Source organism: Umezawaea beigongshangensis (assembly GCF_016464305.1).
Lineage (GTDB): Bacteria > Actinomycetota > Actinomycetes > Mycobacteriales > Pseudonocardiaceae > Umezawaea_A > Umezawaea_A beigongshangensis.
In genome coordinates, this window is record NZ_JAEIOJ010000001.1 from 618,067 (window position 1) to 674,632 (window position 56,566).

Consider the following 56,566-nt stretch of genomic DNA (forward strand, 5'->3'; position numbering starts at 1 on the left):
GCCGACGACGTCCGCGAGGTCGTGCGGAAGGTGCAGAACGACCTGTTCGACGTCGGCGCCGACCTCTGCACGCCGATCGTGCCGAACCCCGAGCACCCGCCGCTGCGCGTGACGCAGGGCTACGTCGACCGGCTGGAGCGCTGGTGCGACGAGTACAACGCGCGCACCCTCGCGCTGGACTCGTTCGTCCTCAACGGCGGCACGCCCGGCGCGGCCCTGCTGCACCAGGCCCGCACGATCGCCCGCCGCGCCGAGCGCGGCACGTGGGCGCTGCTGGAGGTCGACGCGGAACGCACGAACGCGCTCACCGCGAAGTACCTCAACCGGCTGTCGGACCTGCTGTTCGTCCTCGCCAGGGTGGCGAACCCCGACGGCGACGTCCTGTGGAAGCCCGGCGCGAACGCCTGACCCGCGCCCGCCGGGACCGCGAGCGGTCCCGGCGGCGTCAGGAGGCGTAGGGGATGCTGCGGCCCGGCGGGGCCGACTCCAGCCACGACAGGAACCCGGTCAGCGCGTCGGGCCCCATCGCGATCTCCACGTCGCCCGTGGCCGCCCGGCAGCGCAGCACCACGGACCCCGCGGGGACCGTGTACGCCTCGGGGCCGGTCGGCTCGCGCCGGTCGGCGATCTCCAGGCCGTCGCGCGAGATGATCTGGTCGGGCCCCGAGCCCAGGCTCAGCACGCGGTACCAGGCGAACTCGTCACCGTGGTAGCGGCCAACGCCGAGGTGCCAGCCGCGACCGGCCGGGGCGTTCAGCTTCACGCGCAGCGCGACGTGGATGCCGCCCATGCGCAGCAGCCGCAGCCGCCGCCAGGCGAAGCTCGCGATGACGACCGCCAGGGCGAACAGGACCACCCCGACGACTTCGGCGATCCCCACGGCTCTGCCCGCTCGTCCGCGTCCGACCTCAGACCGGCTGTCCCGCGGCCTTCAGCCGCGCCTGTGCCCGTTCGCGGTCGGCGACGTTGTCGCTCTGCAACCCCTGGCGGGCCTGCTCGACGTCGATCTCCTCGCCGAGCTCGGCGTCCTCCGCGAGGATGCTGACGCCCTCGCCGGTCACCGACAGGAAGCCGCCGTGCACCGCGGCGGTCACGAGCTCGCCGTCGGCCTGGCGGATCCGCACGACCCCACCCTCGACCAGCTCACCGAGCATCGGCTCGTGGCCGGGCAGGATGCCGATCTCGCCCTCGGTCGTCTGAGCCACCACCGACGTGGCCGACCCGGACCACAGGCGGCGTTCCACGGCGACCAACTGGACGGTCATCTCGGCCACGCGCATCTCCTTCACGTCGACTGGCGTCGTGAACCAGTCTAAACGGTCCCGCCGCGGGTCCGCCGCTGGCCTCGGTAGGGGGACGGCGCGATGTCCGTCCGCACGGTGATCCACCTGGTCTCGGTGAACGCCTCGACGTTGGCCGCCGCACCGCCGGAGCGCGCGCCGGTGCCCGAGGCGCGCACTCCGCCGAACGGGGCGTGCGCCTCGTCGTTCACCGTCTGGTCGTTGACGTGCGCGATGCCCGTGGGGATGCGCTCGGCCAGCGCGAGACCCCGCGCGGAGTCGCCGGTGAGGATGCCCAGCGACAGGCCGTACTCGCTCGCGGCGGCCAGCTCCACCGCCTCGTCGAGCGAGGAGAACGGCGTGACCGGGGCGACCGGGCCGAAGATCTCCCGCTGGAACGCCGGCACGTCCGGCCGCACGTCGCCGAGCACCGTGGGCCGGTAGAACAGGCCCTCGTAGCTGCCACCGGCGACGACCGAGGCCCCGGCCGCCGCGCTCGACGTGACGATCTCGTGGATCTCGTCCCGCTGACCGGCGTCGATGATCGGGCCCAGGTCGACCTCCGCGGTCGCCGGGTCGCCCACCCGCAGCGCGTCCGCCCGCGCGCCCAGCAGCTCCGCGTACTCGCGCGCCACGGACTCGTGCACCAGGTGCCGCCCGCTGGTCATGCAGATCTGGCCCTGGTGGAAGAACGACCCGAACGCGCCGACCGACGCCGCCCGCTCCAGGTCGGCGTCCTCCAGCACGATCAGCGCCGAGTTGCCGCCCAGCTCCAGGTGCGCGCGCGTGAGGTGCCGCCCGGCCAGCTCGCCCACCCGCCGGCCCACCCGCGTGGAGCCGGTGAACGAGACGACGCGCACGTGCGGATCGGTCACCACCGCCTCGCCCGTCCGCGCGCCGCCCGGCAGGACGTGCAGCACCCCCGCCGGGAGACCGGCCTCCTCGAACACCCGCGCCAGCGCCACACCACCGGACACGGCCGTGCGCGGGTCGGGCTTGAGGAGCACGGCGTTGCCCAGCGCGAGCGCGGGGGCCACGGACCGGATCGACAGGACCAGCGGGGCGTTGAACGGCGCGATCACGCCCACCACACCGGCCGGGACGCGCCGCGTCATGCTCAGCCGGGGCTGCTCGCTGGGCAGCAGCTCGCCGAGCGGGTGCGAGGGCAGCGCCGCGGCCTCGTAGCACTCCTGCTGCGCCACGTGCAGCTCGAAGCCCACCTTCCCCGGCACCGCGCCCGACTCGCGGGCCAGCCAGCCGCCCAGCTCCCCGGCGTGCTCGCGCCACAGGTCGCCCGCGCGGCGCAGAACCGCGGCACGCCGCTGGAACGGCACCGCCGCCCAGTCGCGCTGGGCCTCCGCCGCCGCGGCGGCGGAGGCCGCCACGTCGGCGGCGCCGGCGACACCGCTGCGGCCGATCTCCGCCCCCGTGGCGGGCTCCACCACGGGAGCGGTCCCCCCGGAGGAGGTCCGCCAGGTGCCGGTGAAGATCCGTCCGCGCCAGAGCTGCTCGGGCAGCAGGGTCACGGTGTTCACCCCCGGGACTCGGGAACGGCGGCGGCGGGGGTGGCGTCCCGGTTCGTGGCCGCGGCACCGACGGCCGCGACGGCGACCGCTCCGAGCGCGGCCACGAGCCCGAAGGCGTAGAAGCCCCAGGGGTGGGCGATCCCGGCGGTCAGCAGCGCGCCGCCCAGCAGCGGGCCGCAGATGGCGCCGACGCGTCCCACCCCCGCCGTCCAGCCGAGGCCGGTGGCCCGGTTGGAGTCGAGGTGTGCCCGCCCCACGTAGGCGTAGACGAGCACCTGCGAGCTGAACACGAAGCAGCCCGTGACCAGCACCGCCAGGTACACGCCGATGCCGGGAAGCTTGATGCTGAGCAGGCTCAGGAACACCGCGGAGGCGGTGAACCAGGCGGTGGTGGACCGGCGCACGCCGAACCGGTCGGCCACCGCACCCGCCACGAGCAGGCCGATGACGGCCCCGACGTTGAGCGTGAGCAGCAGGCCCAGCGCGGCGCCCAGCGGGTACCCGGCCGCGCGCATGATCTGCGGCAGCCACGTGTTGAGCCCGTAGACCAGCAGCAGGCCCATGAACGAGGCGACCCAGAACGCGATCGTCGGGCGCGCGAAACCCGGCTGGAACAGCGAGCGGACCACCGCGCCGGTGTCCCCGAGCGAGGGCCGGTCGCCGCCGCGGCGGAAGGACCCCGTCTCCGGCAGGTGCCGCAGCATCAGCGGGACCAGCACGAGCGCCGGAGCCGCGCCGATCAGGAACAGCGCCCGCCAGCCCAGCGACGGGACGACGACGATGCCGAGCAGCGCGGTCGTGACGGCGCCCACGTGGTAGCCCGTCATGATCGTCGTGGTGGCCGTGCCCCGCCGGTCCGCGCGGGCGAACTCGGTGACCAGCGCGATGCCCGTGGGCAGGCAGCCGCCCAGGCCGAGCCCGGCGAGGAACCGCAGCAGGCCGAACGCGAAGATCGACGGCGCGACCGCGCACAGGGCCGTGAACAGCGAGAAGCTCGCCACCGCGAAGATCAGCGCTCTGCGCCGGCCCACGACGTCGGTCACGGTTCCGATCGCGAGCGCGCCGAGCATCATGCCGACGAGACCGGCCGTGGAGACCACGGACGCGCTCGCCGGGGTGATGCCCCACTCGTGCCGGTCCAGCAGGACGGGCAGCACCGTGCCGAGCACGACCAGGTCGAAGCCGTCGAGCAGCACGGCGGTCCAGCACAGGGGCAGCGCCCAGCGCGCGGACGTGTCCGGAGTGGACATCCGTTCCTCCACCTCGTCGCAGAAGACGGTCGTTCGATCAGAGGGGCAGGCCGACGTAGTTCTCTGCCAGGCTCGTCGCGGCCGCCGTCGAGGTGGCCGTGTAGCGCAGCTGCGAGAGCTGCAACCGGTGCTGGAAGTCGTCCACGCCCGGCTGCCGGTGCAGCATCGTGGTCATCAGGTAGGAGAAGTGCTCGGCACGCCACACGCGCTGCAAGCACGTGTCCGAGTAGGACTCGACCAGCGCCTCGTCACCCCTCTTCAGCAGCGCGCTGAGCGCTCGGGAGAGGACGCGCACGTCGGCGACGGCGAGGTTCATGCCCTTCGCGCCGGTCGGCGGCACGATGTGCGCGGCGTCGCCCGCGAGGAACAGCCTGCCGTGGCGCATCGGTTCCGTGACGAAGCTGCGCATCGGCGTGATGCCCTTCTCCACGATCGGCCCCTCGCGCAGCGCGAAGCCTCCGTCGACGGCCAGGCGCAGGTCCAGCTCCTCCCAGATCCGCTCGTCCGGCCACAGCGAGACGTCCTCGGCCGGGTCGACCTGGAGGTAGAGCCGGGTCACCTCGGGCGAGCGCATGCTGTGCAGCGCGAAGCCCCGCTCGTGGTTGGCGTAGATCAGCTCCTCGTGCGAGGGCGGCGTCTTCGCCAGCACGCCCAGCCAGGCGAACGGGTAGACGTGCTCGATGGTGCGCAGCGCACCCGCGGGGATCGAGGCGCGGCTCACGCCGTGGAAGCCGTCGCAGCCCGCGATCACGTCGCAGACCAGCTCCCGCTGCTCCCCGGAGGCGTCGACGTAGGTGATGCGGGGCCGGTCGCCGTCGACGTCGTGCAGCGCCACGTCGGCGACCCCGAACTCGACGCCGCCCCCGGCGGCCAGCCGTGCGGCGACGAGGTCCTTCACGACCTCCTGCTGCCCGTAGACGGTGATGGAGCGCCCGGTCAGCTCGGTCAGCGGGATGCGGTGGTCCTCCCGGTCGAACCGCAGCGAGAAGCCGTGGTGCGGCAGTCCCTCGCGGTCGAGGCGCTCGGCCAGGCCCACCTCGCGCAGCAGGTCGACCGTCGGCTGCTCGCACACGCCGGCCCTCACCCGTCGCTCGACGTGGGAGCGGTCGCGCGTCTCCAGGACGACCGCGTCGATCCCCTCCAGGTGGAGCAGGTGGGAGAGCAACAGACCAGCCGGACCCGCACCGAGGATGCCTACCTGCGCACGCACGCTTCCGCCTTCCCGAGTGGACCATCCGTGAGGGCGACAGCCTGCAAGGCCCCGCCCCGCTGCTCCAGACGAGTTTCCGTTGAACGGAACAGCTTTGCCGGGCATCCTGGGGCGATGCCCTCGATGGGGACCTCAGAACCGCGTTCGATCACGGGCCGTGTCTTCACGCTGCTCGGCGTGTTCAGCGAGTCGAGGCCCACGGCGACCCTGTCCGAGCTCAGCCGCAGCGCCGGGCTGCCGCTCAGCACGACGCACCGGCTGGTCGGGGAGCTGATCCACTGGGGAGCCCTGGAGCGCGACCCCGGCGGCGGTTACCACATCGGCCTGCGGCTGTGGGAGCTCGGCGCGCTGTCCCCCGGCAGCTTCGGCCTGCGCGAGGCGGCCATGCCCTTCCTGGAGGACCTCTACGAGGTCACCCACGAGAACGTGCAGCTGGCCGTCCGCGACGGCCTGGAGGCCGTCTACGTGGAGCGCATCTCCGCGCACCACGCGGTCAACGTCGTGACGAGACCCGGCACGCGCCTGCCCCTGCACGCCACCGGTGTGGGACTGGTGATGCTCGCGAACGCCTCCCGCGCCGTGCAGGAGCACGCGCTGGCCACTCCGCTGCGCCGCTTCACCAGCAGGACCATCTCCACCCCCGCCGGGCTGCGCCGCGTGCTGGCCGCCGTGCGCCGCGACGGGTACGTCGTCAGCGTCGGCCAGATCGAACTCATCACCCAGTCGGTCGCCGCGCCCGTGCACGGCCAGGACGGCGAGGTCGCGGCCGGGCTGTCGGTCGTCGTCCCGGTCGACGCGGACGTCCGGCTGCTCGTCCCGGCCGTGCGCGCGGCGGCGCGGGGGATCTCCCGCGCGCTCGGCGCTCCGCGCTGCGTGCGCTGACACCGCCGCCGGCACGACGAAGGGCCGGGACCCCCTCTCGGGAGTCCCGGCCCTCTGCTCGCTCGCGCGGGTCAGCTCACTTGGACTGGAGCTTCTTCGCGTTGGCCTCGACGTCGTCCAGACCGCCGCAGCTGAAGAACGCCTGCTCGGGGTAGTGGTCGAACTCGCCCTTGCAGACGCGGTCGAACGCCTCGATGGTGTCCTTGATCGGCACGAAGGACCCCGGCTGGCCGGTGAACTTCTCGGCCACGATGAAGTTCTGGCCGAGGAAGCGCTCCAGACGGCGGGCGCGGCCGACGATGACCTTGTCCTCCTCGGAGAGCTCGTCCATGCCGAGGATGGCGATGATGTCCTGCAGCTCCTTGTACTTCTGCAGGATCCGCTTGACCTCCTGCGCCACCCGGTAGTGCTCCTCGCCCACGACGCCGGGCTCGAGGATGCGGGAGGAGGACGCCAGCGGGTCCACCGCCGGGTAGATGCCCTTCTGGGAGATCGGACGGGAGAGCTCCGTCGTCGCGTCCAGGTGGGCGAACGTCGTCGCCGGGGCGGGGTCGGTGTAGTCGTCCGCGGGCACGTAGATCGCCTGCAGCGAGGTGATCGACCGGCCTCGGGTCGACGTGATCCGCTCCTGCAGCTCACCCATCTCGTCGGCCAGCGTCGGCTGGTAGCCCACGGCCGACGGCATGCGACCCAGCAGGGTCGACACCTCGGAACCGGCCTGGGTGAACCGGAAGATGTTGTCGATGAACAGCAGCACGTCCTGGTTCTGCACGTCGCGGAAGTACTCCGCCATCGTCAGAGCGGACAGGGCGACGCGCATGCGGGTGCCCGGCGGCTCGTCCATCTGACCGAACACCAGGGCGGTGTCGCCGAGAACACCCATCTCCTCCATCTCCAGGAGGAGGTCGGTGCCCTCACGGGTGCGCTCACCGACGCCGGCGAACACCGACGTGCCGGAGAACTCACGCGCGATACGCGTGATCATCTCCTGGATGAGCACGGTCTTGCCGACACCCGCGCCGCCGAACAGGCCGATCTTGCCGCCCTTGACGTACGGGGTCAGCAGGTCGATGACCTTGATGCCGGTCTCGAGGATCTCGGTCTTGCCCTCGAGCTGGTCGAAGGCCGGCGGGTTGCGGTGGATGCCCCACTGCTCGCCGTCGCGGCCGAGACCGGGGCTGTCCAGGCAGTCGCCCAGGGCGTTGAACACGTGCCCCTTGACGACGTCGCCGACCGGCACCGAGATGGCGCGGCCGGTGTCGGTGACCGTGGTGCCGCGCACGAGGCCGTCGGTCGGCTGCATCGAGATGCAGCGGACCAGGTTGTCGCCGAGGTGCTGGGCGACCTCCAGCGTCAGCGTCTTGGCGACCGCCGAGTAGGCGATCTCCGCGTGCAGGGCGTTGAACAGCTCGGGAACCGCCCCGCGCGGGAACTCCACGTCGACGACGGCACCGATCACCCGGACCACACGGCCGGTGCGGGTGGTGGTGGCAGTAGCAGTAGCAGTCATGTCATTCATCACTTCCTGCGCCACCGGTAAGCGCGGAAGCGCCACCGACGATCTCGCTGATCTCCTGGGTGATCTGGGCCTGACGGGCCGCGTTCATCTGCCTGCTGAGCGTCCGGACCAGCTCGCTGGCGTTGTCCGTCGCGGCCTGCATCGCGGTCCGCCGGGCGGCGGACTCCGACGCGGCCGCCTCCAGCAGCGCGGAGAACAACCGCGTGTTGACGTACTTCGGCAGCAGCGCGCCCAGCAGGGTCTCCGCGTCCGGCTCGAACTCGTAGCCGGGAACGACGCCCTCGGGCCGCTGGTCGTACTCGACGCCCAGCGGCGCGATGCGCTTGGCGACCGGGTTCTGGCTCAGCATGGACTTGAACTCGGTGTAGACGACGTGGATCTCGTCGACGCCGAGCACGCCGTCCGCGCCGGGAGCGTCGCCCTCGTCGTCGCTCCCGGCCAGGAACGCCCGGACGAGCGCGTTGCCCGCCTCGACGGCGTCCCGGTAGTTCGGCGCCTGGGAGAACCCGGTCCACTCACCGGCGAGCTCCCGCTGGCGGAACCGGAAGTAGCCCACGGCCTTGCGGCCCGCGGCGAAGAGCACCGGCTCCTTGCCCTCGGAACGCAGGAGGGCGATGAGCTCCTCCGCGGCCTTGAGCACGTTGGAGTTGTAGGCCCCGCACATGCCCTTGTCGCTGGTGACGACGAGGACGGCGGCGCGCTTCGGCTCCTTGCGCGCCTCCAGCAGGGGGTGGTCGAGGTTGGACGACGCCGTGGCCAGCGCGGAGAGCACGTTCGTGATCTCCTCGGCGTAGGGGCGCGAAGCCCCCACCCTGGCCTGCGCCCTGGCGAGGCGTGACGTGGCGATGAGCTCGTACGCCTTGGTGATCTTCCCGGTCGAGGTGACCGAGCGGATCCGTTGACGCAACTCGCGAATCTGGGCCATCGGCTACGTCACTTCTCGTCCGGAGCGGGCCGGTTGAGCTTCACCGACTCCTGTCCGACCTCGTCGGCGTTCATCGGCTCGGCCGAGACCTCGCTGATCGGCCCGGACGCGCCCGACGCGGTGAACTGCTTCTTGAACTCCGCGGCCGCGTCGACGATCCGGCGCTCGGCGTCCTCGGACAGCACCTTGGACTGCACGATGCCCTGGAGCACGTCGCCGTGGTTGCGGCGCATGCTGTCCTTGAACTCCGCCAGGAAGCGGCGCACGTCGCCGACGGGGACGTCGTCGAGGTGGCCCTTGGTGCCGAGGTAGATCTCGACGATCTGCTCCTCGACCGGCACCGGGGAGTACTGGGCCTGCTTGAGCAGCTCCACCAGACGGGCACCGCGGTCGAGCTGCGCGCGGGACGCGGCGTCGAGGTCCGAGGCGAAGGCGGAGAACGCCTCCAGCTCGCGGAACTGCGACAGGTCCAGGCGCAGCGAGCCCGCGACCGTCTTCATCGCCTTGATCTGCGCGGCACCACCGACGCGGGACACCGAGATGCCCACGTTGATGGCCGGGCGGACACCGGCGTTGAACAGGTCCGACTCCAGGAAGACCTGGCCGTCGGTGATGGAGATGACGTTGGTCGGGATGTACGCCGAGACGTCGTTCGCCTTGGTCTCGATGATCGGCAGACCCGTCATCGAACCGGCGCCCAGCTCGTCGGACAGCTTCGCGCAACGCTCCAGCAGGCGCGAGTGCAAGTAGAAGACGTCGCCGGGGTAGGCCTCGCGGCCCGGCGGACGACGCAGCAGCAGCGAGATCGCGCGGTACGCCTCGGCCTGCTTGGTCAGGTCGTCGAAGATGATCAGGACGTGCTTGCCCTGGTACATCCAGTGCTGGCCGATGGCCGAGCCCGTGTAGGGCGCGAGCCACTTGAAGCCGGCCGGGTCGGACGCGGGGGCGGCGACGATGGTGGTGTACTCCATCGCGCCCGCCTCCTCCAGCGCCGTCTTGACACCGGCGATGGTGGAGCCCTTCTGGCCGATGGCGACGTAGACGCAGCGCACCTGCTGCGTGGGGTCGCCCGACTCCCAGGCCTTCTTCTGGTTGATGATCGTGTCGATGCAGACCGCGGTCTTGCCGGTCTTGCGGTCGCCGATGATCAGCTGACGCTGACCGCGACCGATCGGGGTCATCGCGTCGATGGCCTTGATGCCGGTCTGCATCGGCTCCGACACCGGCTGGCGCTCCAGCACGGAGGCGGCCTGCAGCTCCAGGGCGCGGTTGTCGTCGGCGACGATGTCACCGAGACCGTCGATGGGCTGGCCCAGCGGGTTCACCACGCGGCCGAGGAAGCCGTCGCCGACGGGCACGGACAGCACCTGCCCGGTCCGCTTGACCTCCTGGCCCTCCTCGATCTTGTCGAAGTCACCCAGGACGACCGCACCGATCTGGCGGGCTTCCAGGTTCAGGGCGACGCCGAGAACACCACCGGAGAACTCGAGCAGCTCGTTGGTCATCGTCCCCGGCAGGCCCTCGACGATGGCGATGCCGTCGTAGGTCTCGGCGACGACACCGACCTCTTCTCGGGAGATGTCCGAGGAGTAGCTCGAGACGTACTTCTCGATCGCACTGCGGATCTCGTCCGACGAGATCGTCAGCTCCGCCATGTCGTTCCTGCTCTCACTTCGTTCATGGGAAAGGGGCTCGGGTGAAGCCGCGGTTCCGGGTTCGGTCAGCCGGCGAGATCGCGGCGAAGGGCCGCCAGCCGACCAGCGGTGCTTCCGTCGATGACCTCGTCGCCGACCTTGATCAGCACACCACCGGTGAGCGACGGGTCGACCTCGACGTGCAGTGCGATCGGGCGGGAGTAGATCCTGGTCAGCGCGGCGAGCAGGCGGTCCTGCTGCTGCGCGGTCAGCTCCACGGCACAACGCACGTGCGCCACCGAACGTTCCCGCCGCTTGGCGGCGAGAGCGGAGAGCTCGGTGAGGCCCGCGACGACGCGCTGACCGCGCGGCGTCCGCACGAGCTGGCGGACCAGCAGTGCGGTGACGGGCTCGACCTTGCCGCCGACCAGGTCGTCGACCAGTGCCAGCTTCGAGTCGACCGGGCTGGCGGGATCGGTCAGCGCCCGGTCCAGGTCGGCGTTGCCCTCCACGATGCGGCCGAGCCGGAACAGCTCGTCCTCCACCGCGTCGAGGCGTCCGTCGCGCTCGGCCTGGGCCAGCAGCGCCGACCGGCCGAGCGACTCGATGCCGTCGACCAGCTCGCGCGGGCTCGACCACTTCGAGGTCACGACCTCGACCAGGACCTGGATCGTGGCCTCGCCGACCTGACCGGCCAGCAGACCGCGCACGAGCTGCTCGCGCACGGCGGGCTCGGACGACGAGTCGCCGAGCGCCCTGCGCAGCTGCGTCTGGGCCGTGAGCAGGTCGACCACGGCGAAGAGCTCTCCGCCGAGCGTGGTCAGCGCGTTGTTGCCGACGGTGCCGACCGGAACGGCCGTGCTGCTCGTCGTGGTCCTCGTACCGTCCACGAGCTCCAGCAGCCGCAGTTCAGCGGCTGCCAGAGCGTCGCGACTCGCTGCGTGCAGCGTCATGGGCTTCCTCTACTTGCCCGCTGGCGCCGAGACGGCGTCCAGCTCGTCGAGGAAGCGGTCCACGGTGCCGCGGCGGCGGGTGTCGTCCTCCAGGGACTCCCCCACCACCTTGCTCGCCAGGTCGATGGCGACGCGACCGAGGTCGGCGCGGAGTTCCGCGACGATCTGGGCGCGCTGCGCGTCGAGCTGGTGCTGGCCCTGCGCGACGATCCGCGCGGACTCGGCCTGGGCCTGCTCGCGCATCTCCTCGACGATGGCCAGCCCTTCGGCCCTGGCGTCGTCGCGGATGCGAGCGGCTTCGGCGCGAGCCTCGGCCAGCTGCTCCTTGTACTCCTCGAGCTTCTGATTGGCCTCGGCCTGAGCGGCCTCCGCCTTGGCGATACCGCCCTCGATCTTCTCGGTGCGCTCGGCGAGCACCTTCTGGAAGAGCGGTAGCACCTTCTTCCAGAAGACGAAGCCGATGATCGCCAAGCAGACCGCGGACCAGACGATGTCGTAGACAGCCGGGATGAGCGGGTTCGCCGCGCCTTCCTCAGCCGCCAGGATCAGCCCGGGGGTCATGGTGGTCACCGCCTTGTCTGGTGTGTCTCGACCGTCAGCTGGTGAAGAGGAAGCCGGCGACGAGGCCGAGCAGGGCCAGCGCCTCGGTGAACGCGATACCCAGGATCATGGTCGTGCGCAGCTGGCCGGAGAGCTCCGGCTGGCGGGCCATGGCCTCGACGGTCTTACCGGAGACGATGCCGACACCGATGCCGGGGCCGATCGCGGCGAGGCCGTAACCGATGGCGTTGACGTTGCCTGCCACCTCAGCAAGGATCATTTTCGTTCGTTCCCTTTCCGGTTGGCCTGTTCCGGGTGCTCCCGGAGCAGGTCGTCCCAAAACTTCTGGGTCTCAGTGCTCCGCGTGGAGCGCGCCGTCGATGTAGATGGCGGTGAGCAGCGTGAAGATGTAGGCCTGGAGGAACTGCACCAGCAGCTCGAAGAGGGTGAAGGCGAAGCCCATCGCGAGCGACACGGCCCCCACCGGGGCGAGCAGCAGGTTTCCGGCCTGGAACATCAGGAACCACGCCGCGCTGAAGAACAGCACCAGCGTCATGTGGCCGGCGAGCATGTTGGCCATCAGACGCACGGTGAGAGTCAACGGCCGCAGCAGGAACGTCGACAGGAACTCGATCGGGGTCACCAGCACGTAGAGCGGCTTCGGGACACCCGGCGGGAAGAGGTTCGACTTCAGGTACGGGCCGAGGCCCTGGGCCTTGATGCCCGCGTAGTTGAAGACGACGTAGGAGAGGAGCGCCAGGACCAGCGGGACGCCGATCTTCGCGCTGCTGGGCATGTTCAGCAGCGGGATGACGCCCGACAGGTTCATCGCCCAGATCATGAAGAAGAACGTCGTCAGCAGCGGCAGGAACCGACGGCCCTGCTCCTTGCCGAGGATGTCCTCCGCGATGTGGATGCGCACGAAGTCGAGGGCGTACTCGCCCAGGTTCTGCACGCCGCGCGGGACCAGCTTCGGTCGGCGCATGGCGACGAGGAAGAAGGCCACGAGCACGATCGTCATCAGGAACCGGATCAGCATGATCCGGTCGATCTGGAACGGCGTGCCCTCGAACAGCAGGGCAGAGGGGAAGAACTCGACGATCGAGGGCTTGTGGAACTCCCCGCCCTCGGCCAGCACCAAGGTGTTCAGCGTGCTCTCCCTGCAGTCGCGTCCGAACACTGCCTCAGTCCCGGACGTGGCGTACATAGACGATGTAGAAACTCGCGACGAAACCCACCGACAGCCCTATCGGAGTCCAGATGCGGCCGTCGGTGGCCATGTCCACGAGGTAGCCGACCGCGCCCCAGAGGATGGGGCCCGCGAGCAGCGTGCTGACGATCGACCAGCCATCCGCTTCACCCTTTAGGGGTGGTTTGTCTGACTTGTCACTCATCTATGCGCACCCTACCAACCGTGTTGCCCGCACCTGTGCACGGGGGCTAACCAACACTGCTCTGACCAGTGCTGGAACTCGGGTCGGGGTCGACGTACAGCATCTTCGCACGGAGCACCACCCTCGTCTCAGCGGCCAGGACCACCACGATGGCGAGCATCGCGACGACCCCGAAAACAGGTTTGGAGTAGAACGTCAAGTCCTTCATCAGGGCGAGAACCACGATGATCACGATCACCTTGAGCAACCACGAGCCCATGATCGCGGCGCCCGTGACCGTCGGCGCGGCCTTGGCCGTGAGCAGCACGGACACCAGTGTGATCAGCAGGAAGCTGCCCGCGATGGCGCCCCCGATCAGCGCGCCCCACAGTCCCGGCGGGCCCACGACGAACCAGCCCACGACGGCCGCGACCACCACCAGCGGGACGAGGACGAACAGGGACTGGCGCAACGCCTTCCGCGTGACCGCCGCGGCGTCGAGGGTTCGAGTCACGCCCTCATTGTCGCTGCCGCCCACCTGGGAGAACCCACCGGGTGGCAGCAGACGGCAGCCGGAGGCAGCACCCGCCGGACCGAGTTCATCCGCTGTTCACCGAAACGGGACCATCCCTCGACCGAGTGAACCGTTCGAGCACCTGCGGCCTACCGGCGCACCTCGCGCAGCCGGGGGATGGCGGACACGAACAGCGCCAGGAGCAGTCCGAGGCCGAAGCACCACGCCACCACGACCACGTCGAACAGGGTGAGCGCCACCGCGCCGAACGCCAGCACGCCCGCCCACAGGTAGATGAGCAGCGCGGCCCTGCGCTGCGAGTGACCGATCTCCAGCAGCCGGTGGTGCAGGTGCATCTTGTCGGGCGAGAACGGGCTCTCCCCGCGCCTGGTCCGGCGCACCACGGCGAGCATCAGGTCCAGCAGCGGCACGAACAGCACCGCGGCGACCACGAGCAGCGGCGACAGCAGGCCCAGCACGTCGCGAGCGCCGAAGTTGGTGTAGTTCAGCTTGCCCGAGGCCGACGTCGTGGACGCGGCGAGCATGAGGCCGATCAGCATCGAGCCGGAGTCGCCCATGAAGATGCGCGCCGGGTTGAAGTTGTGCGGCAGGAAGCCCAGGCAGGCGCCCGCGAGCGCGGCGGCGATGAGCGCGGGCGGGTAGGCGCCGACGTCGCCCTCGTTCTGCGCCAGCAGCCCCACGGAGAACACGCAGGTGGCCGCGGCGGCGATGAGGCCGACGCCCGCGGCGAGCCCGTCCAGGCCGTCCACGAAGTTCATCGCGTTGATCATCGTGACGCACAGCAGGACGCTCAGCAGCGCGCCCTGGTTCTGGTCCAGGGACAGCACCGAGCCCGTTCCGGCGCCCTGGTCGCCCCACGGCACCCAGAACATCATCCACTGCAGGCCGAACAGCACGAGCAGTCCGGCCGCGGTGACCTGGCCGGCCAGCTTCGTGAGCGAGTCCAGCTCGAACCGGTCGTCGAGGATTCCCACCAGCACGATGACGCCGCCGGCGATCATCACCGCCGTGGGGTCGTCGGAGAAGTCGAACGCGCGGCGCAGCACGGGCAGCTGGTGCGCGAGCAGCATGCCGCCGAGGACGCCGCCGTAGATGGCGAGACCGCCCATCCGGGGCATGGGCTTGACGTGCACGTCGCGCTGCCGGGGGTAGGCGACCGCGCCGATGCGGAAGGCGAGCAGGCGGACCAGACCGGTGAGGAGGAACGTGATCACGGCCGCCACGAGGCAGACGAGGAGGTACTCCCTGACCGGGAGGACGGCAGATGATGCAGGCAGCTGGCCCACGGCTGGAACGCTAACCCCTCGGGTAGGCCGGATGAGCGGCAACGGGTTCGGACGGGGCGGCGGACGGGTGCTCGTCCGCGGGAGCGGTGCGGGTGACGCCGGTGTGCCCGGTCAACGCTACCGCTCCCGCGATGATCCACCGCGCTCGCGACCCGCTGCCGCTGTGATCCACTAGCCGGCGAGTTCCACGTCGACGCCGAGGACCTCGGAGACCTCGGAGAGCGGCACCGCGCCCTCGCGCAGCACCACCGCGTCGGGGCCGGTGAGGTCGACGATCGTCGAGGGGACGTTCTCCCCCGACGGGCCGCCGTCGAGGTACACGGGCACGGCGTCGCCGAGCTGGCCGCGCGCCTCCTCGGCCGTGGCCGCCGGGGGCAACCCGGTCTTGTTCGCGCTGGACACGGCCATCGGGCCGACGTCGCGGAGCAGTTCGAGGGCGACGGGGTGCAGGGGCATCCGCAGCATCACGGTGCCCCTGGTGCGGCCGAGGTCCCAGGCCAGCGACGGGGCGTGCGGCAGGACGAGCGACAGGCCACCGGGCCAGAACGCCTCGACGAGGGCTCGCGCCTGGCGCGGCACCGACAGGACCAGGCCGTCGACGGTCGTCCACGACCCGACGAGGACGGGAACGGGCATGTCCGGGCCGCGTCCCTTGGTCGCCAGGAGGGAACGGACGGCGGCGGCGTCGAAGGCGTCGCACCCCAGGCCGTAGACGGTGTCGGTCGGCAGGACGACGAGGCGTCCGGAGCGGACCGCGCCGGCGGCGGCGGCGAGCCCGGCCGTGCGGTTGTTCGGCTGGCTGCAGTCGTAGACCGTGCTCACCCCGGTGATCCTGGCACAGGGCGTCGTCCGGGGCTCCCGGGGGCGTCCGGAGGGCGTCGGCCCGGAGCGCGGCTCAGCGACCCGGCCGCGACACCAGCGGCGCGACGGCGGTGGCGCGCACGCGCCACCGCTGCTGGCGTGCCGCGACCACCATCAGGAACAGCAGGACCGTCCCGGCCGCGCACCCGAGCGCGATCCACCCCGGTTCGCCCCGGAGGCCGCCCAGGACGACCGGCAGCGCTCCCAGGGCCGTCGCGGCCACGCCGAAGGCGGCGGCAGGCCCTCGGCGGGTCCACTCCCACCGCAGGCCGGCGGCGGCCTCGTCGCGCAGTTCGGCCGCGAACGCGGTGATCTCCGGATCGGGCACACCGAGCGAGAGGAGGTCGTCGGCCAGCTCGGCGCAGACGGCGAGCTGACGCGGGGTGACGATCACGAGTTCCCCCGTCCTCGTCTCACTGCGCACCTCGGCGGAGCGAGCGACGAGGGCCAGTGCCAGGTGACGGCGCAGCGACGGCCGGTCGTCGGCGGCGACGAGACGTCGCAGCTCCGCCGCGCCCGTCTCGGCGTCGCCGGTCAGCGCTGCGCGCAGCGAGCCCCGAGCCGCTTCGAGCAGTTCCTCCTCGCCGGCTTCCGCGTCAACCGCAAAAAGCGCTTCGGCCGATCTCCCCAACCACGCGTCAACGCTTTGTCCGTCCTTCGACCAATTGACAGTCATCTGTCCCTCCGGGCTTCGCCGGGTTTTGACACCTGCGCTCTTCTCGTGGATTACTGTGCCATTCCGAGGAGGTACTGCGCATGTCGTCGCCCCGAAATCCGCACGCGAGCGGAGGACAACTCAGCTCGCGGGCACTGGGCTCGTCGATCGCCGCGGCGTACCTCGTCCTGTCCGCGGCGGCCGGCATGCTGCTCCTCACGACGAGCGTGGACGCCCCGAGCGGTGCGCCACCGGCCGGGAGCGGTGCGGAGCCGCCGACCACGGCCCTCCTCAGGCCGGTGACCACGACGTCCTCGCCCGCGACTGCGGCAGCGGGGTCCACCGGGTTCACCTCCACCAACGGTCCGAACGGACTGAGCCTCGTGCTGCCGTCGGGGTGGACGACGACTCGGGGAGCGGTCCGCACGACGTTCGTGGCCACCGATCCGGCCGTGCCCGAACGGGAGATCAGGTTCGGAGGAGCCCCGCCGGAAGGCGCCCCGGCTCTGTTGGCGCGAATCGAGGACGCCCATGCCGGGCACAGCGCGAACAGTTCCGGCTACGAACTCGCGACTCTTCGCGAAACTTATTTCCACGGAACACCCGCAGTCGAGTGGGAGTACCGGTTCTCGTCGTCCAGCGGTCCGCGGCGGGTCATCGCGCTGTACTGGGTGAGAAGCGGAATCGAATACATCGTCTACGCGTCGAGCACTCCTCAGGACTGGCCGGAGATGCGGGACGTCTTCGACGTCGTGACAGCTCACGCCACACCGTGACCGAGCGGGAGCAGCAGAGATCATGACCGAACCTCGCACGACGCGCCCGCGACCGCACGCTCCGGTGCAGCGGGACGAGACGACCCGGTACCTGTGCGCGGCCGCGCACTCCGACCCCGACTTCGCCGACGCCCTGGTCCGCGAGTACCTCAGCGAACCGACGAGGGCGATCACGCCGTCACCGGGGGTGGACCTCGGTGCGGTGCTCCGCGAAGCCGTGGCCGCCCGGATCAGGCGCAGGTCGGTCGACGCGGTCGTGGTGGTGCTGTTCGCCGCGTTCGCGTGGGCCTCTCCGCCGTTCGCCGTTCTGTGGTTCGCAGTGGCCCTGGTGGTCGGCGCGGCGCAGTTGTCGGAGCGCGCCGCCGAGCGGGCGCCGAGCGGCAACGCGGTCGTGGTCCGGGGTGTCGTCCTGCTGGTGCTGCTGGTGGTGGTGCTCACCGTCGTGCTGCCGCTGCTGTTCCAGGCGCTCGGTCCGGACGCGAGCGACCTGGTGTACGACCCCCGCACGGGGCGGGTGGTCGACGGTCCCGTGCTCGACACCGCGGCGATCGTCGCGACCGTCCTGTTCCTGGCGGTCGCCGGTGTGGTGCTGGCCGACCGTCTCGTCGTGTGGAACCTGGCGACGAGGAGCTTCAGCAGGGGGAACTTCACGCATCTGCCGGGAGAGGACCTGTGGCAGGGCGAGTGGTGGGTGCGCCGACTCGGGCACGGCCGGTACCGCGACGAGCTGGCGCACCACCCGGCGGGTGGCAGCACGTCGTCCGACACCGCGCGTCGTGGACCCGTGGCCCTCGTCGTGCACCGGGGTTTTCACCCGTTCGTCGGCGCCGGTCCGATCTACCAGCCGTGGTCGCTCGCCTTCCCGCTCGATCCGTCCGGTGAACGGGCGAGTCGCCGCGACGTGCGGGGCTTCGCGGTCGACGAGCTCTACGACGCGCTGGAGGACGACCTGCGAGGGCTGCGGAACCGCTCCTCGCTGTCACCGGGCAACCGCTTCGGCGAGCTGACGGTGTTCGAGCGCGTCGTCGTCCCGGCGCACGCCCTCGTCGAACGCATCGACGATCCGGCGACGGTCCACGTGCTGCCCGACACGCAGCGCAGGCCGCGCGCGGCCGTCGAGCGGGACAGGGCCGGTGAACTGCTGGAGCAGCCGCTGGAGTGGATGCGCTACTTCCGCTGCTTCCAGGTCGAGACGTGGGACCGCAACCTCGTGATCTCGGTGTACCTGCACCTCGGGGTCGACGCGGGCACGCTCTACGTGGAGTGGACGCCGTGCGTGCTGCTGCCCCTGAAGCGCCGATACCAGCAGATCGACCAGCAGCCGTCCGGCGCCCTGCGCCCCGTCGCGGACGGGCTCGCCGACCTGCTCCAGGTGCCCGTCTCCCTGGTCGAGCGCGTGGTCTCGGCCTTCGCGCGGATCACACCACTGCCGCAGCGGCCCGGCGTGCTGCTGCCCGCCAAGTACGGAGCACTCCGCAGCGTGCGCGAGATGGCCTCCGACGACGACGTGGAGAACTACTTCCAGCGAACCGACCTGGAGCGCTACGTGAAGGTGCTGGAGACGCGGGTGCTGCGGGCCACCGGTCGCTTCCTGGAGGAGCACGGCATCTCCGTCACCGAGTTCATGTCCCAGGCGCAGCAGGTCGTCAGCAAGAACATCCACATCGAGGGCCCCGTCACCGGAAACGTGTTCATGGGCGACGAGAACCGCGTCGGCCCGGTCGGCCGGGCCACGAGCAGGAAGAAGAGGTGAGCACGTGAACCGCGGAGGACGAGCCGAACCGGGCATCTCGATCGGCGGGGGTGTCGTCGGCAACACCTTCATCGGCGACGGGAACCGGGTGGGTGACGTGACGGCCGGTGGTGCGCCGCCCGACCGGCAGGAGGTGCTGGACCTCGTCGCAGCACTGCGCACGGAGATCGCGGCCAAGGCCCCTGCCACGCCAGGACAGGACTCCGCGCTGGAGGTCGTGGACGACCTGGCCGAGGAGATGCGCGCGGACGAGCCCTCCGGTGAGGTCGCGGATCACCTGATGGGCAAGTTGACGAAGAAGCTGGTGGGCGCGCTCGCCGTCAGCACGAACGTGGCCGAACTGGCGGAGAAGATCGCCTCGGTGATCCGGGGCTGACGAGCTGGACGCTCGGCTCACCGTGCCCGAACGCTCAACTCGTCGTGCCCGAACGCTCAACTCGGGGTGCCTGAACGCTCAACTCGCGGCGGGCCGTCGCGTAGCGGGGGCGGTTCGCCAGGTCCTCGTGGTCCCGCACGTCCTCGTAGGCGCCGCTCGCGCGCAGGAGAGCCGGGACGGACTCGCCCTGGGTGTCGTCGTGCTCCACGGCCAGGTGGCCCCCCTGGCGCAGGAGGCGGGCCGCCAGGGCGACCACGTGGCGGATCACGTCCAGGCCGTCCGGGCCGCCGAAGACGGCCGCGCGGGGGTCGTGGTCGGCCACCTCGGGCTGCACGGGGGTGCTGTCGGGCACGTAGGGCGGATTGCACACCACCAGGTCGACGGCGCCGTCCAGCTCGGTCAGCAGCGCCGGGTCGGTGACGTCGCCCCGGTGCAGCCGGACGGGGGTGTCGCCGTGGCCGGCGCGGGACTCGGCGTTGCGGCGGGCCCAGGACAGCGCGGCGTCGTCGCGCTCCACGGCGTGCACGACGGCGTCGGGCCGGGCGTTGGCCAGGGTCAGCGCCAGCACGCCCGAGCCGGTGCACAGGTCCACGACCACCGGGGCGCGCACGCCCCTCAGCCGCGCCAGGCCCCACTCCGCCAGCAGCTCGGTCTCCGGGCGCGGGACGAACACGCCGGGCCCCACGGCCACGGTGATCGCGCCCATCGGGGCCCAGCCCAGGATGTGCTGGAGCGGGACGCGCCCGGCGCGCTGGCGCACCAGGTCGCGCAGCCGCTCGGCTCCGGACTCGTCGATGCCCGGAACGAGCGGCAACCGGCCGCGCTGCACGCCCAGCACGTGGGCGGCGAGCAGTTCGGCGTCGGCGCGCGGGCTGTCCACGCCGGCCTCGGCGAGCAGGCGCTCCGCTTCGAGGACGGCCGGGCGCAGCGGCTGTCGGATCATCCCCGGATGGTACGAGCCGCGTCCCGGTGCCGGAACGCGGCTCGTCCGCTCGACTACAGGTTGATCATGTGACCCGCGAGGCCGTGCACGGCCTCCTTGACGGCCTCGCCCAGCGTGGGGTGCGCGTGGATGTTGCGCGCGACCTCGTGGGCGGTCAGGTCCCACTGCTGAGCCAGCGTCAGCTCGGGCAGCAGCTCGGTCACGTCGGGACCGATCAGGTGCCCGCCCAGCAGCTCGCCGTGGGTGTTGTCGCTGATCAGCTTCACGAAACCGGTCGTGTCGCCGATGCCGGGGGCCTTGCCGTTCGCGGTGAAGGGGAACTTCGCGACCTTCACGTCGTAGCCCTCCTCGCGCGCCTGCGCCTCGGTGAGGCCGAAGCTCGCGATCTGCGGCTGGCAGAACGTGGCGCGCGGGACCATCCGGAAGTCGATCTCCACGGTCTCCGCGTCGCCGATCGTCTCGGCCGCGACGACGCCCATCTGCTCGGCGGCGTGCGCGAGCATCAGCTTCGCGGTGACGTCGCCGATGGCGAAGATGTGCGGCACGCTCGTGCGGAACCGGGAGTCGACGTCGATCGCGCCGCGCTCGGTCAGCTTCACGCCGGTGTTCTCCAGGCCGTAGCCCTCGACGCGCGGCTGGAAGCCGATGGCCTGCATGACCTTGTCGGTCTCGATGACCTCCTGCTTCCCGTCCTTGGAGACGGTGACCCGCACCTTGTCGCCGGAGTCGTCGATCGACTCGACGCGGGTGGAGGTGCGGATGTCGATGCCGAGCCGCTTGTAGCGCTTGGCCAGCTCGGTGGACACCTCGACGTCCTCCAGCGGCACCGGCCGGTCGAGGAACTCGACGATGGTGACCTTCACGCCGTAGTTGTGCAGCACGTAGGCGAACTCGACGCCGATCGCGCCCGCACCGGCGATGACGATGCTCTCGGGGAGGTCCTCGGTGAGGATCTGCTCCTCGTAGGTCACGACCCGGTCGGACAGCGACGTGCCGGGCAGCAGCCTCGTGGTCGAGCCCGCGGCGATGATCGCGTGGTCGAACGTCACCGTCTCGGTGCCGCCGTCGTTCAGGGCGACCTCCATCGTGCGGTCGTCGGTGAACGTGCCGCGCCCCTGCAGCTCGGTGATCTTGTTCTTCTTCATCAGGAAGTGCACGCCCTTGACGCGCCCGTCCGCGACCTTGCGGCTGCGCTGCACGGCGGCGGCGAAGTTGAACGTGACCGTTCCCTCGACCTCGATGCCGAAGGTCTTCTGCTCGTGCGTGAACAGGTGCGCCAGCTCGGCGTTGCGCAGCAGGGCCTTCGACGGGATGCAGCCCACGTTCAGGCAGACCCCGCCCCAGTACTTCTCCTCGACGACGGCGACCTTCAGACCGAGCTGGGCCGACCGGATCGCGGCGACGTACCCGCCCGGTCCCGCACCCAGGACCACGACGTCAAAGTGTGTGCTCATGCATCAAGACTATGCCGCGAGCTCCGCGGAGAAGAACCGGACGATCCTCTGCCAGGCGTCGGCCTGAGCTGCGGCGTTGGCCGCGGGAGTGCCACCGGTGAAGAAGGTCACGCCGGGACCGGGGATCTCGACCTCGGTGGTCGGCCGGAACGGCGGGCCGGCGATCAGGTGACCTGCGCCGGGATAGCTGACGTGCTCGTGCCGGTGGGGGTGGTCGTGCTCGGCGAGCCTGCGCTCGGCGACCCTGCTCAGCTCCGCGCTCGGCCACGACGCGTCCTGCTCGCCGGAGATCAGCAGCACCGCGCCGTTGATCCGCTCCACCGGGATCTCCACGTCCTCCGGCACGCCGTCGGACAGGTCGAACGCGAGGCCCAGCGGGATCGGATCGCCCTGCACGACACCGTGCCGCAGCTCCTCCGGCACCGAGTAGGGCAGGTACGGCAGCGCCTCGCCGCCGTGGGTCCAGGACGCGGACTCGGTGGACAGGATGCTCAGCAGGGTGGCACCGGCCGGGATGCCCTGCGTGACGACACCGCTGCCGACCACGCTCGCCACCGCCGTGACCTGCGGGTACGTCGCGGCGATCAGCAGGGCGGCCTCGCCGCCGCGCGATCCGCCGAGGACGCCGACCGACGTGCACCGCTCGTCCAGGAGGTCCACGGCGTCGCCGAAGTACTCCAGCGGAACGTCCACGAGGTGCTCCGGCAGGCCCTTGGTGCCGAAGTAGGCCAGTGCCAGGACGGTGAAGCCGTGCCCGGCCAGCAGGGCGGCGTCCAGCTCGTGCAGCCCGCCCTCCGACCCGCCGAGCAGCAGCACGCCGGGTCGCGGACCGCCCTTGCGCGGGGAGAACAGCGTGCCGACCAGACCGTTCTCCCGGATCTTCGTGCGCTGCACGTTCTCCGGCAGGCGCAGCCGATCGACCACGGTCTCGGCCACGGTCTTGCCGTCGACCTCACCGGTGATGGTGGTCACGACCGGTGGGAGCTTGCCCTTGCGGCCACCGGAGTCGCCCGCGCGGCCCGACGGGACCATCGACCAGAACAGACCGCTCGCGTCGACGCCCGACCAGCTCCCGCGCACCGGAGCGTGCCGGGTGAGGTCGACCACACCGCGCTCGTCGGAGCGGAAGACGCCCTCGGAGAGCAGGCTCCGGCCGAACGCGTCGTCCGCGGTCGCCCGGACGACCACGGCCGCGTCCGGCGGCAGGCCGGTGAGCCGGACGTCCAGCGTCCGGTCCAGAGGGGCGTTCCGCGGTGCAACCAGGATCTCAGCCACTGCGAACTCCCCCTGACGTGATCACTGCCCGGCCAGACGCTCCGCCCGATCCGCCTCGGCCAGCGCGTCCAGCACGCCGTCCAGGTCTCCGTCGAGCACGGCATCGAGGTTATGCGCTTTGTACCCCACCCGGTGGTCGGAGATGCGGCTCTCGGGGAAGTTGTAGGTCCGGACGCGCTCGGAGCGGTCCACGGTGCGGATCTGGCTGCGCCGGGCGGCCGACGCCTCCTGCTGCGCCTCCTCCTCGGCCAGCGCCGTCAGCCGGGACTTCAGCACGACCATCGCGCGCGCCTTGTTCTGCAACTGGCTGCGCTCGTTCTGGCACGACACGACGATGCCGCTGGGCAGGTGGGTGATGCGCACGGCCGAGTCGGTCGTGTTGACGCTCTGCCCGCCCTTGCCCGACGAGCGGAACACGTCGACGCGCAGGTCGTTCTCGTCGATCTCGACCTCGACGTCCTCGGCCTCCGGGAAGACCAGGACACCGGCGGCGGAGGTGTGGATGCGGCCCTGCGACTCGGTGACGGGCACGCGCTGCACGCGGTGCACACCGCCCTCGAACTTCATCCGCGCCCACACGCCGTCCGGCTCGTCGCCGCGCCCCTTGATGGACACCGTGACGTCCTTGAACCCGCCCAGGTCGGAGTCGGTGCCGTCGAGCACCTCGGCCCGCCAGCCGCGGCGCTCGGCGTAGCGCAGGTACATGCGCAGCAGGTCGCCCGCGAACAGCGCGGACTCCTCGCCGCCCTCACCGGACTTGATCTCCAGCACGACGTCGGCGGAGTCGTGCGGGTCGCGCGGCAGCAGCAGCTCGTCGAGCTTCGTCCGCAGCACGGGCAGCCGCACGGCCAGCTCCTCGGCCTCGCGCGCGAACGCCTCGTCCTCCCGCGCCAGCTCGCGCGCGGCCCCGAGGTCCTCCTCGGCCTGCTCGATCTCCCGCACGGTCTTCACCACCGGCGTCAGCTCGGCGTAGCGCTTGCCCAGCTTGCGGGCACCGACCTGGTCGGCGTGCACGGAGGGGTCGGAGAGCCGGCGCTCCAGCTCCGCGTGCTCCTGCAGCAGGGCGTCCAACGGCTTGCTCACGGTCTCTCCGGTGCTCGATCGGTGACGGGAGTCGGTGCGCACACGACAACGGCGCCCGACCGAGCACGGGGGCTCGGGCGGACGCCGTGGGCGACGCTAGTTCACTTGTTGCGCTTGCCGTAGCGAGCCTCGAAGCGGGCCACGCGGCCACCGGTGTCGAGGATCCGCTGCTTGCCCGTGTAGAACGGGTGGCAGTTGGAGCACATCTCGACGCGGATGGCACCGGACTTGGTGCTGCGCGTGGTGAACGCGTTGCCGCAGCTGCAGGTGACCTCGGCGGTCGCGTACTCGGGGTGGATGCCAGTCTTCAACGTCTTGTCCCTCTCGACTGTGTGGCCGCCGGATCCCCGCTGGTCCGCGAGGTGAACCGGAGCCGGACTCGACTAGTCAGTCTGCCAGATGCCCTGACCTCCCCCTCAACACGGTGACCGCTCGGAACATTCCGGGTGACAGCGGTCACGTGCAACCGTGCCGCTCGTCGTCGACCGCTGGCCGTTCGGCGCTGTATTCACCCGTTCGGCAACTTCAGCCTGAATGGTTGACCCCCGGTCTGCACACTGTCCGGGTGCTGTGCGTTGCAGGGCGACCGCTGAGGCCCACCACCTGGCTGGGCGTGCCGTTCCTGTTCGTCGGCGCCGTGCTGGGCCTCACGGGGCTCGCCGGCCTGCTGATCGGCGTGTCCGACTCGCAGATCGCGCTCTCCACCCCCGTCTTCGGCGCCGCCACGGCCGTCACCGCCGCGGCGGGCGCGACGGTGTGCTGGTCGTCGTCGCGACAGCGCCGGTGGCTGCGCTGGCCCTACCCCGCCGCCGTCCTGGCCGTCGGCGTCCTCGCGGGCGGGGTCGAGGTGCCCGTCCTCGCGGTCGTCGCGCTCGGGCTCCCCGCGACCGGGTGGCTCGTCCGCCAGTACGTCGTGGAACGGCGGCGCACCGAGGAACTAGCGGCGGCCGGTCACCGCGACCTCGACTTCACCTCCACGAGCTGCTGACCAGCGCGAACCGCGAAGAACGACGAGCGCGAGAGGCCCCCGCTCCGAAGTCGGAGCGGGGGCCTCTCGCGCGGGTGCCGACGACTCAGTCGTTGTCGGAACCCGGGGTGGTCTTCGCGACCTGCATCAGGAACTCGATGTTGGTCCGGCTCTTGCGGAGCCGGTCCAGCAGCAGGTCGATGGCCTGCTGGCTGTCGAGCGCGTGCAGCACGCGGCGGAGCTTGTGCATGACCGCCAGCTCGTCGGGCGACAGGAGCAGCTCCTCCTTGCGGGTGCCGGACGGGTCGACGTCCACCGCGGGGAAGGTGCGCTTGTCGGCGATCTTGCGGTCGAGCTTGAGCTCGGCGTTGCCGGTGCCCTTGAACTCCTCGAAGATCACCGTGTCCATCGTCGAACCGGTCTCCACCAGCGCCGTGGCGAAGATGGTCAGCGATCCACCGTTCTCGATGTTGCGCGCGGCACCCAGGAAGCGCTTCGGCGGGTACAGCGCCGTCGAGTCGACACCACCGGACAGGATGCGGCCCGACGCGGGCGCGGCCAGGTTGTAGGCACGCCCCAGCCGGGTGATCGAGTCGAGCAGCACGACCACGTCGTGACCCATCTCGACCAGGCGCTTGGCCCGCTCGATGGACAGTTCGGCCACAGTGGTGTGGTCGCCCGGCGGACGGTCGAAGGTCGAGGCGATGACCTCTCCCTTCACCGAGCGCTGCATGTCGGTGACCTCTTCCGGCCGCTCGTCGACCAGCACGACCATGAGGTGGCACTCGGGGTTGTTCGTCGTGATCGCGTTCGCGATCGACTGCAGCACCGAGGTCTTGCCGGCCTTCGGGGGCGACACGATGAGCGCGCGCTGCCCCTTGCCGATCGGCATCACCAGGTCGATGACGCGCGTGGTGAGGATGTGCGACTCGGTCTCCAGGCGCAGACGCTCGTTCGGGTAGAGCGGCGTCAGCTTGGTGAACTCGGGCCGGTTGCGCACCTCGTCGGGCGCGAGCCCGTTGATGCTGTCCACCCTGACCAGCGGGTTGAACTTCTGCCGCTGCTGCTCGCCGTCGCGCGGCTGGCGCACGGCGCCCGAGATGGCGTCACCGCGGCGCAGGCCGTACTTGCGGACCAGCGACAACGACACGTAGACGTCGTTCGGACCGGCGAGGTAGCCGGACGTGCGGACGAACGCGTAGTTCTCCAGGACGTCCAGGATGCCCGCGACGGGCAGCAGGACGTCGTCGTCCCGCACCTCGGTGTCGGGGTTGACCACACCGCCCTCACCGCGGCCACCGCGGCGGCGGCGGTCCCGGAAGCGGCGACCGCGACGGCCACCGGCCTCGTCGTCGTCGTCCTCGACCGGGGCGTTCTGCCGGTCGTTCTGGCGGTCGTTCTGACGACCGCGACCCTGACCGCGCTCGCTCCGGTCACCGCGCTCGCCCCGGTCACCGCGCTCGCCCCGGTCACCGCGCTCGCCCCGGTTGCCGCGCTCCTGGCGCTCGCCGCGCTCCTGCTGGCGGTCGCCCTGGGCACGCTCGCCCTGCTGACGGTCGCCCTGCTGACGGTCGCCCTGGGCACGCTCGCCCTGGGGACGCTCGGCCTGCTGGCGGTCCTGCTGGGGACGCTCGGCGGTCTGGGTGTCACCACCGGCCTCGGGACTGCCCGCGGCACGGCTGGAAGAACGGCGACGCCGGCTGTTGCGGCGGCCACCCTCCTCCTCGGTGCCGGTCGAGCGGTCGCCGGACTCGGCGGGACGCTCCGCCACGTCGAGCTGCTGCTGCGCCGGCTTCTCGGCCGGGGCCTCGGCGGACGCGGCAGGCTTCTCGGCGGCCTTGCGCGCGGCGGGAGCGGGCTGCTCGGTCTTGGCGACCGGCGGCGTCGCGGCAGTGCCCCGACCGGAGGTACCGCCCTGCCGCTCCTTGATCGCGGCGATCAGATCGCCCTTGCGCATGCCCGCGTTGACGGTGATGCCGAGTTGGCCGGCGAGCTCGCGCAGTTCGGCGAGCACCATGCCGGACAGGCCCGCGCGCTTGCGCGGGGAGCTGCCGTTGGAAGGGGTGGACAGAGCGGTCTCCTCAGCTCCGGAACTGGCAGCGGCATCGGGAGCGGAGACGATGTCGCCGCTCAGCAGATCGGTGTTGCTCACACATGTCCTTCCTGACCGGGCCTCGCCTCCTACGCGGCCCAGCGGACCTGCTGGCCGACGGAATGCGGACCAGCAGTTCGTCCGGTGAAGGCGGCCCTCGCCGACGGCGCTGGTAGCGCTGGGGCGGCGGGTACCACCGGCACGGGACTTCTCAGATCACACGGCGATCGGGTGCCTCTCAGCCCTGACCCCGCCCTCGCGGCACGGGGTCCACTGACTGAAGGAATGCGACCCGGAACGAGTGTCCGGGCGCGGCACCGGCGCCCGTGCGCGCGGTGACTGATCGCCCCCGAGGGTAGACGCCGCTTCCTCCAGGTGCAACAACCGGGTGCCAGCGCGTCGCGCTTCTCACGGCGAGCCGCCTCGCCCCGGCGTTCCGGTCCGCTCTCCCGGAGCGTGCGGGGAGAGGTCCGCGCAGGCCGAACGGGCGAGTCGCGCTCACCCGAGCGGACGCACCCGCACGCCCTCGACGTCGACCGGCACGGACCGCACCTCGAACTCGCTCAGGTCGAGTCCGGGGGGCAGCTCCCCGCCGCGCGGGAGGGCCAGCACGGTGGGCCCGGCGCCCGAGACCGCCGCCGGCACCCCGGCCGCCCTCAGCTCCTCGACCACCCGGACGGTGGCGGGCCACGCGGGTTCCCGGTAGTGCTGGTGCAACCGGTCCTCGGTGGCCGCCAGCAGGTGCGAGGGGTCGCGGGTCAGCGCGTGCACGGCCAGCGCCGCGCGCCCGGCGGCGAAGGCCGCGTCGGCGTGCGGGACGGTCGGCGGGAGAAGTCCGCGAGTGGTCTTCGTCGACGACTCGTGCGTCGGGACCAGCACGACGGGCCGCAGGTCGGGGTGGGGGTCGAGCCGGACGGCGTGGTGGTCCGCCCCGTCCGACCAGGCCACCACGAGCCCGCCCAGCAGACTGGCCGCCGCGTTGTCGGCGTGCCCCTCGAACTCGGCCGCGAGCTGGAGCGCCGCCGCTCCCGGCTCGACGCCCGCGAGGGCGTGCGCGGCGACCACGCCCGCCACCGCGGCGGCGGCGGAGGACCCGAGGCCGCGCGAGTGCGGTATGGCGTTGCGGCACTCCAGCGACAGACCGGGCACGGAGAGGTCCAGTCGCGCGCACGCCGCGCGGAACGCCCGCACGACGAGGTGGCTCTCGTCCGTCGGCACGTCCCGCGCGCCCTCGCCCTCCACGTGCACGCGCAGGCCGTGGCCGACCAGGCGCACGTCGACGACGTCGTGCACGGCCAGCGCCATGCCGAGGGCGTCGAACCCGGAGCCGAGGTTCGCCGTGGAGGCGGGGACGGTGACTCTGACGCCGTTCATGTCTCGTTCCAGCTCAACGGGTTCGCGACCGATCGGTCACGACAGGTCCAGCGCCGCGGCCACCGCGGTCGGGTCCACCGGCACCGGGGCGAACTCCGGCACCTCCAGCAGGGCGGTGTCCGGGTCCTTCAGGCCGTGGCCGGTGACCGTGCACACGACCGTCGAGCCCTTCGGCAGGCGTCCGTCGGCCGCCGTGGCCAGCAGACCGGCGACGCTCGTCGCGGAGGCGGGCTCCACGAAGATCCCCTCGCGGGAGGCGAGCAGCCGGTACGCCTCCAGGATCTTCTCGTCGGTCACGCTCTCGAACAGGCCGCCCGACTCCTGCTGCGCCGTCACGGCGCCGGTCCAGGAGGCGGGGCTGCCGACGCGGATGGCCGTGGCGATCGTCTCCGGCTCCGAGACCGGACGGCCCAGCACCAGCGGCGCCGCGCCCGCGGCCTGGAAGCCGAACATGCGCGGCGCCGCGTCCACGAGGCCGTCGGCGGCGTAGTCGGAGTAACCGCGCCAGTACGCGGTGATGTTGCCCGCGTTGCCCACGGGCAGGCAGTGCACGTCGGGCGCGCGGCCCAGCACGTCGCAGATCTCCCACGCGGCCGTCTTCTGGCCGATCAGCCGCACCGGGTTGACCGAGTTCACCAGGGTCACCGGGTACTCGGCCGAGGTCTTGCGGGCCAGTTCGAGGCAGTCGTCGAAGTTGCCGTCGATCTGGAGGATCTTCGCGCCGTGCGACACGGCCTGCGCGAGCTTGCCCAGGGCGATCTTGCCGCGCGGCACGAGCACCGCGGCGGTCAGACCGGCCTTGGCGGCGTAGGCGGCGGCGGAGGCCGAGGTGTTGCCGGTGGAGGCGCAGATCACCGCCTGGATGCCGCTGGCCAGCGCGTGGGTCATGGCCACGGTCATACCGCGGTCCTTGAACGAGCCGGTGGGGTTCGCGCCCTCCACCTTCACGTACACCCGGCACCCGGTCAGCTCGGACAGGTGCTCCGCCTCGACCAGCGGGGTCCCGCCCTCGTGCAGGGTCACGACGCGCGCGCCGTCCGGCAGGGGGATGCGGTCCGCGTAGGCGTGCACGATCCCGGGCCAGCCCGGCCGGACACCAGCCTGGATGGTCATTGTTCCTCACCTTCGACGCGCATCACGCTCACGACCTCCCGCACCACGGGCAGGCCACCGATCTTGTCCACCGTGGACCGCAGTGCCGCCTCCGGGGCGGCGTGGGTGACGATCACCAGGCTGGCGTCGTCCACCCGGCCCTGCTGGCGGACCGCGGCGATGCTCACGTCGTGCTCGGCGAACACGGCCGCGACCTGGGCGAGGACGCCCGCGCGGTCGGCCACGTCGAGGCTGAGGTGGTAGCGGGTGGGGGTCTGGCCCATCGGCCGGACCGGCAGCGCGGCGTAGGCGGACTCGCGCGGGCCGCGCCCGCTGACGACCCGGTTGCGCGCCACGGCGACGAGGTCGCCCAGGACGGCGCTCGCGGTGGGAGCGCCACCGGCGCCCTGGCCGTAGAACATCATCTCGCCCGCGGCGTCGGCCTCCACGAACACGGCGTTGAACGCGCCGCCCACACCCGCGAGGGGGTGGCTGCGCGGGATCATCGCCGGGTGCACCCGCACGGCGACGGACTCGGTGGTCGAGCCGTCCTGCGCGGTGTCGGTGACGCGCTCGCAGATCGCGAGGAGCTTGACCGTGCGGCCCAGCCCCTTCGCGGCGGCGATGTCGGCCGCGCTGACCGCCGAGATGCCCTCGCGGTGCACGTCGGAGGCGGTGACCCTGGTGTGGAACGCGAGCGAGGCCAGGATCGCGGCCTTGGACGCGGCGTCGTACCCGTCGACGTCCGCCGTCGGGTCCGCCTCGGCGTAGCCCAGCCTGCTGGCCTCCTCCAGGGTCTCGGAGTACCCGGCCCCGGTGGAGTCCATCGCGGAGAGGATGAAGTTCGTGGTGCCGTTGACGATGCCCATCACCCTGGTGATGCGGTCACCGGCGAGGGACTCGCGCAGCGGGCGCAGCAGCGGGATCGCGCCCGCCACCGCCGCCTCGAAGTACAGGTCGGCCCCGGAGGCGTCGGCCGCCTCGGACAGCTCGGCGGAGTGCTCCGCGAGCAGCGCCTTGTTCGCCGTGACGACGGACTTGCCGGCGCGCAGCGCCCGCAGCAGCAGCGTCCTGGCGGGCTCGATGCCGCCGATGACCTCCACGACCACGTCCACGTCGGAGTCGACCAGGGCGACGGCGTCGGTGGTGAGCAGCTCCTCGGGCACCTCGCGGTGCTTGTTCGGCCTGCGCACGGCGATGCCGGTCAGCTCCACGGGCGCTCCCACACGCGCCGTCAGGTCACCGGCCTGGTCGGTCAGCAGCCGGACGACCTCCGTGCCGACCGTGCCGCAGCCCAGCAGCGCGACCTTGATCGGTTCGTCTCCCGACACCCTCACACCTCCAGGCGGAACAGGTCGTCCTCGGTCTCCCGGCGCAGCACCAGCCGCGCCCGGCCCTCCTCCACGGCGACCATCGCGGGTCGCAGGAGGCGGTTGTAGCTGCTGGCCATCGAGTAGCAGTAGGCGCCGGTGGCGGCCACGGCGAGCAGGTCGCCCGGCGCGAGGTCGCCCGGCAGCCAGCAGTCGCGCACGACCACGTCACCGGACTCGCAGTGCTTGCCGACGACGCGGGACAGCGCCGCACCGGCGTCGGGCTCCGCCCCGCGCGAGACGACCCGGCAGTCGTAGACCGCGTCGTAGAGGGCGGTGCGGATGTTGTCGCTCATGCCGCCGTCGACGCTCACGTAGCGGCGGCTCGCCCCCGCGTCGAGCTGCACGTCCTTGATCGTGCCGACCTCGTAGAGCGTCACCGTGCTGGGCCCCACGATGGCGCGGCCCGGCTCGACGGCGATCTTCGGCAGGGGCAGTCCCTGCTGCTCGCACTCCTTCCGCACGATGTCGTGCAGCTGCCGCGCCAGCTCGGCGGGCGGCGGCGGGTCGTCGTCCGGCGTGTAGGCGATGCCCAGACCACCGCCGAGGTCGACGGTCGTCAGCGACTCCAGCTTCTCGGCGCCGTGCTCCTCGCGCAGGTCGGCGAGCAGCTGGATCACGCGGCGCGCGGCGATCTCGAAGCCGCTGGCGTCGAAGATCTGCGAGCCGATGTGGCTGTGCAGGCCGATCAGCCGCAGCCCGTCGGCCTTGATCACCCGGCGGGCGGCCTCGACCGCGCCGCCCGCGGACAGCGAGAAGCCGAACTTCTGGTCCTCGTGGGCGGTCGCGATGAACTCGTGCGTGTGCGCCTCGACACCGACGGTCACCCGGATCATCACCGGCTGCACGACACCGCGGTCGCGGGCGATCTGGTCGAGCCGGGCGATCTCGTAGAACGAGTCGAGCACCACGGCCCCGATCCCCGCCTCGACGGCGGCGACCAGCTCCGGCACGGACTTGTTGTTGCCGTGCAGCGCGATCCGCTCGGCCGGGAAGTCGGCGCGCAGCGCCACGGCCAGCTCGCCGCCGCTGCACACGTCGAGGCTCAGCCCCTCCTCCGCGACCCAGCGCGCGACCGTCGTCGACAGGAACGCCTTGGACGCGTAGTGCACGAGAGTCGGGTCGCCGAACGCCTCGGCGTGGTCGCGGCAGCGGGAGCGGAAGTCGGCCTCGTCCATCACGAACAGCGGCGTGCCGTACTCCTCCGCGAGGCCGCGCACGTCCACGCCCGCGATGCGCACGGCGCCGTCGTCACCGCGCTCGGCGCCGCGCGGCCACACGTTCGGGTGCAGCGCGTCGATCTCGTCCGGCCCGACGGGCCGGTTGCCCGCGGTGCTGCCGGGGAGCAGGACGTCGGCGTGGCGGGGACCCGCGGGGTGCGCCCTCATCACATGCGCTCCGGTGCGCTCACGCCCAGCACCGCCAGGCCGTTGGCGAAGACCTGCCTGGTGGCCGCGCACAGCTGGAGCCGCGCCCGGTGCAGCGGGGTCGTCTCCTCGTCGCCGCGCGGCAGCACCCGGCACGCCTCGTAGAAGCGGTGGTAGTCACCGGCGAGCTGCTCCAGGTAGCGGGCCACCCGGTGCGGTTCGCGCAGCTCGGCGGCAGCGCCGACGACGCGCGGGAACTCGCCGATGGTGCGGATCAGGTCGCCCTCCCGGTCGTGCGCGAGCAGGCTCAGGTCGGCCTCGGCCGGGTCGCCGGGGGCGAGGCCCAGGTCGGCGGCGTTGCGCAGCAGCGATGCGAGCCGCGAGTGCGCGTACTGCACGTAGAAGACCGGGTTGTCGTTGGTGTGCTTGCGCAGCAGGTCCAGGTCCAGGTCCAGGGACGAGTCGACCGAGGAGCGGGTCATCGAGTAGCGGGCGGCGTCCACGCCGACCGCGCCGACCAGGTCCTCCATCGTGATGACGGTCCCGGCGCGCTTGCTCATCCGCACCGGCTTGCCCTCGCTGACGAGGTTCACCATCTGCCCGATGAGCACCTCGACGGCGGCCGGGTCGTCGCCCAGCGCCGCCGCGGCGGCCTTGAGGCGGCCGATGTAGCCGTGGTGGTCGGCGCCGAGCATGTAGATGCACAGGTCGAAGCCGCGGGACCGCTTGTCCTTGAGGTAGGCGATGTCACCGGCGATGTAGGCGGGGTCGCCGTCGCTCTTGATGACGACGCGGTCCTTGTCGTCGCCGAACTCGGTGGAGCGCAGCCACCACGCGCCGTTCTCGAAGTAGAGCGCGCCGGAGGTCTTGAGCGCCTCGACGGCTTCGCCCACGGCGCCGCTGCGGTGCAGCGAGTCCTCGTGGAAGAACACGTCGAAGTCGGTGCCGAACTCGTGCAGGCTCTGCTTGATCTCGGTGAACATCAGGGTGACGCCGACGCGCCGGAACGCCTCGTGCCGCTCCTGCTCGGGCAGCGACAGCACGCTCGGCTCCTGCCGGAGGACCTCGGCGGCGATGTCGTTGACGTAGGCGCCCGCGTAGCCGTCCTCGGGGGCGGACTCGCCCAGGGCGGCGGCGATCAGCGACCGCACGAAGCGGTCGATCTGGGCGCCGGCGTCGTTGAAGTAGTACTCGCGGGTCACGTCGGCGCCGCGGGCGGACAGCACGCGGCCCAGCGCGTCGCCCACGGCGGCCCAGCGGGCTCCGCCGAGGTGGATGGGGCCGGTCGGGTTCGCCGAGACGAACTCCAGGTTGATCCGGGTGCCGGCCAGCTCCTCGCCGCGGCCGTAGCCGTCGGCGGCGCGCAGCGCCTCCAGGACGATCCCGCCCTGCGCGTCGGCGGCCAGGCGCAGGTTGAGGAACCCGGGACCGGCGACCTCGGCGGAGGCGATGGCGTCCTGTCCGGCGAGCGCCTCGGCGAGCCACGACGCGAGGTCGCGGGGCACCACGCCGATCTTCTTCGCGGTCTGGAGGGCCACGTTGGTGGCGTAGTCGCCGTGCTCCGGGTTGCGGGGACGCTCGATGGTCACCGCGGGAGGAAGAGCGGCGGTGTCGAGGCCGCGGCCGGCGAGCACGTCCACGGCCGTGGTCCGAACGAGTTCAGCGAGCGCAGCGGGGGTCACCCCGGAAAGTCTAGGGAAGTGTTCGCGCTGGTCTCGACCGGGTTGCGGCAGTCCCGCACGGTGGGACGACGCGGTCCTCCGGCGGTGGCGGCCGCCACACGGCAATTGTGAACGCCTCTCGGGTCCCGCGTCGTGCTGACGGTGACCAGACACCGGTTCCCTACACTGGCGAGGAGCAGTCGTCCGGATGCGGTGGACGGAAGAGAACGAGACCTGAGGCGGACATGACCAGCGGCAAGAAGACGAAGGCGGCGCGCAACAGCGTGCAGGCCGCGCGATCCTCGGTGGTCGCGAGCAGGCCCAAGCCCTGGGGAACCATCATCGCCGTGATCGCGGTGGTGGCGCTGGCCGGTGGCGTGTTCGGGTACGCGTACATGAAGATCTCCGACCAGAACGCGCGCGAGGCCGCCCTCGCGAGGTGGAACCCGTCGGAGAGCAACCAGGACCCGTCGGACCAGATCCAGGGCGTCGTGAAGAAGACCTACGACGCGGGCAAGCACGTGACGGCCGACCAGCGCGTCGCCTACGACCAGTCGCCCCCCTTCGGCGGGCCGCACGACGGCGTGTGGGCCGACTGCACCGGTGTCGTCTACGACACGGCCGTGCGCACCGAGAACATGGTCCACGGCATGGAGCACGGCGCCGTGTGGATCGCCTACGACCCGGACCGGGTGACCGGTGACGCGCTGGAGAAGCTGAAGGCGAAGGCCGACGGCCAGCAGTTCACGATGCTGTCGCCCTACCCCGGCCTGGACAAGCCCGTCTCGGTGCAGTCCTGGGGCCACCAGCTCAAGGTGGACAGCGCCGACGACGAGCGGATCGACCAGTTCGTCCAGTCGCTGCGCCGCAACCAGTACACCTACCCCGAGGTCGGCGCGACCTGCGACGCGACCGGCAGCACGTTCGACGTGAGCAACCCGCCGCCGTTCGTCGCCGAGGCCCCCGGCCCCGACGCCGTGCCGATGGACGGTGGCCAGGCCGCGACCGACGAGGCCGTGCCGAGCGCGGCCCCGTCCACGACGCCCAGCGGGAGCTGACACCCGTGATCGACACCGAGCAGGAGCACGAGGCGCCCGCGGTCGACGACGAGACCGGGCGGGGCACCGCGGCCCGCACCTTCGTCATCACGGCGGCCGTGCTCGCGGTGCTCCTGCTCGGTGCCGCCGTGGGGCTGCTGGTCAAGCTCCCCGGCTCCGACTCCTCCGCTCCCGTCCCGGCCGCCGACTCGGTGGACGTCGGGTTCGCCCAGGACATGTCCACGCACCACCTCCAGGGGGTGCAGATGGCCAACATCGCGCGCGACCAGAGCAGCGACCTCGCGGTCCGCCAGCTCGCGTTCGACATCGCCAGCACGCAGCTGGAGCAGGTCGGCCGCATGAAGGGCTGGCTGAGCATGTGGGCTCAGCCCGAGCAGTCCCCCACCGGCGAGCACATGGCGTGGATGTCGAACGACGCCGCGCACGCCCACGGGGCGACGACCGCCGCGACCGGGTCGTCCCCGATGCCGGGCATGGCCACCGCCGACGAGCTGGCGAAGCTGCGCGGCCTGTCCGGCACCGAGTTCGACGTCTACTTCCTCCAGCTCATGCTCCGCCACCACGAGGGCGGCTCCTCGATGGCCGCCCACGCCGCCGACCACGCCGCCGAGCCCGTGCTGCGCAACCTCGCCGACAACATGCTGAAGTCCCAGGCCAGCGAGTCGGAGTACATGAAGTCCCTGCTGACCGAACGCAACGCCCAACCCCTGTGACCGCGAGTTGAGCGTTCGGGCACCGCGAGTTGAGCGGTGGAGCACCGCGAGTTGAGCGTTCGCGCTCACCCGCACGGGGCTACCCGCCGGTAGGGCCAACCACATCGGCGCGGAGGACGCCGGTCTGAAGATCGCCCGCGAGTGGTCGGCGGCCCGCGTCCAGCGGGGCCGGCCCGTCGGCGAGCACGAGGCCGTGGCCGGGAAGATCGCGTTCGTCGCGGCCACCGCGTTCGCGCTGGAGGCGGTGCTCGACCTGTCCGGCGAACTCGCCGACGCGGGCAGCCACGACATCCGCATCGAGGCCGCCCTGGCCAAGCTCCACGCCTTCGAGACGGCCCGGCTCGTGGCCGACGACCTGGTGCAGATCCGCGGCGGGCGCGGGTACGAGACCGCGGACTCGCTCGCCGCGCGGGGAGCGGGGCGTCCCGGCCGAGCAGGTGCTGCGCGACCTGCGGATCAACCGGATCTTCGAGGGCTCCTCGGAGATCGTGCACCTGCTGATCGCGCGCGAGGCGGTGGACGCGCACCTGTCCGTGGCGGGCGACGTCATCGACCCCGAGGCCGGTCCGAAGCGCAGGGCGAGGGCGGCGGCCCGCGCGGGCGGCTTCTACGCCACGTGGTTCCCCGGCCTGGTCGTCGGACGGGGCCGGGTGCCGAAGGACGTACGCGGAGTTCGGCGACCTCGCCATCGCGGACTCGGCGCACCGGGAGTTCACCGCGGACGACGTGCTCCGCACCACTCCTCGCTGGTCAGGGGTGTGCCGCGGCCGGAGTGCGGGCCGTGCACGGGGCGGGCGGTGGGCGCGGTGCCCGCCCCGTGCGATCGGTGGGGAGCAGCGTTCCCCGCAGCTCCCCACCGGTCTTCCCGACTCCAGTTACACCCTCCAGGGGGAGGTGTGGTAACGCTAAGCCACAGTAGTAATCTTGCATCTAGGACGAACGGGTGAATAAGCCCGCAGGTACGACTCGACTACTCTCAGGAGGTGGTCGGGTCGGGCCGGTCGAAGACCAGTTCGCGAGCCGTGCGCAGCCCCGTGGCCACGGCTCCGCCGAGCACTGCACCGTCCCCCAGCTCCCCCGCCACGATCCGCGGCGCGAACGGCGTGATGCGCCGCAGCGCGGCCTCCAGCGGTGGCAGCAGCAGCGCGGTGTTGCTGCCGATCCCGCCGCCCAGCACGACCAGTTCGGGATCGATCACCGCCGTGACCGAGGCGACGGCGAACGCCAGCCGCCTGGCCTCCAGCTCCACCACGCCCAGCGCCCGCCGGTCACCACCGCGCGCGAGGGCGAACACCTCGCGCGCGGTCCGCACCCCCGTCAGGCCGCTCTCCCGCGCCGTCGCCACGACGGAGTGCGCCGCCACCACCTCCTCGACGCGCCCCCTCCCGTCGCCGTCGGAGTTCGGGTCGGGGTCAGCGAACGGCAGGTAGCCGATCTCCCCGGCGGCGCCGTGCGCTCCCCGGAACAGCTCGCCGCCCAGCACGATCCCCATGCCGACACCCGTGCCCACGGTGACGCACACGAACACGTCGACGCCCCGCGCCGCGCCGCGCTCGTGCTCGCCGACGGCCGCGAGGTTGGCGTCGTTCTCCACGACGAGACCGGGCCCGAGCGAGGACTCCAGGTCGTCCAGCAGACCGCTGCGCTCCCAGCCGGGCAGGTTCGGCGCGTGGTGCAGCGCGCGCTCGCCGGGATCGGGCACGCCCGGACTGCCGACGACCTTGACCAGCACGTCGGCGAGGTCGAGCCCCGCGTCGGACACCGTGCGCAGCGCGAGTTCGCTCACCGTCCGCACGAGCGCTCCGGCCGAGCGGCAGCGGTTGCGCTCGTCGGCCCTGGCCACGACGGCGCCGGCGAGGTCGGCGACGGCGGCGCGGATGCGCTGGCGGCCGATGTCGACGCCCAGCACGTACCCGGCGCCGGGGTCGGGCTCGTAGACGACCGCGGACCGGCCGGGTCCCGTCGAGGTCCGCCCGATCGGGCGGACGAGACCGCGGCGCTCCAGGTCGACCAGCGCCTGGCCCACGGTCGGCTTGGACAGGCCGGTGTCCCGCGCGATCTGCGGACGGGTCGCCTCCCCCTGCGCGCGCAGCCGTTCGAGGACCGCGCGCTGGTTGAGCACCCGCATGCCCGCGGGGGTCCCCGCTCGCGGAGATCGGCCCTCTGTCACGGATCACGAGTCTAGATCGGTGAAGGGCTCCAGCGGTCGGAGCAGTGGACGGACAGGGATGCGGACAAGATGTGCCCGACCTCTTGACAACGATGTCAGCGAGTCGTTTCGCTGCGTGGCGGACCGCTTCTTCTCCGGAGCGGCCGAGCTATGAGCGGAAGGCGTGCGCAATGGGGCACATGCGGGCGAGACGATCGAGATCAGCCCTCGTGACGACATCGATCACCGCGGTGGTGATGGCGAGCGTGGCGGGCTACGGTACGGCCGCAGCCGCACCTGGAGAAGCCGCCGTGAGCGAACAGGTCTTCGCGTCGTCCTTCGAGGACGGACAGCCTCAGCCGAACTGGAACAGCACCGTCGAGACCGACGCCGCCGGCACGCCCAGGGCGTCCGGCGTCAACGGCGCGGACTCGACGAGCATCCCCGGCAACGTGACCGACCGGGTCGCCGAGGTCACCGCCAACTCCGAGAACGGACCCGGCGAGGTCAAGGAGAACCTCGTCGACGGCAGCGTCAACTCGAAGTGGCTCACGTTCACCAGCACCGGCTGGGTGCGGTTCCGGCTCACCGAGCCGACGGCCGTGAAGCGCTACGCGCTCACCTCGGCCAACGACGCCGCCGAGCGCGACCCGAAGAACTGGACGCTCCAGGGCTCCGCCGACGGGCAGGACTGGACGACGCTGGACACCCGCACGAACGAGACGTTCCCGGAGCGGTTCCAGACCAGGACGTTCGAGCTGGCCAACACGACGGCCTACCAGCACTACCGCTTGGACGTCACGGCCAACCGCAGCGGCACCATCGTGCAGCTGGCCGAGGTGCAGTTCTCCGACGGCTCCAGCACGCCTCCCCCGGAGAACATGCGCACGGCCGTGGGCCGCGGCCCCGGCGGCGGCTACAACGCCAAGTCCGGCGCGGGCTTCACCGGCGTCAAGGCGCTGCGCTACCAGGGCACGCACACCGTCGACGGCCGGGCGTACTCCTACAACAAGGTCCTCGACGTCGACGTGCCCGTCACGGCGACCACCGAGCTGTCCTACCTGATCTTCCCGGACTTCGTCACCGACCAGCTCGACTACCCGAGCACGTGGGCGTCGGTGGACCTGGCGTTCTCCGACGGCACCTACCTCAGCGACCTGGGCGCGCGCGACCAGCACGGCTTCGTGCTCTCGCCGAAGGGCCAGGGCGAGTCGAAGGCGCTCTACACCGACCAGTGGAACAAGCTGTCCTCGGTCATCGGCTCGGTCGCCGCCGGCAAGACGATCGACCGCGTCCTGGTGGCCTACGACAACCCCACCGGTCCCTCGGGCTTCGGCGGCTGGATCGACGACGTCGAGATCAGGTCTGCGCCGCAGACGGTCGAGCGGGCACGCCCGTCCGACTGGGTGCTCACCACGCGCGGCACGAACTCCACCGGCTCCTTCTCGCGGGGCAACAACTTCCCGGCGACGGCGGTGCCGCACGGCTTCAACTTCTGGTCCCCCATGACCAACGCGGGGTCGCGGAGCTGGCTCTACGACTACGCGAAGGCCAACAACGCGCAGAACCTGCCCACGATGCAGGCGTTCACCGCGAGCCACGAGCCGAGCCCCTGGATGGGTGACCGCCAGACGTTCCAGGTGATGCCGACGACCGGTGCGCCCACGGCCGACCGCTCGGCGCGCGCGCTGCCGTTCCGGCACTCCGACGAGATCGCGCAGGCGCACTACTACGGCGTGACGTTCACCAACGGCATGAAGACCGAGATCGCGCCGACCGACCACGCGGCGATGTTCCGCTTCACGTTCACCGAGGGGCGGTCGAACCTCGTGTTCGACAACGTCACCAACGAGGGCGGTCTGACGCTCGACCCGGCCACCGGGGTGGTGACCGGCTTCTCCGACGTCAAGAGCGGCCTGTCCACCGGCGCGACCCGGCTGTTCGTCCACGGCGTGGTGGACCAGCCGGTGACCGGCAGCGGCAAGCTCACCGGCGCCGGGCGCGACGACGTGGCCGGGTACTTCCAGTTCGACACGTCGGCCTCGAAGACGGTGACGATGCGCATCGCCACGTCGCTGATCAGCGTGGACCAGGCCCGCAAGAACCTGGACCTGGAGATCGCGGCGTCCGACACGTTCGACGCGGTGCGCGAGCGCGCGCAGTCGGCGTGGGACGACGTGCTGGACGTGATCGAGGTCGAGGGCGCGAGCGAGGACCAGCTCACGACGCTGTACTCCAACCTCTACCGCCTGTACCTGTACCCGAACTCGGGCTTCGAGAACACCGGCACGAAGGACGCGCCGAGGGCGCAGTACGCCAGCCCGGTGTCCGCGGGCACCGGCCAGACGACCCCGACGCAGACCGGCGCGAAGATCATCGACGGCGAGATCTACGTCAACAACGGGTTCTGGGACACCTACCGCACGACGTGGCCCGCCTACAGCCTCTTCACGCCCACGCGGGCGGGGAAGATGGCCGACGGGTTCGTGCAGCAGTACCGCGACGGCGGCTGGGTGTCGCGGTGGTCCTCCCCCGGCTACGCGAACCTCATGACGGGCACCAGCTCGGACGTGGCGTTCGCCGACGCGTACCTCAAGGGCGTGGAGAACTTCGACGTGCGGGCCGCCTACGACGCGGCGTTGAAGAACGCCTCGGTGACGCCGCCGAACGCGAACGTGGGCCGCAAGGGCCTCGACTCGTCGATCTTCCTCGGCTACACCCCCACCACGACCGGTGAGGGCATGTCCTGGGCCATCGAGGGCTACGTCAACGACTACGGCATCGCGAACATGTCGAAGACGCTGTACGACCGGGCCGCGCAGGACGACCCGCGCCGCCAGGAGTACCTGGAGAACCACGAGTACTTCACCAACCGCGCGCAGAACTACGTGAACGTGTTCGACGAGCGGGTGGGCTTCTTCCAGGGCCGCAACGCCGACGGCTCGTGGCGCGTGGACCCCGCGGAGTACAACCCGCAGGAGTGGGGCCACGACTACACCGAGACGAACGCGTGGAACATGGCGTTCACGGTGCCGCACGACGGCCAGGGCCTCGCGAACCTCCACGGCGGCAAGGAGGGGCTCGGGAAGAAGCTCGACGAGTTCTTCGCCACCCCCGAGACCGCGAAGTTCCCCGGCTCCTACGGCGGCACGATCCACGAGATGATCGAGGCGCGCGACGTGCGGATGGGCCAGTACGCCCACTCCAACCAGCCGTCGCACCACATCCCCTACATGTACGACTACGCGGGGCAGCCGTGGAAGACGCAGGAGAAGGTCCGCGAGGTGATGTCGCGGCTGTACCTGGGCAGCGAGATCGGCCAGGGCTACGCCGGTGACGAGGACAACGGCGAGCTGTCGGCGTGGTGGCTGTTCAGCGCGCTGGGCTTCTACCCGCTCCAGATGGGCAACCCGACCTACGCCGTGGGGTCGCCGCTGTTCACGAAGGCCACGCTGAACCTGGAGAACGGCCAGAAGCTGGTCGTGAACGCGCCGAAGAACAGCGCGACCAACGTCTACGTGCAGGGCCTGAAGGTCGACGGCGAGGCCTACGACAAGACGTTCCTGCCGCACGACCTGATCGCCGACGGCGGCACGCTCGACTTCGACATGGGCCCGAACCCGTCGAAGTGGGGCACCGGCGCCGACGCCGCGCCGCCGTCGATCACGAAGGGCGACGAGGTGCCGCGCCCGCTGCGCGACATCGCCACCGCCGGCAACACGACCGCGTCGGGCGGCCTCCCCGCGCTCGTGGACGACACCTCGCAGACGCAGGCGGCGCTCGGCGCGCAGCCGTGGGTGCAGGTGAGCCTGCCGGACGCGAAGGAGCGGGCCGAGTTCTACACGATCACCTCGGGCAAGGCCGCCGGTGATCCGAAGGACTGGGTGCTGAAGGGCTCCTACGACGGCACGACGTGGACGACGCTGGACCAGCGGTCGGGCGAGACCTTCGCCTGGCGGCAGCACACCAGGGCGTTCAAGATCGACGCTCCCGGCCACTACCGGAACTACCGTCTGGAGGTCGCCGGCGGGACGGACACGACCGTGTCCGAGTTCGAGCTGCTGGCCAAGCCGCTGCCCGCGTGCACGACGACGGTGACGGGCACCCGGAACGGGCCGCTGCGGGTCGACTCCGGCGTGGTGTGCCTGGACGGCGCGTCGGTCTCCGGTCCGGTGACCGTGTCGAGGGGTGCGTCGCTGTACGCCTTCGGCGGCGAGATCCGCGGCCCGGTGACGGCGGCCGACGCGAAGGCGGTCGTGCTGGTCGGCACGAAGGTGTCCGGCCCGGTGAGCATCACCGGCACGACCGGCGAGGTGAGCGTGGAGACGGCGACCGTGTCGGGTCCGCTGCGAGTGGTGGACAACAGGGCCGGCGCGGTCGTCGCGGCCACCGCCGTCAGCGGTCCGCTGTCCTGCACGGGCAACGAGCCGAAGCCGGTGAACAACGGCCTCGCGAACGACGTGAAGGGCCCGAAGGGCGGTCAGTGCCGGGAGTTGTGATCCCGGCGTGAACGAACGGGCCCGCGGCGACCTGCCGCGGGCCCGTTCCGCGTCTCGGGGCTGCTCAGGAGACGAGCAGGTGGGCGTCGTGCTGGGCCACCACGCGCCGCCACAGCCGGTCCCGGTTCACCGGCGACACGTCGCGCAGCGGCAGCCCGAACACGTCGGCGAGCGCGGTGTACCAGTCGCCGGGCGTCTCCAGGACCGTGCGGGACGACGAGCGCAGCCGGGACAGCACCAGGCCCCGCATCTGGTCGACGTCGCCCGCGCGCAGGCGGTGCACGACGCACACCCCCGTGAACACCGAGTCCGGCGACGTGGACAGCTCGCGGTGCTTGGCGAGGAAGTCGTCGGTGGTCACCGGCTCGGGGGCGAAGTCGAGCGCGGGGAACGAGCCGCGCACGTCGTGCACGAACCGCCAGCCGCCGCGCGCCACGGGCGAGCGCTCCATCCGGTAGGTGAAGGGGCCCTCCCGGTGCTCGCCGGTCCGCAGCGGCAGCGGCACGCGCGGGCCGTCGCCCAGGCCGACGTCGGCGTACCAGCCCTCCCCGTCGTCGCCCGGCACGCCCGTCACGGTCAGGGCGGCGTGGTTGCGGTTGATGCCGGGTTCGTCTCCGTCGGCGTGGACACCGGCGCGGTGCAGGTGGACCCGGTAGCCGAGGGCGCGCAGCAGGGCGGCGAACGCGCTGTTCAGGTGGAAGCAGTAGCCGCCCCGCCGCCGCCGCACGATCCGCTCCACCGCGGCGGCCGGGCCGATCGACGTGGGCCGTTCGAGCAGGACGTCCAGGTTCTCGTAGGGCACCGTCTCGACGAACGCGGTGTGCAGGCGGCGCAGCGCCTCGACGCCGGGCGCCTCGGCGTCGCGCAGGTGCAGGCGAGCGAGGAACGCGGGAACGTCGAGGGCTCCGGTCACCAGGACATCTCACCGCAGCGGGAGGCCGATTCACCAGGTTCCACCTGGAGTGTCGCGTGCTCGATGCGGTACCGCTCCGAGAGGAGGCGCTGGGCCGACCGCAGCACCTCGGCCGGGTCCGCGTCGCGGATCGTGGTGAGGTGCGCGGAGGCGACCTCCATGCCGGAGGTGAGCGTCCAGACGTGCAGGTCGTGGGCCTCGGCGACGCCCGGCAGGCAGCCGAGGGCGTGCTGCATCTCACCGACGTCGATGCGCTCCGGCGCGTGCTGGAACAGGATGCGCAGGGACCGGCGCGCGAGCTGGAACGTGCGGGGCAGCACGAACAGGCCGATGGCGACGCCGACGACGGGGTCGGCGTGGCGCCAGCCGAGCGTCAGCGTGAGCAGGCCGCTGATCAGCACGCCGATCGAGCCGATCAGGTCGGCCAGCACCTCCAGGTGCGCGCCGCGCAGGGTGATGCTCTCCTTCGCGCCCTCGCGCAGCAGGAAGAACGCCACCACGTTCGCGCCGAGGCCCAGCACCGCCGCGAGGAGCACCGGCAGGCCGGGCACCGAAGGCGGGTCGGAGAAGCGCCCCACAGCCTCCGAGACGACGTACCCGGCGACGCCGAAGAGCAGGACGGCGTTGGCGAGTGCGGCGAGCACCTCGGCCCGGTAGAGCCCGAACGTGCGGTTGGGCCCCGTTCCGGCGCGGCGGGCGACGACGACGGCCGCGAGCGCCATGCCGAGCCCGAGGACGTCGGTGAGCATGTGCGCCGCGTCCGACAGCAGCGCCAGCGACGACGTCGCGAGCCCCACCCCGAACTCGACGGCCATGAAGACCGCGCCGATGCCGAAGGCGATCCACAGGCGCCCGACGTACCGCGCGGACGCGCTCGTCGCCCGGTCCGGCGAGACGCCGTGGCCGTGTCCGTGACCCATGACTCCTATGTATAGCGATTCGTGCATGTGTTGAACAGTCAGCCCGGCACCCGAATCCGGCCCAGTTTCCCGACCAGCGAGGGAGCGACCCGGTTGAGCACCCGGACGAGCTTGGCCTCGGCGGTGACCGGCACGATCAGCCGCCCCGCGCGCACCGCGGCCACGACCTCCCGCGCCACCTTCTCCGGTCCGAACGACCGCAGCCGGTACCACCGCGTCATGGAGGCCCGCTGCCTCTCCTGCTCCCGCGCGTCGAGCCCGGCGAACGTGGCGACACGGGTGATGTTCGTGTGCACGACGCCGGGACAGACGACGGTGACCCCCACCCCGGTCTTCTTCAGCTCGATGTCGAGGCTCTGCCCGAGGGAGAGCACGGCGGCCTTGGTGGCCGAGTAGGCGGGCAGCGCGGCCGTGGGGAAGTACCCGGCGAGCGAGGACGTGACGACCAGCCGCCCGCCCTCCCCCCGGTTCACCAGGTGCGGCGCGAACGCCCGCAGCGTGTGCACGACACCCCACAGGTTGACGTCGACCACCCGCCGCCAGTCCTCCTCACCGGTGTCGAGGAAGGGCCCGGCGACCGCGATCCCGGCGTTGGCCATGACGACGTCCGGCACCCCGTGCTCGTCGACGATCTTCTCGGCGAGCCGCCCCACGGCCGCCGCGTCGGTGACGTCCACCTGGTGGGCGTGCCCACCGGTCGCCGCGGCCGTGCGCGCGGCCGCCTCCCCGTCGACGTCGACGGAGACGACCTCGGCCCCCTCCGCGGCGAACGCCTCGGCCGTGGCCCTCCCGATGCCGCTCCCGGCCCCGGTGACGACCACGAGCTCCCGCCGCGACGGCCGCCGCTCCGCGAACTCCGCGATCATGCGGGCGACGTGCTCCGGGTGCGTGCGCGGCGCCCAGTGCCCGGCGAACAGGGGCCGCCGGGTGAGGTTCTCCGCCCAGGGCTCGGCCGCGGCGAGGTGCTGCGCCGTGACGTACGGGTCGTGCTGGAGAGCGATCTGCTGGACGGGGACCGCGACCTTCCGCGGCTGCGGTGCGTGCCCGACGTTGGCCCGGTAGAGCTCCAGCCCGTTGACCGCGTTCCGCCGGGAGGCGTGGAACGCGCGCAGCACCGCAGGCGTGCTCCACAGCAGCTCGGGGATCTTGGGGACCTTGAAGCAAGCGATGTACCAGGAGGGCGCCAGCAGCCGGAGCACCCGCCAGGGCGCGTGCCGGTTGCGCCCCACCCAGTCGGCGAGATGACCGAGGTCCGGCCCGGAGATGCTGGTGAAGGTGGCGAACAGCTCGGGGTGGAGCGAGGCCGCGCGCCAGCTCTGGACGGAGCCCCAGTCGTGCCCGACGAGGTGCACCCGCTCCTCGCCGGTGCTCCGGGCGACGGCCGCGATGTCCGCGGCGAGCAGGTCGAGTCCGTACCCGTCGGTCGGCTCGTCGGACCCCCCGTGCCCCCGGACGTCGAACCGCACGACGCGGAACCGCGAGCTGAGCTCGTCGGCCACCCCGTCCCAGACGCCGGAGTCGTCCGGGTAGCCGTGGACGAGCAGAACGGCGGGAGCGTCGGGATCTCCCTGCTCGATCACCCGAAGCCGCAGGTCAGAGCCCTGGACAAACCGCACGCGCACCGGATCCATACCGTCGGAGGGTAGGGGGTGCGGGGCGTCTCCGACAGTGCGCTAAGCTTCTGTCCGTAGCTGCGGCCCCCGTAGCTCAGGGGATAGAGCACCGCCCTCCGGAGGCGGGAGCGCAGGTTCGAATCCTGCCGGGGGCACATCGTTCCACCAGCACGAAAAGGCCCTTGACCAGCGCTAAGCCGGTCAAGGGCCTTACTCGTCTGTCCGGCCGTGTCCGGTCAGGACCGGCCGTCTACGGGTGTCTGTGCCAAATACGTGCCAAAGTTCTAGCCGCCCGGTCGGTGCCCCAGAGCAGCCTCAACACGCTGCCGGACCGCCGCAGCCTCCCCGTCCAGGCACTTGACGTAGATCTTGAGCAGCACCTCCACCGAGTGCCCCGCCCACTCCGCCACCGTCACTGCGGGCACTCCCCCGTTGAGCCACGTCGACACCGCCGCGTGCCGCAGGTCGTACGGCGTGCCCGCCAGCGGCGTGGCGACCACCTCCGGCGTGAACACCTCGGTGCGGGCGCGCTGCCAGGCCCGGACGATGGTGAGCTTCGGCAGTTCCTGGCCGTTGCGCTCGCCGGTGAACAGCCGACCGTCCGCCGCCGTGCCGAACTGCCGGATGTGGGAGTGCAGCAGGGCGGTCAATTCCGGTGGGCACGGCACCGTGCGGCTCTCGCCACGTGCGCGCTGCTTGAGCTGTCGCCGGTCACGGTTGGCCCCGCTGTCGGTCCACTCCTTTCCCGCGTGCGGCTCGGCCGTGTCGATGGTCAGTTCTCCCCACCCGTCGGCCGGTAGCGACAGGTTGTGCTTGGCCAGCGCTACGGCTTCCTCTGGCCGCATGGCCGCGAAGTAGAGGCACCCGAAGAACGCCACCAGGCGCGGCCCGCTGCGCTGCTGGGTGCCGACAGCGGCCAGCAGCGTCCGGGCCTGTACCGGGTTGGCCACCGACCGCCGGTCCACCGCGTGCACCGTTCGCGGAGCCGTCCACTTCAGCGCCGGGATCGGGTTCTTGGTGAGCAACTTCCTTTCAACGGCGTACTCCACGGTGGTGGACAGGATCTTGCGGCGTCGGTTGACCACGCTGGGCGCGTAGGGCTTGCCGTCGAGTCGGACGGTGAGGGCGTCGAGCACCGGGCGGAGCACTTCAGGATCGGCCAGGGCTGACACCGGGCGGGTGTTCCGCTCGATCCAGCGCAGCGCACCCGCGATGTCGTCCGGCTTGTCCTGGTCGCGGCGACTGGTGTTGAACGCCCACCGGCCCAGCGCGGCCCGGATGAGCTTGTCGTCCGGCTTGCCCTTGGTGGTGGTGAACAACGCCGTCGTCACAGTGGTGAGCGCTTCCGCATTCGTGCGCCTGGTCGTGGCTGCGGCTCGGGACCACTTCATGTCCACGAACGCGCACGCCAGTTGGAACCACGACATGGTCTGTTCCTCGCGCCGCATCGACACCGGCCGACCGGTGTCGATACGGAACGCCTCACCGCGTCGCGACGCCGAGACCAGCTCCGATCGGAAGCTGTCGGCCAGAGCCGCGGTGCGGAAGCCTTCCCGGTGGAGTTTGCCCGCGACTTTCCAGCGCACGTAGTGGGTGGTGGTTTTCTTGCCCTGGTAGGTCTCGGTCTTGTAGATGCGGACGTCGTAGGTGGTGCTCATCAGGCCGCGACCTCCAAGGCGTCGTACCAGGACTCGATGTCGGCGCGGTCGATGCGCAGTTCGCCGTTCGGCAACTTGCGGCAGCGCGGAGCGCGGCCCTTGGCCTTCCAGTCGTAGAAGGTGGATCGGGAGATGCCCATCTCCGCGCAGAACTGGGCGACGGTGAGCCGTTCACGTGGTGCCCGCATCGGCGGTGGCCCTTTCGTACGTGGTGCGGACAGGCGGGACAGGACGTACAGCACCTGTCCCGCCTGCTTTGTGCTGGTCAGGCGGGATTGCGAGACAGGTGGGACAGGTGGGACAGGTCCTGGTCGGGAAGCCGTCCCACCCGGTCACAGGAGAGGCGCGAAGTAGCGGCTCGTGGCGTCCTTGGTGAGCTGCCCGGCGTCGTGCATCCGGGCGCACGTCTTCCGCACGTTCCCGGCGTCCAGGCCGGTCCCGGTGGCGATCTGTGCGGGTGTACTGCCGCTGTTCTCGCGCAGGTAGCGCAGGATCACGGCGCGGGTGTCGCCGATGGTGTGGTCGATGGCGGGACCGTCGAGCATGGTCCACGAACCGTTGTCTGGGTTGAAGCTCAGTGCGTGGTCGGCTTCCTCCACGTCGCGGCCGGTGATGTGCAGGACACCATCGGCGTTGTTGCGTCCGCGTTCGAGCACCAGCACGGCGTCTGCCGCGCCCGCGATGCCGTTAGTTCCCGACACGGTGGCCAGGAAGTCCTCGTGCGTGGCCTTGCGGACGTGGTGGACGAGCACGACCGACACCCCGAAGTGGTCCGCAACGCGCTTGGCACGGCCAACCGCGAGGTAATCCGCGTCGTACTGCTGGACGTTGCCGGGTTCGGTTCCGCGCACCTTGGCGAACACGTCGATGACCACCAGGCGCGCGGCCGGGTTGCCGCGCAGCCATCCGGCGATGGCCTTGTCACCGCCCTGCGGCAGCGGCGGGCACTGGGTGGCCAGGGTGAGCAGGTGCGGCGCGGGCTGGTCGCCGAGCATCTTGCCCATGCGGGTCTTGAGCCGCCGCGCGGTGTCCTCCAACGCCAGGTACAGCACCGGGGCGGCCGGGCCGGTGTCGATGCTGCCGAACGCGGGCTGACCGGACGCGATGGACAGACCCAACCCGAGCGACATCCACGACTTGCCGACCTTGGGTGGTCCCGCCAACAGGGTCACGCCTTCACAAAGCACGCCGGGCACGGCCCACTTCGGGTCCGGGAAGTCGGCGGCCATGAGCTTGTCGGCGGTCCAGGCGTCGGCGAACGGGTCGGGTTCGACCGGCAGTGCAGTGGTCATAGCGGTGGTCGCTCCCTCGTAGTCAGACATGTGGTTCACGCGGCCACTCGGCGTGGTCGACGGGCACCGTCACGCAGACCGCTGCTGACGGTCTGCTCGGCGGTGTGGTGGGTGTAGGCGTTGACAGCGATGTGGCCAGCGGCGGCGCGCATGAGCACGTTGCGGACTTCGTCGTCGGTGAGTGCTCCACCGGCGACGAGTTGTCCGAGGGCTTGAGCGGCGCAGTAGAGGGCGAAGTTGCGTTGTCCCGAGGTCGCCCCCTCCACACGGGCAACTTCGGCGTCGATGGCGGCTCGCAGGTACCGGCCGCGCCGGTCGGTAGCTGGCACTCGCAACCGGATCGGCTGGGCCGGTGGCGGGGGCAGCGGCGCGGGCCGCAGCAGTTCACCGAGCCACGTCGGCAAGGGCGCCGGTGGTGCGTCGTGCACCAGCTGGTAGCCGCGGCCGTCCACGGTGGAACCGGGTGCGACGACGTAGCCGCCGTGCGCGCGGCTGTCGATGAGCCGTCCGGCTTTCCCGGCGGTGTTGCGGTACTCCACCCCGGCGGGGGCGGTGAAGTACAGGTGCCGGCCACCCGAAGTGGTGGACACCGTGCGGGTGTCGTCGGGCAACTCCTGGTCGGCGTCGTCGGCCAGGAGCGCCAGCACCTCCAGGCCGTGCCGGAAACCGTCCGGGTTGGGCTTGTCGGGCTTGGCCACGTCGAGGTCCACCACGACCAGTCCGGCCGGGCCGGTGGCAAGGCCGATGTTGTAGGCGGGGCCGTGGTTCCAGCAGCGGCGGATGCGGTCGGAGTCGGTGGTGGCGCGCTGCTCCCAGTCGCGCACGGCGGGCCGCTTGCCGCCGGGCACGAGGGGGAAGACCGGCCAGCCACGGGCGGCGGTGTCCAGCGCGGCCGACAACAGCGGGTTGTGAGGTGGCACGTTCGTCTCCTTCGGACGGTGGTTGGTTCGGTGGGTCAGCGGCGCTTGTCGTGGGTCCATCCGGCGTGGCGCATGCACGTGGGGCACATGGGCGCGTTGCGGGGTGCGCCGGTGTCGACGCGGGTGCCGCACAGGGCACGGGGTTGTCGCTGAGTCCGAGTTGGTGGGCGAGGGCGCGCAGATCACTGACGATGTGCATGACCGTGCTCATGACGACACCTTTCGATCACTTTCAGTGACGACATGTGGGTGTGCGCGGTCGGCACGCGGACCGGCGGACAAGGCCGCGCGCTGTCGCGCCAAGGGGATGAGGGGACGAACCGCGCGGGGGAACCACGAGTGCGGTTCCGGGGCGTTCTCGCTGGTCCGCACGCCCCTTAGACGATCTTCCCCTTATGGGGTTTTGGCTGTTGGGGCCAGGGGAAGCGGTCAGGGGACGGAGTTGGGGATACTTCCCCCGGTTCGGCGTGCTTCCCCTGCTGCTTCCCCTGGCTCACCACGGGGGTTCGGCGGTCGTCGCCGAGGACTTCGCACTACTCGGCGGTGTCGTCCGCCGCGTCGTCGTCACGGCGAGTGATTGCGTCGGTGATGTCGTCGGCACGGACGACGCTGTCGCCCTGGTACTTGCGCGGGGGCACGTCGTGGCGGTCCAGCACGGCGCGCAGGTCCTTGAACGACCAGTCGCCGTAGTGGTCGGGGTCGTGCTCGATGAGCCGCGACAGCACCACCGCCGAGCGGAGCCGCATTTCGCTGCCCAGCACGCGGGCGATGTCGGCCAACGTGTCCACCGCCGGGGCGTCGTCCTCGGCCGGGGCGGAGACGTGACCGGCGCGCAGGGCGACGGCGCGTTCCATGACCGCGGTGACCTCATCGGTGGTCAGGTAGTGGCTGCGCAGCAGGCCGGGCTTGGCCATGATGCCGCGCACCATCGCGGTGCCGATGTCGCCGGGGCCTTCGGTGGTCTTGGGCTCCAGCGACACCGCCGAGATGCCCTGCTTGTAGCTGCCGGTGCCGAGCACCGCGTCGTTGGACTGCTGGTCACCGATGGCGAAGCACGCCTTGCAGGACACCACGGCCATGACCTTGCGGGGCAGCGACGCGGTGGACGGTTCCGGGGTGGCGAAGACCAGCACGATGCCGTACTTGCGGGCGGCGCTGATCAGCTTCACGGTCACGTCGGCTGCCTCCTCCCCGTGCTCGTTGTCCATGAACAGCGCCTGGCACTCGTCGATCACCACGACGCGCGGGCGCAGCCGGGCGTCCTTCTCGGCGAGCTTGCGCGTCACCGCTCGCGCTCCGTGCTGCTGCAACGCCTTGCCCCTGGTCTCCAGGTCGCGGTACAGCTCGCGCAGGGTGTCCATGCACGCGGTGACGGTCTCGCGGTCCGCGCCGGTGCGCAGGGTCCGCAGACGGTTGCGCATGGGGTCGTAGTCGGCGTTGGTGGCCAGCACGAACACGTCGGCGTCCACCAACGGGTCCAGCAGCGCGCCGGTGAGCATGGTGATGATCAGCGTGGACTTGCCGCTGCCCATCATCCCGGCGATGGCGTAGTTCTTCTCCGAGAGCTGCCCGGTGACGCGCTCCCCTCGGATGTTGACCCCGAGAGGCACCCCGGCGAAGAAGTCCACGGTGCCGGACTCCAGCAGCGGCCACGGTTCCACCGGCCCGGACAACGCGCCCTGGTCAGCCACCCACAGGTCCAGCACGCCCGGCTGGTCCTTCGGCTCCGACGGCCACACCTCCACCGGCAGGCGCACCAGGTTGTGGGCGAAGACGGTCTTGCGCTTGACGATCTCCTCCACCGGCACGCCCTTGGGCATGACCAACTGCATCCGCCAGCCCTTGCCGTCCCGGTGCGGCGGCTGCACCCACGTCGGCGTGATGCTGCGTCCCCACCCCTCCTTGAACGCCTGCTTGAGCGCGGGCAGGCCGGACAGGTGCCGCAGCGCGGAGAGCACTGCGGACTCGTCCGGGATGATGTCGCGCCCGTCAGCCGGGCGCGTCTGCTCCTCACCGGCCCACATCGGCAACGTGCCGCGCGAGCGGCCCACCGGGATGGTGCGTGCCGCCCACACCACCGCGCCGGAAGTGGCCCATGCCCACCAGTACGCCCCCACCGGGGACACCTCGACCACGGTGGTCCAGAAGCCGACGATGTCGTGCCATCGATCGGTCAGCGAGCCCGCGCCGACGACGGCCTGAGCGGCGGCGTAGCCCAGCAGCAGCACGTGGCCCGATGCCAGGAGCACCACCGCGCCACCGGACCACCGCAGCACCTCCAACCGGCGCTCACGGCCACGCTGTGCCTGCCCGGAGCGGCGCTGCTCCAACGCCTGCTCCAGCTCCCGCAGCACGCGGAAGTCGTCGGAGTCCTTGGCGTTCACGCGCAGGGTGGTGATGGCCTGCTCAAGGTCGGTGTGGTGGCGGCGGGCGCGACGCTCGGCGCGCAGGGCGCGGGAGCCGGCCACGGCGTAGCCGACGTTGCGCACCACCGCCCGACCGGTGCGGCGGGTGACCTCGTGGGTGGCGCCGGTCTTGACGACCCGCACCACCGCACCGGCCGCCGCCCGTGCCCGCTCGGCCGCCATGCGGCGGTCCAGCTCGGCGGACTCCTGCTCGGTCAGCACCTCGCCGACCACGGTCGCGTCCGGCTCCAGCTCGGTCCCTGGCGCGGTCGGGGCGTCGGTGCGGCGTACCGGCAGCGGCAGCACCTTGGCGTGCTCCTGGCCGTCGTTGTCGTGCTCGTGTGCGGTGGTCATGCCATCACCTCCTGGCGGGTGCCGCCCTCGTCATCGGGGCCGTTGTCGTGGGTGGGGAACAGAGCGCGGTGCACGGCGGCGGCGTGCTCGGAGCGGCAGCGCAGGAACTTGCGCACCTGGGTCTGTGAGGGGTGCTTCGGGAGGGCCTGGCGGTCGATCGCGGCGCGCACGCGGGCGGTGTAGCGCGCGATCTTGTCCGCGTCGGGCGCGGGCACCGTTTCCGCATTTCCCGCACTGTGCGCGGTCTGCGCGGTGAAGGTCGCGGGCGAGGTCTCCACGGGGTCCGTGGTGATCATGGCGGCGTCGGTGCGCGGGGCGGGCAGCGCGGCGCGGTAGGCGTCGATCTCGGCCACCAGGTCGGCGGCGGCGTCGTCCCACCCATCGGTGACCGGCAACCCGGCGACCGTGGTGGGCATCAGCCGCACACGGCCGGTCCAACCGCGGCGCAGCTCCACCAGACCGGGCCGGTGCACCAGCGTGGCGGTGCCGTCCGCAGCCAACTCGGCGACGGCGTGGCGCAGGGCGGTGCGGCGCACCATCTCCACCCGGCGGGCGGCCAGGCGGTGAAGCCGGGAGGCGGCGCGCTGCTCACGGGTCGGGCGCGGCTTGGCGGGGGCGGCGGTGACCATCTGGTGCACCACCACGCCACCGACCGCGACCAGCGCCATGACGATGCCATCCACCGCTCCGCCACCGGGGTGGGTCAGGCCGTGCAGGAACGCCAACGTCCCGGACACCCCGGCGAACACCCACACCCCGAGCGTGAGCCGCCCGGTCGGGCGACCGGCACGCAACGCGGCGGCACGGGCGAACGCGAACGCCCACATCGCGGCTTCGGAGAACAGCGGCATCGTCCAGCCCGGTGCGCCGTACAGGTCGTGGCCGAACCCGGCGATCGCCGACCAGGCGAGCACCGCCGGCACCAGCACCACCGGCAGGAACAACAGGTCGATGGTGTGCGCGGACACCCACGAGGTCACCGCGGCACGAGCGGCGGCACGGCGAGCGCGGGCGGCGTCGGCGCGCTCCTGGCGCAGCTTCGCGGCGGCGGCCTGGTCGGCGCGCTCCCGCTCGGCGCGGGCCTCCGCGTCGGCGCGGCGCTGCTCGAACAGCATGGCCTGGTCGGCCCGGCGCTGCTCGGCGGCAGCGGCCTTGTCGGCGCGGCGGTTCTCGGCGAACGTGCTCATCGGGACACCTCCTGTCGGCGCAGGTACAGCGGGGAACGAGACGGGCCGCGATCGGTGCGGCGCAGACGGCGCAGCAGCACCGCCAGGACCAGGGCCGGCACTCCGACCACGACCACCACGGCGGTCGGGTCTTCGGCCTGGGTGATGACCAGCCACTGAGCCAGGCCGATCAGACCGGCGGTGGCCAGCAGCTTCCACAGCACGACCACGGCGGCCAGGGCCAGCGCGACCAGGAGCAGCAGTAAGGGCGGCGGGATGCTCACCGACGGTGTCCTTCCCGGTCGTCGCCCTCACGCACCACGCGGGGCAGGTGGACGTGCCGGTGTTCCAGCTCGACCGTCACGCCCTCGGCGGCCAGCAGTCCGGCCAGCACTTCGGCTAGGGCCACCGAGCGGTGCCGCCCGCCGGCACAGCCGAACGCAATCGTCATGGGCTTGCGGGTGACGCGGGCGACGTCGACGGCCTGCGACACGATGTCCAGCAGCGTTGCCGCGCCCGGCGTGGACAGCACCACCTGGCGCACCGCGACGTCACGGCCGTCCTGGTCGAGCAGACCGGCGCCCTTCATGCGGGCGGGGTCGCGCAGCAGCTGCCGCACGTCGATCACCAGCTCGGCCTCCGGTGGGGCGTCGTGCAGGTAGCCGAACGACACGATTCGAATCGGCGGGGTGCTCATCGCGTACCCCCGGCGGGGCGCAGCACGCGACCGGACGCGGTCAGGTCTTCCCAGGTTCGACCACGCTGGGACGGCGGGGCCGAACCGTCAGCGGTGGCGACCGGGGTCACCAGACCGTAGGGGTTGGGCTGGTAGAAGGTGTCACCGGTGCGTTCGTCCACGAGGTCGCACCGGTGGGCGTTGTCCGACATGCTTGGTTCTCCTCACCCGCCTCATGGGGGCGGTGTGGATGGGGCCGGACCGGCGGCGGCTTCTTGGCGGGAGTAGGCCGCCGGTCCGGGCGAAGTCAGTACGTGGGGTGCACCGCGCGGTCAGCGTGGCGGCGATCCGGGTGAAGCAGGCCGGACGCAGTGACGGCCAGGTGCCGGAGGTAGTTCGGGGTGGCGGTTTCGTCGCCGGTCTCCCGGCTCCACGTCAGGTCTGCCGCGGCCAGGGCGGCGGTCAGGTCCTCCGGCACCGGAAAAGCGGCTCGAACCTCACGGTCGACCAACTCCCGCACCACGGCGATCAGCGCGGCGAAGTCCACGCGCAGACGCCCGTCACCGACGACCAGGAACCGACCTGCCTGGTGGCCAAGGTCGTTCTGCGTCAACGCCATCACGCCACCCGCCCCGCGCCCGACGTGACCACGGCGGCCCGGCGGGCAGCGTTGCGACGCGCCTTGCGCCCCTTACCCTTCGAGCGGCCGAACACCGGTGCGGGCAACACGTTCGACACGACCACCGGCCTTGCCAGCTCCTCCAGCTCGGCGGCGGCCTGCTCCACCGTGACGCCGTACTTCGGGGTGATCCCCTTGAGCGCCCGCTCCACGATGCGCCGGTTACGACGCTCCCGCGCCGACCCGTCCAACAGCGCCGACGACGGCTTAGCAGCAGCCGCGATCTCCACCGACACCTGAACGTCCAACAGCCGCTCCACTGCAGCAGAGGTCAAACCGTCTGGGTAGTAGCTCGTGGTGTCCATCTCTAAGCCTCCTCCTGGCTCCCCTGGCTAGTCAGGTGAGCCGATGTCTGAAGCTTGGCGGACATGGCTAGTCATGTCAAGCGGATGTATCCAGAAAGTACGTCTTGGCTAGTCAGGCGCTATGCTTACGTCATGAGCGACGGCCTGGAGTACCTGGACGACCTTGATCCGGACGACCCACGTACCGAGTCGCAGCAGATCGCGAACAAGCTGCGGGCCGCGATCCTGACGAAGAAGCTCCAGCCCGGCGACAAGCTGCCCTCGCAGCCCGCCCTGGCGAGCCGGTTCGGTGTCGCCAGGGAGACGGTCAAGACAGCGCTACGGCTCCTGGCGGCCGAACACCTGATCGTCAGCCGTCAGGGCAGTGGCACGTTTGTGCGGGCTCAAACGGAGCGCCCCGTAGGACTCCGCCCGCACGTCGAAGCGGCGTTCGAGCGAACCCACGTCTCGATCGACTTCGCAGGCTTCGGAAGCGAAACACTCCGCAACACGCTGTCGGAAGTGCTCGACAAGGTGCGCGCCGGACGACTCACGCCCGAAAGCGTCGTCATCCGCATCATGGTGTCCGACATGACCGTACCGATGGCACTTCCATGCAGGGCAGACACCGCAGCCGATGACCCAGCGGTGCGGATGCGGCAAAAGCGCATCAGCGAACGATCAATCGACGCAATCGTTGACGACGTGCAAGAACTCACCGACCTGGGTCTAATCAAGTCTGGCAGTGTTCAGGTCCGGGTCCACGGCATCCCGCCAGTACTTAAGCTCTACATCCTCAACAATGAAGACGCTTTCTTCGGATTCTACCCAGTCGTTGAGCATGACGTGACGATCAAGGGCGAACCGATCTCAATCTACGACCCGATGGGCAAGGATGCCACTCTCTTCCAGTACTCGGTAAGCGAGAGCGACGACACCTCAACCGCGGCTGAATACGTCCGCCAGGCACGCACTTGGTTCGACTCGATCTGGAACACGATCGCCCGGGAGTACGCCCATGACTGAGACACACAGCGCGATCCTCGATAAGGCAAAGGCTGTCTTCTTCGACTTTGATGGGCCGATATGCAGCGTCTTTGCGGGCCACGCAGCTGACGGAATTGCATCCGACTTGATCGCAATCTTGCGACAACACGAGACGGTCTTTAGACCTGCAATAAACGATGAGACGGACCCTATGGATGTGCTCCGCTGGACCGGGGCTCACAAACAAGACTCGCTGCTTGATATCGAA

At 71.3% G+C, this 56,566-nt stretch carries 54 protein-coding genes, 1 tRNA gene and 1 pseudogene (2 of these 56 running past the window's edge); 13 read left to right on the top strand and 43 right to left on the bottom strand.

All coding sequences use genetic code 11. The features are described 5' to 3' along the window. Positions 1-408, top strand: partial view of a cob(I)yrinic acid a,c-diamide adenosyltransferase gene (locus IMZ35_RS02910; protein WP_199439261.1) — the 3' portion only. 165 nt of this gene lie to the left of the window's left edge; only the last 408 of its 573 coding nucleotides appear in the window; its start codon lies off the left edge, out of view; its stop codon occupies positions 406-408. 37 nt (positions 409-445) lie between these two features. On the opposite strand, the gene IMZ35_RS02915 is transcribed toward IMZ35_RS02910, so the two are convergent. Genes IMZ35_RS02915 through IMZ35_RS02935 form a run of 5 tightly spaced genes read right to left on the bottom strand, consistent with a single transcriptional unit; the run spans position 446 to position 5,266 of the window. Then, the gene (locus tag IMZ35_RS02915) at positions 446-880 is read right to left on the bottom strand and encodes a DUF2550 domain-containing protein (protein ID WP_199439262.1); all 435 of its coding nucleotides are present in this window, start codon (positions 878-880) and stop codon (positions 446-448) included. Positions 881-908: 28 nt separating this feature from the next. Then, complete coding sequence (locus IMZ35_RS02920; protein WP_199439263.1) at positions 909-1,274, bottom strand: F0F1 ATP synthase subunit epsilon; 366 nt, start codon at positions 1,272-1,274, stop codon at positions 909-911. A 38-nt stretch (positions 1,275-1,312) separates the two neighbouring features. Further along, positions 1,313-2,806, bottom strand: a complete 1,494-nt coding sequence (locus IMZ35_RS02925) for a benzaldehyde dehydrogenase (RefSeq protein WP_199439624.1) — start codon at positions 2,804-2,806, stop codon at positions 1,313-1,315. 5 nt (positions 2,807-2,811) lie between these two features. Beyond that, positions 2,812-4,056 (bottom strand): MFS transporter, encoded by a 1,245-nt coding sequence (locus IMZ35_RS02930; RefSeq protein WP_199439264.1) that lies wholly within the window; start codon positions 4,054-4,056, stop codon positions 2,812-2,814. A 37-nt stretch (positions 4,057-4,093) separates the two neighbouring features. After that, a complete protein-coding gene (locus tag IMZ35_RS02935; protein WP_307867694.1) occupies positions 4,094-5,266 on the bottom strand; it encodes a 4-hydroxybenzoate 3-monooxygenase in 1,173 nt (390 codons plus the stop codon). 123 nt (positions 5,267-5,389) lie between these two features. On the opposite strand from IMZ35_RS02935, the gene IMZ35_RS02940 reads away from it, so the two are divergent. Further along, positions 5,390-6,148, top strand: a complete 759-nt coding sequence (locus IMZ35_RS02940; protein WP_199439625.1) for an IclR family transcriptional regulator — start codon at positions 5,390-5,392, stop codon at positions 6,146-6,148. A gap of 76 nt (positions 6,149-6,224) precedes the next feature. Here the strand turns inward: IMZ35_RS02940 and atpD are convergent, their stop codons facing one another. The 12 genes from atpD to IMZ35_RS03000 form a co-directional block, all read right to left on the bottom strand. Beyond that, positions 6,225-7,658 carry a F0F1 ATP synthase subunit beta gene (atpD, locus tag IMZ35_RS02945; RefSeq protein WP_199439626.1) on the bottom strand — a complete coding sequence of 478 codons (1,434 nt, stop codon included), beginning with the start codon at positions 7,656-7,658 and terminating at the stop codon, positions 6,225-6,227. Between the two features lies 1 nt (position 7,659). Then, positions 7,660-8,592 (bottom strand): F0F1 ATP synthase subunit gamma, encoded by a 933-nt coding sequence (locus tag IMZ35_RS02950; protein WP_199439266.1) that lies wholly within the window; start codon positions 8,590-8,592, stop codon positions 7,660-7,662. 8 nt (positions 8,593-8,600) lie between these two features. Further along, positions 8,601-10,247, bottom strand: coding sequence for a F0F1 ATP synthase subunit alpha (gene atpA / locus IMZ35_RS02955; protein ID WP_199439267.1), 1,647 nt, complete (start codon positions 10,245-10,247; stop codon positions 8,601-8,603). Between the two features lie 65 nt (positions 10,248-10,312). Continuing rightward, on the bottom strand, positions 10,313-11,179 hold the full coding sequence (locus IMZ35_RS02960) for a F0F1 ATP synthase subunit delta (protein ID WP_199439268.1): 867 nt from the start codon (positions 11,177-11,179) through the stop codon (positions 10,313-10,315). Positions 11,180-11,188: 9 nt separating this feature from the next. Further along, positions 11,189-11,740, bottom strand: coding sequence for a F0F1 ATP synthase subunit B (locus IMZ35_RS02965; protein ID WP_199439627.1), 552 nt, complete (start codon positions 11,738-11,740; stop codon positions 11,189-11,191). Between the two features lie 34 nt (positions 11,741-11,774). Continuing rightward, entirely contained in the window at positions 11,775-11,999 is a 225-nt protein-coding gene (locus tag IMZ35_RS02970) for an ATP synthase F0 subunit C (protein WP_199439269.1), read from the bottom strand. 72 nt (positions 12,000-12,071) lie between these two features. Continuing rightward, positions 12,072-12,857, bottom strand: a complete 786-nt coding sequence (gene atpB / locus IMZ35_RS02975) for a F0F1 ATP synthase subunit A (RefSeq protein ID WP_307867762.1) — start codon at positions 12,855-12,857, stop codon at positions 12,072-12,074. A gap of 46 nt (positions 12,858-12,903) precedes the next feature. Then, positions 12,904-13,113, bottom strand: a complete 210-nt coding sequence (locus IMZ35_RS02980) for a hypothetical protein (protein ID WP_199439271.1) — start codon at positions 13,111-13,113, stop codon at positions 12,904-12,906. A 46-nt stretch (positions 13,114-13,159) separates the two neighbouring features. Continuing rightward, positions 13,160-13,606, bottom strand: a complete 447-nt coding sequence (locus tag IMZ35_RS02985) for a Cg1360 family ATP-synthase-associated protein (protein WP_307867697.1) — start codon at positions 13,604-13,606, stop codon at positions 13,160-13,162. 149 nt (positions 13,607-13,755) lie between these two features. Further along, positions 13,756-14,913 carry a glycosyltransferase family 4 protein gene (locus tag IMZ35_RS02990; protein WP_199439272.1) on the bottom strand — a complete coding sequence of 386 codons (1,158 nt, stop codon included), beginning with the start codon at positions 14,911-14,913 and terminating at the stop codon, positions 13,756-13,758. 171 nt (positions 14,914-15,084) lie between these two features. Further along, positions 15,085-15,735 (bottom strand): L-threonylcarbamoyladenylate synthase, encoded by a 651-nt coding sequence (locus IMZ35_RS02995; RefSeq protein ID WP_199439273.1) that lies wholly within the window; start codon positions 15,733-15,735, stop codon positions 15,085-15,087. 73 nt (positions 15,736-15,808) lie between these two features. Beyond that, a complete protein-coding gene (locus tag IMZ35_RS03000) occupies positions 15,809-16,405 on the bottom strand; it encodes a hypothetical protein (RefSeq protein ID WP_199439274.1) in 597 nt (198 codons plus the stop codon). Positions 16,406-16,635: 230 nt separating this feature from the next. Here IMZ35_RS03000 and IMZ35_RS32380 point away from each other — a divergent pair, with 230 nt between their 5' ends. Genes IMZ35_RS32380 through IMZ35_RS03015 form a run of 3 tightly spaced genes read left to right on the top strand, consistent with a single transcriptional unit; the run spans position 16,636 to position 19,334 of the window. Beyond that, positions 16,636-17,205 (top strand): serine/threonine kinase C-terminal domain-containing protein, encoded by a 570-nt coding sequence (locus IMZ35_RS32380; RefSeq protein ID WP_498063209.1) that lies wholly within the window; start codon positions 16,636-16,638, stop codon positions 17,203-17,205. Between the two features lie 22 nt (positions 17,206-17,227). Further along, positions 17,228-18,958 carry an AbeC-like domain-containing protein gene (locus tag IMZ35_RS03010; RefSeq protein WP_199439276.1) on the top strand — a complete coding sequence of 577 codons (1,731 nt, stop codon included), beginning with the start codon at positions 17,228-17,230 and terminating at the stop codon, positions 18,956-18,958. A 4-nt stretch (positions 18,959-18,962) separates the two neighbouring features. Next, the gene (locus tag IMZ35_RS03015; RefSeq protein WP_199439277.1) at positions 18,963-19,334 is read left to right on the top strand and encodes a hypothetical protein; all 372 of its coding nucleotides are present in this window, start codon (positions 18,963-18,965) and stop codon (positions 19,332-19,334) included. Between the two features lie 34 nt (positions 19,335-19,368). Here IMZ35_RS03015 and prmC read toward each other — a convergent pair whose 3' ends face one another. The 5 genes from prmC to rpmE form a co-directional block, all read right to left on the bottom strand. Beyond that, complete coding sequence (prmC, locus tag IMZ35_RS03020; RefSeq protein WP_199439278.1) at positions 19,369-20,277, bottom strand: peptide chain release factor N(5)-glutamine methyltransferase; 909 nt, start codon at positions 20,275-20,277, stop codon at positions 19,369-19,371. Positions 20,278-20,330: 53 nt separating this feature from the next. Beyond that, entirely contained in the window at positions 20,331-21,731 is a 1,401-nt protein-coding gene (gene lpdA, locus IMZ35_RS03025) for a dihydrolipoyl dehydrogenase (RefSeq protein ID WP_199439279.1), read from the bottom strand. 9 nt (positions 21,732-21,740) lie between these two features. Then, a complete protein-coding gene (locus tag IMZ35_RS03030) occupies positions 21,741-23,006 on the bottom strand; it encodes an acyl-CoA thioesterase/bile acid-CoA:amino acid N-acyltransferase family protein (RefSeq protein ID WP_199439280.1) in 1,266 nt (421 codons plus the stop codon). Between the two features lie 21 nt (positions 23,007-23,027). Further along, positions 23,028-24,089, bottom strand: coding sequence for a peptide chain release factor 1 (gene prfA, locus IMZ35_RS03035; protein WP_199439281.1), 1,062 nt, complete (start codon positions 24,087-24,089; stop codon positions 23,028-23,030). 101 nt (positions 24,090-24,190) lie between these two features. After that, complete coding sequence (rpmE, locus tag IMZ35_RS03040; protein ID WP_199439282.1) at positions 24,191-24,400, bottom strand: 50S ribosomal protein L31; 210 nt, start codon at positions 24,398-24,400, stop codon at positions 24,191-24,193. Between the two features lie 254 nt (positions 24,401-24,654). Between rpmE and IMZ35_RS03045 the strand changes: the two genes are divergently transcribed. Next, the gene (locus tag IMZ35_RS03045; RefSeq protein ID WP_199439283.1) at positions 24,655-25,077 is read left to right on the top strand and encodes a hypothetical protein; all 423 of its coding nucleotides are present in this window, start codon (positions 24,655-24,657) and stop codon (positions 25,075-25,077) included. 85 nt (positions 25,078-25,162) lie between these two features. Here the strand turns inward: IMZ35_RS03045 and rho are convergent, their stop codons facing one another. From rho to argS, 6 genes are all read right to left on the bottom strand, one after another. After that, entirely contained in the window at positions 25,163-27,208 is a 2,046-nt protein-coding gene (gene rho, locus IMZ35_RS03050; protein ID WP_199439284.1) for a transcription termination factor Rho, read from the bottom strand. A gap of 438 nt (positions 27,209-27,646) precedes the next feature. Then, positions 27,647-28,522, bottom strand: coding sequence for a homoserine kinase (gene thrB, locus IMZ35_RS03055; protein ID WP_199439285.1), 876 nt, complete (start codon positions 28,520-28,522; stop codon positions 27,647-27,649). Positions 28,523-28,558: 36 nt separating this feature from the next. After that, positions 28,559-29,635 carry a threonine synthase gene (gene thrC, locus IMZ35_RS03060; protein ID WP_199439286.1) on the bottom strand — a complete coding sequence of 359 codons (1,077 nt, stop codon included), beginning with the start codon at positions 29,633-29,635 and terminating at the stop codon, positions 28,559-28,561. Beyond that, positions 29,632-30,945, bottom strand: coding sequence for a homoserine dehydrogenase (locus tag IMZ35_RS03065; RefSeq protein ID WP_199439287.1), 1,314 nt, complete (start codon positions 30,943-30,945; stop codon positions 29,632-29,634). The genes thrC and IMZ35_RS03065 overlap by 4 nt, the downstream gene beginning before the upstream one ends. 2 nt (positions 30,946-30,947) lie before the next feature. After that, entirely contained in the window at positions 30,948-32,372 is a 1,425-nt protein-coding gene (gene lysA, locus IMZ35_RS03070) for a diaminopimelate decarboxylase (RefSeq protein ID WP_199439288.1), read from the bottom strand. After that, positions 32,372-34,033 carry an arginine--tRNA ligase gene (gene argS / locus IMZ35_RS03075; protein WP_199439289.1) on the bottom strand — a complete coding sequence of 554 codons (1,662 nt, stop codon included), beginning with the start codon at positions 34,031-34,033 and terminating at the stop codon, positions 32,372-32,374. Before argS ends, lysA begins: the two co-directional genes overlap by 1 nt. 224 nt (positions 34,034-34,257) lie before the next feature. On the opposite strand from argS, the gene IMZ35_RS03080 reads away from it, so the two are divergent. The 3 genes and pseudogenes from IMZ35_RS03080 to IMZ35_RS03090 all read left to right on the top strand — a co-directional run. Beyond that, positions 34,258-35,070 carry a thioredoxin-like domain-containing protein gene (locus IMZ35_RS03080; protein ID WP_199439290.1) on the top strand — a complete coding sequence of 271 codons (813 nt, stop codon included), beginning with the start codon at positions 34,258-34,260 and terminating at the stop codon, positions 35,068-35,070. Positions 35,071-35,075: 5 nt separating this feature from the next. Beyond that, positions 35,076-35,783 (top strand): DUF305 domain-containing protein, encoded by a 708-nt coding sequence (locus IMZ35_RS03085; protein ID WP_199439291.1) that lies wholly within the window; start codon positions 35,076-35,078, stop codon positions 35,781-35,783. A 124-nt stretch (positions 35,784-35,907) separates the two neighbouring features. Next, positions 35,908-36,470: pseudogene (locus IMZ35_RS03090) on the top strand (acyl-CoA dehydrogenase family protein); the annotation flags it as partial. Between the two features lie 289 nt (positions 36,471-36,759). Here IMZ35_RS03090 and IMZ35_RS03095 read toward each other — a convergent pair. Continuing rightward, positions 36,760-37,953 (bottom strand): ROK family transcriptional regulator, encoded by a 1,194-nt coding sequence (locus IMZ35_RS03095; RefSeq protein WP_438816811.1) that lies wholly within the window; start codon positions 37,951-37,953, stop codon positions 36,760-36,762. A gap of 170 nt (positions 37,954-38,123) precedes the next feature. Here IMZ35_RS03095 and IMZ35_RS03100 point away from each other — a divergent pair, with 170 nt between their 5' ends. Beyond that, on the top strand, positions 38,124-42,431 hold the full coding sequence (locus IMZ35_RS03100) for a GH92 family glycosyl hydrolase (protein ID WP_199439292.1): 4,308 nt from the start codon (positions 38,124-38,126) through the stop codon (positions 42,429-42,431). 64 nt (positions 42,432-42,495) lie between these two features. Here the strand turns inward: IMZ35_RS03100 and IMZ35_RS03105 are convergent, their stop codons facing one another. Genes IMZ35_RS03105 through IMZ35_RS03115 form a run of 3 tightly spaced genes read right to left on the bottom strand, consistent with a single transcriptional unit; the run spans position 42,496 to position 45,895 of the window. Further along, positions 42,496-43,344, bottom strand: coding sequence for an arylamine N-acetyltransferase family protein (locus tag IMZ35_RS03105; RefSeq protein ID WP_199439293.1), 849 nt, complete (start codon positions 43,342-43,344; stop codon positions 42,496-42,498). Further along, positions 43,341-44,264 carry a cation diffusion facilitator family transporter gene (locus IMZ35_RS03110; protein ID WP_199439294.1) on the bottom strand — a complete coding sequence of 308 codons (924 nt, stop codon included), beginning with the start codon at positions 44,262-44,264 and terminating at the stop codon, positions 43,341-43,343. Before IMZ35_RS03110 ends, IMZ35_RS03105 begins: the two co-directional genes overlap by 4 nt. 38 nt (positions 44,265-44,302) lie before the next feature. Next, positions 44,303-45,895 (bottom strand): SDR family oxidoreductase, encoded by a 1,593-nt coding sequence (locus IMZ35_RS03115; RefSeq protein WP_199439295.1) that lies wholly within the window; start codon positions 45,893-45,895, stop codon positions 44,303-44,305. Between the two features lie 65 nt (positions 45,896-45,960). On the opposite strand from IMZ35_RS03115, the gene IMZ35_RS03120 reads away from it, so the two are divergent. Next, a tRNA-Arg gene (locus IMZ35_RS03120) sits at positions 45,961-46,032 on the top strand. A gap of 129 nt (positions 46,033-46,161) precedes the next feature. On the opposite strand, the gene IMZ35_RS03125 is transcribed toward IMZ35_RS03120, so the two are convergent. The 11 genes from IMZ35_RS03125 to IMZ35_RS03175 all read right to left on the bottom strand — a co-directional run bounded on the left by IMZ35_RS03125 (position 46,162) and on the right by IMZ35_RS03175 (position 55,332). Then, positions 46,162-47,535 carry a tyrosine-type recombinase/integrase gene (locus tag IMZ35_RS03125; RefSeq protein ID WP_199439296.1) on the bottom strand — a complete coding sequence of 458 codons (1,374 nt, stop codon included), beginning with the start codon at positions 47,533-47,535 and terminating at the stop codon, positions 46,162-46,164. Next, entirely contained in the window at positions 47,535-47,723 is a 189-nt protein-coding gene (locus tag IMZ35_RS03130; RefSeq protein ID WP_199439297.1) for a helix-turn-helix transcriptional regulator, read from the bottom strand. The genes IMZ35_RS03125 and IMZ35_RS03130 overlap by 1 nt, the downstream gene beginning before the upstream one ends. 144 nt (positions 47,724-47,867) lie before the next feature. Next, positions 47,868-48,827 (bottom strand): AAA family ATPase, encoded by a 960-nt coding sequence (locus IMZ35_RS03135; protein ID WP_199439298.1) that lies wholly within the window; start codon positions 48,825-48,827, stop codon positions 47,868-47,870. Positions 48,828-48,862: 35 nt separating this feature from the next. Further along, positions 48,863-49,747, bottom strand: a complete 885-nt coding sequence (locus IMZ35_RS03140; protein ID WP_307867698.1) for a bifunctional DNA primase/polymerase — start codon at positions 49,745-49,747, stop codon at positions 48,863-48,865. Positions 49,748-50,280: 533 nt separating this feature from the next. Further along, complete coding sequence (locus IMZ35_RS03145; RefSeq protein WP_199439300.1) at positions 50,281-52,506, bottom strand: FtsK/SpoIIIE domain-containing protein; 2,226 nt, start codon at positions 52,504-52,506, stop codon at positions 50,281-50,283. After that, positions 52,503-53,693 (bottom strand): hypothetical protein, encoded by a 1,191-nt coding sequence (locus IMZ35_RS03150; protein ID WP_199439301.1) that lies wholly within the window; start codon positions 53,691-53,693, stop codon positions 52,503-52,505. The genes IMZ35_RS03145 and IMZ35_RS03150 overlap by 4 nt, the downstream gene beginning before the upstream one ends. Continuing rightward, positions 53,690-53,956 carry a hypothetical protein gene (locus IMZ35_RS03155; protein ID WP_199439302.1) on the bottom strand — a complete coding sequence of 89 codons (267 nt, stop codon included), beginning with the start codon at positions 53,954-53,956 and terminating at the stop codon, positions 53,690-53,692. Before IMZ35_RS03155 ends, IMZ35_RS03150 begins: the two co-directional genes overlap by 4 nt. Beyond that, complete coding sequence (locus IMZ35_RS03160) at positions 53,953-54,345, bottom strand: RapZ C-terminal domain-containing protein (protein WP_199439303.1); 393 nt, start codon at positions 54,343-54,345, stop codon at positions 53,953-53,955. The genes IMZ35_RS03155 and IMZ35_RS03160 overlap by 4 nt, the downstream gene beginning before the upstream one ends. 20 nt (positions 54,346-54,365) lie before the next feature. Next, complete coding sequence (locus IMZ35_RS03165; protein ID WP_199439304.1) at positions 54,366-54,560, bottom strand: hypothetical protein; 195 nt, start codon at positions 54,558-54,560, stop codon at positions 54,366-54,368. A gap of 95 nt (positions 54,561-54,655) precedes the next feature. Next, a complete protein-coding gene (locus IMZ35_RS03170; protein ID WP_199439305.1) occupies positions 54,656-54,967 on the bottom strand; it encodes a hypothetical protein in 312 nt (103 codons plus the stop codon). Beyond that, complete coding sequence (locus IMZ35_RS03175) at positions 54,967-55,332, bottom strand: hypothetical protein (protein ID WP_199439306.1); 366 nt, start codon at positions 55,330-55,332, stop codon at positions 54,967-54,969. Before IMZ35_RS03175 ends, IMZ35_RS03170 begins: the two co-directional genes overlap by 1 nt. Before the next feature lie 132 nt (positions 55,333-55,464). On the opposite strand from IMZ35_RS03175, the gene IMZ35_RS03180 reads away from it, so the two are divergent. Next, positions 55,465-56,337, top strand: a complete 873-nt coding sequence (locus tag IMZ35_RS03180; RefSeq protein WP_199439307.1) for a GntR family transcriptional regulator — start codon at positions 55,465-55,467, stop codon at positions 56,335-56,337. Beyond that, positions 56,330-56,566, top strand: the 5' end (the start) of a protein-coding gene (locus tag IMZ35_RS03185) for an HAD family hydrolase (protein WP_199439308.1). Its footprint extends 429 nt past the window's final position; only the first 237 of its 666 coding nucleotides appear in the window; the start codon lies at positions 56,330-56,332; the stop codon falls past the right edge of the window. Before IMZ35_RS03180 ends, IMZ35_RS03185 begins: the two co-directional genes overlap by 8 nt.

What these genes read in the sequence shown, in the direction of transcription:
- IMZ35_RS02930 (WP_199439264.1), bottom strand. Translation starts at nt 4,056, where the DNA reads ATGTCCACTCCGGACACGTCCGCGCGCTGGGCGCTGCCCCTGTGCTGG.
- IMZ35_RS02940 (WP_199439625.1), top strand. Translation starts at nt 5,390, where the DNA reads ATGGGGACCTCAGAACCGCGTTCGATCACGGGCCGTGTCTTCACGCTG.
- atpD (WP_199439626.1), bottom strand. Translation starts at nt 7,658, where the DNA reads ATGACTGCTACTGCTACTGCCACCACCACCCGCACCGGCCGTGTGGTC.
- IMZ35_RS02950 (WP_199439266.1), bottom strand. Translation starts at nt 8,592, where the DNA reads ATGGCCCAGATTCGCGAGTTGCGTCAACGGATCCGCTCGGTCACCTCG.
- atpA (WP_199439267.1), bottom strand. Translation starts at nt 10,247, where the DNA reads ATGGCGGAGCTGACGATCTCGTCGGACGAGATCCGCAGTGCGATCGAG.
- IMZ35_RS02960 (WP_199439268.1), bottom strand. Translation starts at nt 11,179, where the DNA reads ATGACGCTGCACGCAGCGAGTCGCGACGCTCTGGCAGCCGCTGAACTG.
- IMZ35_RS02965 (WP_199439627.1), bottom strand. Translation starts at nt 11,740, where the DNA reads ATGACCCCCGGGCTGATCCTGGCGGCTGAGGAAGGCGCGGCGAACCCG.
- IMZ35_RS02970 (WP_199439269.1), bottom strand. Translation starts at nt 11,999, where the DNA reads ATGATCCTTGCTGAGGTGGCAGGCAACGTCAACGCCATCGGTTACGGC.
- IMZ35_RS02980 (WP_199439271.1), bottom strand. Translation starts at nt 13,113, where the DNA reads ATGAGTGACAAGTCAGACAAACCACCCCTAAAGGGTGAAGCGGATGGC.
- IMZ35_RS32380 (WP_498063209.1), top strand. Translation starts at nt 16,636, where the DNA reads ATGCTGCTCCTCACGACGAGCGTGGACGCCCCGAGCGGTGCGCCACCG.
- IMZ35_RS03010 (WP_199439276.1), top strand. Translation starts at nt 17,228, where the DNA reads ATGACCGAACCTCGCACGACGCGCCCGCGACCGCACGCTCCGGTGCAG.
- prmC (WP_199439278.1), bottom strand. Translation starts at nt 20,277, where the DNA reads ATGATCCGACAGCCGCTGCGCCCGGCCGTCCTCGAAGCGGAGCGCCTG.
- lpdA (WP_199439279.1), bottom strand. Translation starts at nt 21,731, where the DNA reads ATGAGCACACACTTTGACGTCGTGGTCCTGGGTGCGGGACCGGGCGGG.
- thrB (WP_199439285.1), bottom strand. Translation starts at nt 28,522, where the DNA reads ATGAACGGCGTCAGAGTCACCGTCCCCGCCTCCACGGCGAACCTCGGC.
- thrC (WP_199439286.1), bottom strand. Translation starts at nt 29,635, where the DNA reads ATGACCATCCAGGCTGGTGTCCGGCCGGGCTGGCCCGGGATCGTGCAC.
- lysA (WP_199439288.1), bottom strand. Translation starts at nt 32,372, where the DNA reads ATGAGGGCGCACCCCGCGGGTCCCCGCCACGCCGACGTCCTGCTCCCC.
- IMZ35_RS03080 (WP_199439290.1), top strand. Translation starts at nt 34,258, where the DNA reads ATGACCAGCGGCAAGAAGACGAAGGCGGCGCGCAACAGCGTGCAGGCC.
- IMZ35_RS03100 (WP_199439292.1), top strand. Translation starts at nt 38,124, where the DNA reads ATGGGGCACATGCGGGCGAGACGATCGAGATCAGCCCTCGTGACGACA.
- IMZ35_RS03110 (WP_199439294.1), bottom strand. Translation starts at nt 44,264, where the DNA reads ATGGGTCACGGACACGGCCACGGCGTCTCGCCGGACCGGGCGACGAGC.
- IMZ35_RS03115 (WP_199439295.1), bottom strand. Translation starts at nt 45,895, where the DNA reads ATGGATCCGGTGCGCGTGCGGTTTGTCCAGGGCTCTGACCTGCGGCTT.
- IMZ35_RS03125 (WP_199439296.1), bottom strand. Translation starts at nt 47,535, where the DNA reads ATGAGCACCACCTACGACGTCCGCATCTACAAGACCGAGACCTACCAG.
- IMZ35_RS03130 (WP_199439297.1), bottom strand. Translation starts at nt 47,723, where the DNA reads ATGCGGGCACCACGTGAACGGCTCACCGTCGCCCAGTTCTGCGCGGAG.
- IMZ35_RS03135 (WP_199439298.1), bottom strand. Translation starts at nt 48,827, where the DNA reads ATGACCACTGCACTGCCGGTCGAACCCGACCCGTTCGCCGACGCCTGG.
- IMZ35_RS03145 (WP_199439300.1), bottom strand. Translation starts at nt 52,506, where the DNA reads ATGACCACCGCACACGAGCACGACAACGACGGCCAGGAGCACGCCAAG.
- IMZ35_RS03150 (WP_199439301.1), bottom strand. Translation starts at nt 53,693, where the DNA reads ATGAGCACGTTCGCCGAGAACCGCCGCGCCGACAAGGCCGCTGCCGCC.
- IMZ35_RS03165 (WP_199439304.1), bottom strand. Translation starts at nt 54,560, where the DNA reads ATGTCGGACAACGCCCACCGGTGCGACCTCGTGGACGAACGCACCGGT.
- IMZ35_RS03170 (WP_199439305.1), bottom strand. Translation starts at nt 54,967, where the DNA reads ATGGCGTTGACGCAGAACGACCTTGGCCACCAGGCAGGTCGGTTCCTG.
- IMZ35_RS03175 (WP_199439306.1), bottom strand. Translation starts at nt 55,332, where the DNA reads ATGGACACCACGAGCTACTACCCAGACGGTTTGACCTCTGCTGCAGTG.
- IMZ35_RS03180 (WP_199439307.1), top strand. Translation starts at nt 55,465, where the DNA reads ATGAGCGACGGCCTGGAGTACCTGGACGACCTTGATCCGGACGACCCA.